This window comes from Aquimarina latercula DSM 2041, from assembly GCF_000430645.1.
GTDB lineage: Bacteria > Bacteroidota > Bacteroidia > Flavobacteriales > Flavobacteriaceae > Aquimarina > Aquimarina latercula.
This window is the reverse complement of record NZ_KE387185.1, coordinates 1,494,881-1,535,763: the sequence shown is the minus strand read 5'-3', so window position 1 is coordinate 1,535,763 and position 40,883 is coordinate 1,494,881. Positions and strand designations below refer to the sequence as shown.

The 40,883-nt window shown below is 32.9% G+C and carries 26 protein-coding genes (1 of these 26 cut by a window edge); 11 read left to right on the top strand and 15 right to left on the bottom strand.

Annotation, left to right across the window (positions count from 1 at the left end; genetic code table 11):
* Positions 1 to 490: 490 nt before the first annotated feature.
* Complete coding sequence (locus H526_RS0124610; RefSeq protein WP_027395387.1) at positions 491 to 3,271, bottom strand: ligand-binding sensor domain-containing protein; 2,781 nt, start codon at positions 3,269 to 3,271, stop codon at positions 491 to 493.
* A gap of 206 nt (positions 3,272 to 3,477) precedes the next feature.
* Here H526_RS0124610 and H526_RS0124605 point away from each other — a divergent pair, with 206 nt between their 5' ends.
* Positions 3,478 to 6,810 carry a VCBS repeat-containing protein gene (locus H526_RS0124605; RefSeq protein ID WP_155839774.1) on the top strand — a complete coding sequence of 1,111 codons (3,333 nt, stop codon included), beginning with the start codon at positions 3,478 to 3,480 and terminating at the stop codon, positions 6,808 to 6,810.
* A 96-nt stretch (positions 6,811 to 6,906) separates the two neighbouring features.
* Here H526_RS0124605 and H526_RS0124600 read toward each other — a convergent pair whose 3' ends face one another.
* The 6 genes from H526_RS0124600 to H526_RS0124575 form a co-directional block, all read right to left on the bottom strand.
* Entirely contained in the window at positions 6,907 to 8,004 is a 1,098-nt protein-coding gene (locus H526_RS0124600) for a glycoside hydrolase family 16 protein (RefSeq protein WP_035086362.1), read from the bottom strand.
* A 23-nt stretch (positions 8,005 to 8,027) separates the two neighbouring features.
* The gene (locus H526_RS0124595; protein WP_027395384.1) at positions 8,028 to 9,026 is read right to left on the bottom strand and encodes a hypothetical protein; all 999 of its coding nucleotides are present in this window, start codon (positions 9,024 to 9,026) and stop codon (positions 8,028 to 8,030) included.
* 20 nt (positions 9,027 to 9,046) lie between these two features.
* Positions 9,047 to 10,642: a phage tail protein gene (locus tag H526_RS0124590; RefSeq protein WP_027395383.1), complete on the bottom strand. Its 1,596-nt coding sequence runs from the start codon at positions 10,640 to 10,642 to the stop codon at positions 9,047 to 9,049.
* Positions 10,643 to 10,665: 23 nt separating this feature from the next.
* Positions 10,666 to 12,183: a RagB/SusD family nutrient uptake outer membrane protein gene (locus tag H526_RS0124585; protein ID WP_027395382.1), complete on the bottom strand. Its 1,518-nt coding sequence runs from the start codon at positions 12,181 to 12,183 to the stop codon at positions 10,666 to 10,668.
* Positions 12,184 to 12,206: 23 nt separating this feature from the next.
* Positions 12,207 to 15,272, bottom strand: coding sequence for a SusC/RagA family TonB-linked outer membrane protein (locus H526_RS0124580; protein WP_027395381.1), 3,066 nt, complete (start codon positions 15,270 to 15,272; stop codon positions 12,207 to 12,209).
* A 641-nt stretch (positions 15,273 to 15,913) separates the two neighbouring features.
* Positions 15,914 to 17,971 (bottom strand): putative porin, encoded by a 2,058-nt coding sequence (locus H526_RS0124575; protein ID WP_027395380.1) that lies wholly within the window; start codon positions 17,969 to 17,971, stop codon positions 15,914 to 15,916.
* A gap of 139 nt (positions 17,972 to 18,110) precedes the next feature.
* Here H526_RS0124575 and H526_RS0124570 point away from each other — a divergent pair, with 139 nt between their 5' ends.
* The 4 genes from H526_RS0124570 to H526_RS0124555 all read left to right on the top strand — a co-directional run bounded on the left by H526_RS0124570 (position 18,111) and on the right by H526_RS0124555 (position 22,911).
* Positions 18,111 to 18,713 carry a ribonuclease HII gene (locus H526_RS0124570; RefSeq protein WP_027395379.1) on the top strand — a complete coding sequence of 201 codons (603 nt, stop codon included), beginning with the start codon at positions 18,111 to 18,113 and terminating at the stop codon, positions 18,711 to 18,713.
* A 108-nt stretch (positions 18,714 to 18,821) separates the two neighbouring features.
* Positions 18,822 to 21,290, top strand: coding sequence for a hypothetical protein (locus tag H526_RS0124565; RefSeq protein WP_027395378.1), 2,469 nt, complete (start codon positions 18,822 to 18,824; stop codon positions 21,288 to 21,290).
* Between the two features lie 83 nt (positions 21,291 to 21,373).
* Positions 21,374 to 21,859, top strand: coding sequence for a T9SS type A sorting domain-containing protein (locus H526_RS0124560; protein ID WP_027395377.1), 486 nt, complete (start codon positions 21,374 to 21,376; stop codon positions 21,857 to 21,859).
* Positions 21,860 to 21,882: 23 nt separating this feature from the next.
* Positions 21,883 to 22,911, top strand: coding sequence for a hypothetical protein (locus H526_RS0124555; RefSeq protein WP_027395376.1), 1,029 nt, complete (start codon positions 21,883 to 21,885; stop codon positions 22,909 to 22,911).
* Positions 22,912 to 22,962: 51 nt separating this feature from the next.
* On the opposite strand, the gene lipB is transcribed toward H526_RS0124555, so the two are convergent.
* Complete coding sequence (gene lipB, locus H526_RS0124550) at positions 22,963 to 23,679, bottom strand: lipoyl(octanoyl) transferase LipB (protein ID WP_027395375.1); 717 nt, start codon at positions 23,677 to 23,679, stop codon at positions 22,963 to 22,965.
* Positions 23,680 to 23,791: 112 nt separating this feature from the next.
* Here lipB and H526_RS0124545 point away from each other — a divergent pair, with 112 nt between their 5' ends.
* Positions 23,792 to 24,643 (top strand): hypothetical protein, encoded by an 852-nt coding sequence (locus H526_RS0124545; RefSeq protein WP_027395374.1) that lies wholly within the window; start codon positions 23,792 to 23,794, stop codon positions 24,641 to 24,643.
* Positions 24,644 to 24,723: 80 nt separating this feature from the next.
* On the opposite strand, the gene H526_RS0124540 is transcribed toward H526_RS0124545, so the two are convergent.
* Both H526_RS0124540 and H526_RS31565 read right to left on the bottom strand, forming a co-directional pair.
* A complete protein-coding gene (locus tag H526_RS0124540; protein ID WP_027395373.1) occupies positions 24,724 to 25,476 on the bottom strand; it encodes a hypothetical protein in 753 nt (250 codons plus the stop codon).
* Between the two features lie 37 nt (positions 25,477 to 25,513).
* Positions 25,514 to 25,672: a YqaE/Pmp3 family membrane protein gene (locus H526_RS31565; RefSeq protein WP_081415682.1), complete on the bottom strand. Its 159-nt coding sequence runs from the start codon at positions 25,670 to 25,672 to the stop codon at positions 25,514 to 25,516.
* A gap of 117 nt (positions 25,673 to 25,789) precedes the next feature.
* Between H526_RS31565 and H526_RS0124530 the strand changes: the two genes are divergently transcribed.
* The 3 genes from H526_RS0124530 to H526_RS0124520 all read left to right on the top strand — a co-directional run bounded on the left by H526_RS0124530 (position 25,790) and on the right by H526_RS0124520 (position 28,492).
* Positions 25,790 to 26,854, top strand: a complete 1,065-nt coding sequence (locus H526_RS0124530; RefSeq protein WP_027395372.1) for a response regulator transcription factor — start codon at positions 25,790 to 25,792, stop codon at positions 26,852 to 26,854.
* A gap of 154 nt (positions 26,855 to 27,008) precedes the next feature.
* On the top strand, positions 27,009 to 27,500 hold the full coding sequence (locus H526_RS0124525; RefSeq protein ID WP_027395371.1) for a DUF1573 domain-containing protein: 492 nt from the start codon (positions 27,009 to 27,011) through the stop codon (positions 27,498 to 27,500).
* Between the two features lie 107 nt (positions 27,501 to 27,607).
* Positions 27,608 to 28,492, top strand: a complete 885-nt coding sequence (locus H526_RS0124520; protein ID WP_027395370.1) for a thioredoxin family protein — start codon at positions 27,608 to 27,610, stop codon at positions 28,490 to 28,492.
* Between the two features lie 81 nt (positions 28,493 to 28,573).
* Here the strand turns inward: H526_RS0124520 and H526_RS31995 are convergent, their stop codons facing one another.
* Both H526_RS31995 and H526_RS30085 read right to left on the bottom strand, forming a co-directional pair.
* The gene (locus H526_RS31995; RefSeq protein ID WP_155839773.1) at positions 28,574 to 28,738 is read right to left on the bottom strand and encodes a hypothetical protein; all 165 of its coding nucleotides are present in this window, start codon (positions 28,736 to 28,738) and stop codon (positions 28,574 to 28,576) included.
* Positions 28,739 to 28,905: 167 nt separating this feature from the next.
* A complete protein-coding gene (locus H526_RS30085) occupies positions 28,906 to 30,090 on the bottom strand; it encodes a TolB family protein (protein WP_051336321.1) in 1,185 nt (394 codons plus the stop codon).
* 453 nt (positions 30,091 to 30,543) lie between these two features.
* Here H526_RS30085 and lysS point away from each other — a divergent pair, with 453 nt between their 5' ends.
* On the top strand, positions 30,544 to 32,253 hold the full coding sequence (gene lysS, locus H526_RS0124510; RefSeq protein WP_027395369.1) for a lysine--tRNA ligase: 1,710 nt from the start codon (positions 30,544 to 30,546) through the stop codon (positions 32,251 to 32,253).
* Positions 32,254 to 32,398: 145 nt separating this feature from the next.
* Positions 32,399 to 33,973 (top strand): hypothetical protein, encoded by a 1,575-nt coding sequence (locus H526_RS0124505; protein WP_027395368.1) that lies wholly within the window; start codon positions 32,399 to 32,401, stop codon positions 33,971 to 33,973.
* Between the two features lie 83 nt (positions 33,974 to 34,056).
* On the opposite strand, the gene H526_RS0124500 is transcribed toward H526_RS0124505, so the two are convergent.
* The 3 genes from H526_RS0124500 to H526_RS0124490 all read right to left on the bottom strand — a co-directional run.
* Positions 34,057 to 35,787 carry an alkaline phosphatase D family protein gene (locus H526_RS0124500; RefSeq protein ID WP_027395367.1) on the bottom strand — a complete coding sequence of 577 codons (1,731 nt, stop codon included), beginning with the start codon at positions 35,785 to 35,787 and terminating at the stop codon, positions 34,057 to 34,059.
* 176 nt (positions 35,788 to 35,963) lie between these two features.
* Positions 35,964 to 36,962, bottom strand: a complete 999-nt coding sequence (locus H526_RS0124495) for a PorP/SprF family type IX secretion system membrane protein (protein ID WP_027395366.1) — start codon at positions 36,960 to 36,962, stop codon at positions 35,964 to 35,966.
* Positions 36,963 to 36,997: 35 nt separating this feature from the next.
* Positions 36,998 to 40,883 carry the 3' portion of a T9SS type B sorting domain-containing protein gene (locus H526_RS0124490; protein WP_162144513.1) on the bottom strand. 512 nt of this gene lie beyond the right edge of the window, so the window shows 3,886 of its 4,398 coding nt (coding positions 513–4,398); the start codon falls outside the window, past its right edge; it ends in the stop codon at positions 36,998 to 37,000.

The following is a 40,883-nucleotide window of genomic DNA, read 5'->3' as shown; positions in this document are numbered from 1 at the left end:
CACAAAACTTTTTTTGAAAAAAAATTAAAGTTTTTTTTGAACCCCGAACCAAATCTACAAAAGCATCTAAACCCCAGTAAAACCTAACTCAAACAAACAAAATCAATCTCAATGAACACAACAAAACAATATCCCGTTTTGCGGGTGCAAACATACAACCCTTTTTCTAATCAACAACAACTTTTTTGAAGAAAATTTTAATCTTTTTATAACAACCTAGAAACATACGATTTACACAAACAAAAAAAATAGAAAACAATCCACAATAAATCAAAACAATAATATCAAATTAAATAACAACCTGTCCTTATTATTATACCACATTAATAAAACAACTTAAAACATCCCATGAAATAACATATAATATATAAAGTAAAATATAAGCTATGCATAAAGGCTATTATATAACAACTGTGCTTCTAGCTATTACAACTAAAGTTATTGAAATAAAAATTGTCACTATTTAGGAAAGAACCAACAATTCTAACGTTTAGAATATCATTAAAAAATTAGTTAGATTACTTTCTGGATCTAATTCTAGCTTTTTTCGAAGTTTATGTCTATTAACATCGACACTCTGTGGACTTATTCCTAATAAAGGTGCTATTTCCTTGGAAGATAAGTTCATTTTAAGATAAGCACACAGTCTAAGATCTTTTGATGTCAAACTCGGATACTGTTTTGACAAACGTTCATAAAACTCTTGATGAGACTTATCAAAATTTATTTTAAATATTTTACTCTCTTTGTCGGTTATATAATATTCTACCAATCTTTTTAAGTCCATGTAATTACTATCATGAGATCTTGAATTAGGAGATTCTTGAATTTTCACAATTTTATCCCTAATCTTTTTTAAAATTTTATTTTTATTCAGATTAACATAAGCTATTTGAGTAAGTTCTCTACTTTTTGCTTTTACCTCACTTTCTAATTTAGAATTCTTTAGTTCGATTATCCTACGTTCTTGTTCTAACTTTTGCGCCTTATGTTCTTCTTCTTGTTTCTTTAGTTTTTCTTCTTTTAATTCAAGTAATTTCTTTTTTTGTTTTTTCATTTTATAACGATTGACAAAGCGCGCTATAAGAAGCATTCCTCCAATCAACAAAATATAAAAACAATATGCCCAAGATGTTCTATATAACGGAGGTTTTATAGTAAACGCAAAAGAAGACTCTTTTACAACTTCATCATACTTTGCTTTTACATAAAACGTATAATTACCTTCCTTCAAATTATACAATGTATGTTCTGTAGAAGTGGTCCAATCACTCCATTCTTGATCATTTAACTTTGATTGAAACGTAACTTTTTTACCATATATAGGCAAAGCATACCTTATCTTAAGGTCATTATCCTTAAAAGGTATATTAGATTCTTCTTCATAAGAAACTTTACTACCCACTGAAACAAAATCCCGAATTAAAACCTTTTCTCTTATATTTTCTAAAGGCGTCAAATTATCTCTAATATAAACTGAAAAGCCACTGTATATAGGAATAAGCTCATGCTTTTCATCTAATGTAAAAGCATTTAAAACATCTGGAACCAATTGATCTTGCAATTCTCTAAGATTGACAGCTTCCTTTTCATTCTCTATAACGACGCTCTCATTATCAACATACCAAGTTTCTCCATTTTTTTTTATAATTCTCGGAGAATATCCTTTTTTATCACCCAGTTCTCTCTTTTCAAAAGAATCACTATTTGATTTATACCGATATGAATAAAAACCTGAAGTAATCATTATCTCATTATCCACTTTAGACAATGACAATACTCCTCCTTCGAAATCACTTAAAGGAAAAAAACTTTCTTGCAAAAGTGTTTTACTCCTATAATCTAACCTAAACTTAAAAACACCTTCTGATCGCAGAGCTAACCATATATAATTATCTTCATCTACCTCCAGATATCTTACTGATTTACTAAATCCTTTAAGCTGATATTCTTGCCAACTCTCTTCTATTTTTTCATATAAGGACACTCCATTGTAATTTGGAGAAATAATGACATCCTCTTTATCCACCCTAAACGATCTAAAATCCCAGGCACCTTTACTAAACCCCATCTTTTTAAGAATCTTTCCACTCAATGTATAGGCTCCAGTATCATGACCAACAAAAACATTGTCATTAATTGAAACTAAGTTCCAGACCTGACCATTAAGTAACTGTTCAAAATCATCTTTATCTGTAATTGATTTCACATCTAAAGAATAAAGTCCTTGATTTGTTCCTATATAATAAAAACCCTCATCCTTTACAGCCGCATATGTAGTTCCTAATTTACCATAGTAATCATAAAAATATTTAAGAGAAGAATTTAGTTTTAAATAATCAACACCATAATCCAATGCCAACCAAAGGTTATGTTCATCATCTTGAAATATTGACAAAACAGTATTGTTTTGCAACCCCTTTAACTTATTAATATTTTCAACTTTTCTTGTCTCTAGGTCAAGTATATACAATCCATTAGAAACTGTCCCTAAAGCGATTCTTCCATCCTTCAATTTTAAAAAAGAAAAAATTTGTGCCTTTCTTACCTCATCCGACATAGCGAAATCCAAGGTTGTAATTTCACCATCACTCAACTTAAACAATCCCTTAGTATCACTAATTAGAATTAAATCATCACGGTCATCCGTTACACCAATAATATTTGCATTTAACTCATCATTATCATAAACCGGTAATAGACTTGTTCCTAACAACTTAAAAACTCCATGTTTATCGTCATTAACATACAAATCATCATCAATTTTATAGCTCCATTTAAAACAACAGGGAGCTGGAATTTTGGTAATGATATTGCCTTGATTTATATATAGATTCCCAAACGTTTGAAAAACAACTTCATCATTAATTTCATGTATCCTCCAATACTCCTCTGCGCTATCAGAAACACCTTTATCAACATTATTTAACAGGGAAACATCGTATGTGTTTTTTAATTGGTTTTTTAACAATCCAAAATGTCCATCAGCTCCAAAATAAATTGAATCTTTGTTCTTAACAAATAGACTTCTATTAACCATGGCATTATTGGTTGCTACAGAATTCCATTCACTTCCATCAAAGATTAAAACTTTATTTTCATTTGCTATATATATAATTCCATTTTCATCTTGTTCAATATCCCAAGATTGTGCACCAAACCCCATATTTTTAGTATCATAATGGGTAATCTTAGGTAAAATCTTATTTTCAATAGATTGTGAAAAAGAAAGAAATTGAAGTAGAAAAAGTAAAAAACAAATACGATTCATTAAATGCTATCTTTTGGGCTAAGGTAGTCTATCAAATATACTAAAAATTATCTTAACATATTTATTAAAAGACGATTAAAAATAATTTCAATAAAATATCTTAATTTTTGTGATTTAAAATAAAAACAAAAATATCTACATAAATAATGGCAAATCGTTTTGTAAAGTCCTATTTTTAAAGCTACAACACTTAAATGAAAAACAAAATGAAAATATTCCATACAAAATTCATTTTTTATACATTTTTAGCACTACTCTTTTTAAATTGTAATAAGAAAAAACAAACTAAATTATTTACACTAAAAAGTTCTAAAGAGACATCAATTAATTTCTCCAACACTTTAACAAATACATCAGATTGGAATGCCCTTAACTACTTATATTTTTATATTGGAGCTGGCGTAACAAGTGCTGACTTTAATAATGATGGCTTAACCGACTTATATTTTGTTGCTAATATGGAGAGTGACAAAATATATTTGAATAAAGGGAATCTGAAATTTGAAGACATTACTAAACCATCTGGAATAAACAATACAGATGGTTGGTCATCTGGTGTTACCCATGTAGACATCAATAATGATGGATGGTTAGACATCTATATCTCAAAACTTGGAAAACACAGAAATAAAAAAGGTAAAAATCTATTATACGTAAACCAAGGGCTCAATCAAAATGGAATTCCCGTTTTTAAGGAAGAAGCAAAAAAATATGGATTAGATATTATTGGTTTCTCTAATCAAGCTGCTTTTTTGGACTATGATCTTGATGGAGATCTGGACTTATATGTTTTAAACTATTCTGTATATCCGAAAAGAACATATGGAGATTCTAAAAAACGACTTGTTAAAGATTCTCTAGCTGGTGATAAATTTTTCATAAATGACAATGGAGTTTATAAAAATGCTACCAATGAATCAAGAATCTTTAGCAGTATTATTGGTTATGGACTTGGTGTATCCGTAAGTGATATAAACAATGATGGTTATCCAGATATTTATGTTGGTAATGACTTTTTTGAAAATGATTACTTATACATAAACCAAAAAGATGGAACTTTTAAAGATATTTTATCTCAAGATTTTAAAAAATTTGGTCATACTACTAACTTCTCTATGGGCAATGATATTGCTGATTTTAATAACGATGGTCGCATGGATATTCTATCATTGGATATGCTTTCTGATGATTTGCAAAGTTTAAAAACTACAGAAAGTGACATGAATTATCAAAACTTTAATCAATATCTAAAGAAAGGCTATCATCCTCAATTTATTAGAAACACCTTACAACTCAATAATGGAAACTTAAACTTTAGTGATATTTCATATCAGGTTGGTGTTTCTGGTACAGAGTGGTCTTGGGCTGGATTATTTGCCGACCTTGACAATGATGGATTTAAAGACATCTACATTACTAATGGAATATATGGAGCTACTAATGATAAAGATTTTGTTAGTTTCATTTCTAACGGAATTATATCAAATCAAATCAGTACAAATATGTCTGAGAATGATTTAAAATTAGTAGATCGATTACCAAAAAAACACACTCCAAATTATTTATTTAAAAACAAAAACGGTTTTGATTTTGAAGATGTCACCGACACTTGGTTTGAAAAAAAACCATCCTTTAGCAATGGAGCTGTTTACGTAGATTTAGATAATGACGGAGATTTAGATCTGGTCACAAATAATGTGAACGAAACTGCTATGATCATGGAAAACAACAGCAATACACTATCTAAAGAAAACAACTATCTAGCAATTGAATTTAATGGATCTACAAATAATAGGTTTGGTATTGGATCTAAAGTTATTGCTTACACAAAAAATCAAACTATTACTCAAGAAAATTACCCTTCCAGAGGATATATTTCTGCCGTTTCACCCAAAATACATATAGGCCTAGGACCTCATAACACCTTAGATTCTTTAATCATAGTTTGGCCCGGAGGATCTTTTCAAACATTAAAAAACATTAGTAGCAACCAATCATTAAAGGTGAATAAACAAGAGGCAAAGCATGATTTTTATGCAATAACAACTAAAAAAAATACGGAATCATTACTGACTAATGTTTCTCAAAAAATACCATACCGCCATAATGATAATAATTATAATGAATTTAATAGAGAAATTCTTATCCCATATATGAATACTAATCAGGGACCAGAAATTACTGTTGGTGATATAAACAGTGATGGTAATGATGATTTTTTCATAGGAGCTGCCAAAGGAAAACCTGCTCAACTATTTATACAAGGAACTGATGGAATATTTACGGCATTAAAAACCCCAGAAATAGACGAAACTTTTCAATCAGAAAATACAGACAACATATTTATTGATACTGATAATGATAATGATCTTGATCTTATTGTCATTAATGGAGGAAACGAAACTGGAGCAACAACTGATAATCTTTCCGTTTACTATTTCAGAAATCAAAATGGATCATTTATTAGAGATTATCAAAGCTTTAAAAACTTATCAATTAATGGATCAGTTGTCAAAGCATTTGATTTTGATAGTGATGGTGATCAAGATATACTTATAGGTTCTAATAGTATTCCTTCTGCATTTGGCATGAATCCTCAGAATTATATTTTTGAAAACGACGGAACTGGAAACTTTCTTGATGTAACAAAAACTATTGCTCCAGAACTCAATTCTATAGGATTAGTTCAGGATGTAACATTTGCGGATATAAATAATGATAACCAAGCGGATATTATAATAGCTGGATATTGGATGCCAATCCAAATATTTATTAATAAAAACAATATTTTCAAATTAGATAAAAAAAGTAACCTAAAAAACACATTTGGTTTCTGGAATTCTGTAAAAGCTAGCGATATTGATAATGATGGAGACATTGATATTATTGGCGGGAATTGGGGATTAAACACTAGATTAACTGCGAGTCAAGAAGAACCTATAACTCTAATGCTTAGTGATTTTGATGATAATGGAAAAATGGATCCTGTAATAACACATTTTTATCAAGGGACAGAAACGGTTTTTAACAATAAAGATGAATTGAGCAAGCAAATGCCTGTTATCAACAAAAGGCATTTATCTTATGCTAAATTTGCTAAGGCAAATTTCTCAGAATATCTTCCGGAACAAAAAATCAAAACTGCCATTAAAAAAAGAGTAACAGAACTACAAAGTTGTTATTTCTTAAACAATGGTAATGGTATTTTCTCGAAAAAAGCCTTGCCCAAAGAAGCTCAAATTTCCTGCATTAACACAATGTATATCGATGACTTTAATAATGACAATTACGATGACATCTTATTATCTGGTAATAATTATGAATTAAACACTCAACTATCCAGACTTGATGCTTTTCATGGAATGTTATTAATAAATGATCAGAAAGGTGGTTTTTTTAAGGATAATAAGAGCTTGTTTGAAATTCAAGGTCCTGCTAGGGATATTGAAAAAATTAAAATTAAAAATCAACAATATTATTTAGCCAGTATAAACAATGATAGTATTTGTGTGCTCAAAAAAAAATACCCCTCTAAATAATATCGTTTCTATAACAAATAAAAAATGCTGAAGATATTTACATCTTCAGCATTTTAAAAAAACAACTAATTTAATTTAGTGAAACTCCATTATTATTTATTGGTATACTCTTACATAATCAACTTCCATAGTAGCTTCTGTAAAATCGGGACTAACAGCACCACCAAAATCTCCACCCATTGCCACGTTAAGGATGAAAAAGAAATCATCTCTAAATGGTAATCCATCGGTGATTGTAAATGTGTTATATTCTACCCCATCTACTTTGAACACTATTTTATTAGTATCCCACTCTGCTCTAAAAACATGAAAGCCTTCATCTAGTCCATCTACATCTAAAGATCTTGATGTAGTATTATCAGCTCCTGTATTCCCAGGAAAGAATACATTCGAATATGTGCGTATTGGGTTTCTCCCTACATACTCCATAATATCTATTTCTCCACAAACTGGCCATCCAACTTCATCTATATTAGCTCCTAACATCCAAAAAGCTGGCCAAGTACCTTGCCCTAAAGCTAATTTTATTCTAGCTTCCATCGTTCCGAATCTAAATTCGCGTTTACCTTGTGTTTTTATTCTTGCAGAAGTATATTCATTACCATCTAATTGTTCTGCTTTTGCTGTAATTTTAAGAAGTCCATCCTCAACCACTAAATTATCACTTCTGTCGGTGTAGCGTTGTAACTCATTATTCACTCCTAAATCCCCAGTCTCAAAAACCCAATTAGAAGTATCTAAACTACCACCATCAAACTCATCTGACCATACAAGTGCTTGTCCCGGAAGTGGTCCAGAAATTATCAATTCTCCATCCGTAGTATCCTCTTCTCTAAGAATACTGATACTTCTGGTTTGTTGAGAAACCCCTCCAGAAAGACCGACAGCTTCTACTCTTATGTCATTTTGATTGATACCAAGTGCCTCAAAAGTGTGCGTGTATTTTCCATCCAGAGTAGATGCTCTTTTTGTATCATTAATATAGAAATCATACTTCACAACACCAGTTGCTGTTGCTTCAATAATTACCATTCCTGACCCATCTCCATTGGGCATTTCAGGAGTTTCACCAACTACATCAACTGTAAAAGTTAAGTTACTCGGTCTATCAACCTGAAACACCTCATTATCCTCATTGCATGACATGAATGATAATGACACAAAAACGAATATATAATTTATAACATTTTTCATATTTATTTTTTTTAGCAATTACATTAGTTTGGCAATGTGATTCCGCAATCCGTAGCATCTTCTACAGCCCTGAATCTTAAATACCAAGCATTAAATCTATCCTCTTCATCATCAAAGAAAAATATTCTTAACGACACCAGATTACAATCGATAGATAGTATTTCATAGGTACGAGTTGCATTCCCTATATAAAGTCCCATAAAACCATCTCCTCCTAATTCGATTGCTCTATCTGTTGTGAATTCTGGTAATAATTCTGAACCTGCATTTGTAATAGATACAGAAACTGAAGGTGGAGTAGCCTCCAAACACTCTGCTGTATTACTTCCTCCTGGAATTCCTGGTGTATAATCATCATGATACCAAGTGTCTCCCATATTATCAGTAGACATAGATAATGTGAAGTTTTCAAGATCAAAATTAAATGTCAATTCATCATTAAATAAACAATCCTCGTTAAAATCAGCTGAAGTTGGCGCCCACCAGTACACAAGATCTCCATCATTTTGTGGAACATTTACTCCTCCAGGTCCTACTCCATAAAAACCTGGTTCATCACCAGCATCTAGTTTCCAGGTTTTAGAAGAATCAGCGGTTGTACTTCCTGCTAACAATCCAAAAATTGATTTAGTTGTGTCATCTAAATCTGTGAATACAGTTACTTCTCCTGTGGTAGACGAAGTTATACCTCCTATACCTACTGCAATAATTGTGTACGTATATGTATTAATACCAGGTGCAGCATAATTAATCATTGCCTTAGCATTTCCATCAAACTTAAACGATTCTGATCTACCATCACCCGTATAAATAATGTAGGTTATAATATCTTCTCCCTGCAAATCGAAAAACACATTCCCGGTTCCATATTCTGGATCTCCAAGGCTAGGTGCTTCTGCCAATACAGAGCTAATCGTTGGAGCACTTATATCACCAAATTCGAACTCTTCTTCCTGACAGCCGCATACTATCAAAAGCAGAGAAAAAATACTGATGTTATATACATATTTAAAATTTTTCATATTATGAATTTCATTAAAAATTATTGTCTGATATTATCAAAATAAAATACTTCACCCATTCCTGCAGTTCCAAAATCAAAGAATAAGTCTACTTGAGTATAATCAATGGAACTATTAAAACCAGGTGCATTATTAAGATCATAGGTTAATGTTTCCCAGGAATTAGATTGTGTTGTCATCACTTCTATTTCTGCTGCATCCCCTGCAGAATTTTCAATTTTAAGTAAAACTGGTATCCCTGATCTAGGCGACCAAACATCTACACTAATTAAGGTAGAACCAGAAAAATCAATTGCATAACCGTCTCTTAAAGGAATAGCAACTCCAGCAAATACTTCTGCATCTACTGGTTTATTAAGTGTTCCAACTTTAGAAGAAATATTAATACCTGACGCATCTGGATTATCAATAACCTGACCTACTACATCTTCTGTAGCCGAGCCGCCAAACCCAAATAGATTAAATGTTCCCGCGCTACTTTCGAAATCAATTGGAAGAATCGGTAAAACTGTATCAAGAGATTGTTCTCCTTGTATAATATTATCTATATAATATGTAACATTACCTCCATCTACTCCAAAGTTTGGGAATATAACTAGATTATTAGCAGGATTAGTAGCAAACTGTGTAACATAGTCTGTAGTGGAAAAATCATATGTTAGAACTTCCCAAGCATTTGTAGTAGTTGTAAGTATATCTACTTCAACCGCAGAATTTGCATCGGCAAGACTCTCTATTTTAAGCTTAAAAAGAGTTCCTGCACTTGGTGACCAAACTTTCATACTAATTGTAGTCCCTTCTCCAAAATTGATACTATTAGTAAGACTCATTGCTGCTCCAGCCCAAACTTCGCTAGGACTACCATCTACCCATTGTACTGCTTTTGGACTTAGATTTCCAAAAACATCTGGATTATCAACTACTGTAACTGTTTGATTGCCTCCAAACGTATTAAAAGAATACATTGCATCTGGATCATCAAATGTAATTTCTAATTCTTGGGGAATAGATACATCTATAATTCCCATATCTTGAGTTACAGCAGCACCGCCACTATACGCTATAATAGTAATTGAATATTCGCCTTCTGTCTGATAGGTATATGTAGCAGTATCTCCAGGAGCGATTTGTATAAATTCGTTTGCAAACTCTCCAAAATAAACTTCTATGTATGTTGCAAAATCCGCATCCGCTTGTATCGAATATGTAAGGAAGTCATTATTATCAGGAATTACTTGAAAAGTAAGATTCTCCGGTGCTTTAAACGACACTTCTAGATCTTCTTTGTATTCACTAATTTCTCCAATTGCATTATAAGCAAGCACTGTTATTTCATAGATTCCTTCGCTAGCATAGGTATGCTCTACACTTTCTCCATTGATCACAGTTACCGGATTTATGGTGTCATCTCCAAAAAACACATCAAAGGATAATACATTATTTCCTAAAGGAGTAATCGTAACATCTCCTGAATTATCGTCGGAAATTCCAAACATTACATCTGTCACAATAGCTTCCTCTGCATTTGCAATAAAAGCGGTACTACTATCATCTTGTTGACATCCTATAAATAAGATTGACAATACTAATACTATAATTAAATTAAAATTTTTCATTTTTCTTGCTCTTGATTAATATATTACCAACCTGGGTTTTGCGTCCAATTTCCTTGAGAAAATTGAATCTCATCTAACGGTATAGGAAATAATTCATGCTTCCCAATTTCAAAATTTGGAAGTCTACTTGCTGCCTGATTTGTTCTTATCAAATCATAAAATCTATCTCCTTCTCCGGCAAACTCTAACCTTCTTTCGTCCCAGATTCTTTGTGTAAGTTGCATTCCTGATTCTGGAATACTTATTACGCCAGTACCATGTGCTCTATCTACAACCTGACGTAAAAAACTCTTGGCTAAGTTCTCATTCGGTGCGGTTTTTCTATTATGTGCTTCTGCCAACATTAACAACACATCAGCGTATCTTATATATCTATGGTTATAAGGAGACCTAGCGAATTGATTAGCTCCGTCTATCTCTCCAGTTCTCGGAATAATTTTATTGAAATAAAATCCTCTGTCCGTTTCACATCCTGGTGTATATTCTATAGCACTATCAATAAGTTCTTGTTCGGTTGTTACACCAAAATATTCAAGTAAGTTTAGTATTGTAGGGGATTTTCTACTATCAGTAGCGGCATATAAATCTACCAGATCAGATTGTGGTATATTAAAACTAAACCCAGCATCATATACAGGATCTCCGCTTAAACGGGGACCTGAAAAGAACGCCCCGATATTACCCTCACTCTCAGCATTTTCTTGCCAATTGTTCCAATTACCACCTTCTGCATTAGAATACTGTATCTCAAAAACAGACTCAATACCATTTTCACCCACTGTAGTAAATACATCTCCAAAATTAGGCATTAAAGAAAACCCTAATGTGGTAACAGATGTAAGTGCTTCGACCGCACCATCCCAATCTTCTTGGTAAAATTTTACTTTCCCCAATAATGCCATAGCTCCTCCTCTGGTAACTCTACCGACCTGAGATTGGGCAATAGGAAGATCAGGAATTGCTGCATTCAGGTCGTTTTCGATAAATTCATAAGTCTCTTCAATAGAACTTCTAGGAATTGCTGTTTCATCGCCTGGCAAAAAACGGGATTCTTTTAGAGGTACACCTCCAAAATTACGGACTAACTCAAAATAAAAAAGTGCTCTTAAAAAACGTGCTTCTGCTATAAATACATCTTTATCTTCAAACTCCCTAGTTTGTGCATTATCTAAAAAAAACGAAGCTCTAAATACTCCTCCAAAAAGAGAATCCCATAAGCGAGCCACAGCGATATTAGTAGTTGTGTGTGTTAATGTACCTAATCTTTGAAACTCGGGAATATCCTGACATCCATCTTCTCCAGCCACTATAGCATTATCAGACATAAATTCTCCAAAAAGCTGTGTCTGCCAACTAAAAGCTAAAGGATCATATGCGCTTATTAACAATTCGAAAAAAGCCTCATCCTCAAGAAAAAATTCATCTACCCCAACTTCAAATTCTTGTTCTACATTTGTAAAATCTTCACTACAGGATAGCGGTATCATAACAAAAGCCATGGACACAACTATCGTTAAATAAGTGTTTTTAATATTTTTCATAGTTATAATTTGCTTCTTTCTTTTTAAAAATTAACATTCACACCCATCGAGTAAGTACTAACAGCTGGATAAAAACCATTATCTATCCCTCTTGTTATAATATTACCCGTTTGTGCTGCTGGATCATACCCTCGATATTCGGTAAAAGTAAACGGGTTAGTAGCTAACATATATATTCTAAGCTTCTCTAAACCAATTGATTTGAAAGGATCTACAGGAATACTATACCCTAACTGGATATTATTTATTCTAAAATAAGATGCATCTTCTACGAAGAAGGTAGATAACAATCCATTATTTGTAGTTTCTGTAGTTAACCTTGGTATTTCATTACTCGTCCCTGGACCCGTCCATCTACCTAGCACATAATCCAATTGGTTTACAAAAGGGTTGTCCCTTTCATATGAACGAAGTAATTCATTTCCTTGGGATCCGAATCCTCTTATTGAGAAATCAATACCCTTATATTGTAATGACAGGTTAATTCCATAAGTAAAATCTCCCAGAGGATCACCTAAATAAGTTCTATCATCATTATCTACAACTCCATCATTGTTAGTATCCACAAATATTAAATCACCAGGAGCAGGAGTTGCACCTAAATTATAAGTAGCGTGGTTGTCTATTTCTTCTTGCGTTTGAAATATTCCTGCAGTCTGCAATCCATAAAAAGAACCTACTGGTAAACCTTCTTGAAATCTTGCAGCGGCTTGCCCTAACCTAAAACCACTTTGTTCTATAAACTCTCCTCCAATAACCTTGGTTACTTCATTATCTATAACGGTAAGATTTGCACCTAACCCAATTTCTAACTTTCCAATATTAAAAGAATAATCCGCAGAAAACTCCATACCTTTATTACGGATATCTCCAACATTTTGTGGAGCTACAACTGCTCCAGCAGTACCTCCTCCTAATATCCCCGAAACGTCGACATCTACTATTTGATTTTCTGTATCTTTTATAAAGTAATCAAAGACAAAATTAAACCTCCCATCCAAAAGTTGTAGATCAAAACCAACATCAAGTTGTTTGGCTACCTCCCATTTTAGGAAAGGATTTCCTAAAGATCCTGGCGCGGCTCCTCTAATAATGGTATTACCTCCATTGATTGGAAACTCTCCTTCTCCTTGTAGATCAAAATTAAATACGCCTTGTCTTGTTTCTAACGCTTTATCATTTCCTAGTTCTCCGTAACTTCCTCTAATTTTTAATAAAGTAATACCTGTATTTTCCATAAATGACTCATCAGAAACTACCCAACCAGCGGTTATACCAAAAAAGTCTGCTGACTCAAAACCTGGAGCAAACAAAGATGATCTATCATTTCTAAAAACTGCTGACAAAAGATATTTCCCTTTAAAACCATATTGAAATCTACCGAATAAAGAAGAACGTGTATTTGCATATTCGAACCTCCCAAATAAGTTATCAGGATTAGGTCTTTCATCATCATCTATAGATGGAGAAAATGGACGACCATTACTTAATATTGCAAAATCAAATGAATTAAATGGAATATCAAACGCTACTCCATTGAAACCAAATCCCCAAAAACGCTGAGCACTTCCTCCCGCCGTTAACGTAACATCATGATTTTCTGCAAATGTATTACTGTATGTAGCAAAATAATCAAACACATAATTGTTGTTATTATCTATTTGTTCAAAGACTGTATTTTCTCCTGGATCTACATTGGCTGTTTTACCCGGCCCATACACAAATGAAGGAGTAAATGACCGTTGTTTTCCAGATTGATGAGTGATATTAAGTCTTCCATTAAGCTCTAAATTTTGAACAATATCATATTCTAAATTAAGAAACCCAGAAAATCGATTTTGGCTAAATTCATTAAAAGTATTCTCAATTTGAGTTACTGGGTTAAATACTTCATTAGAACTCTCTGCAGATCCTAAACTAAGTACTCCATTATCATCTCTTAGTGGAATTGTTGGTTCAGAATTCAATGCATTAAAGGTTACTGAACCTAAACCATTCGCAAAGATTCCTCCATTTTCTGTATATAAATAATTAATATCCGTACGTACCTTAAAAGTCTCTGATAAAAATATATCCGATTTTAAACGCACATTATCCCTTTGATACCTGGCTTTACTCCCACCTATTGCTCCTTCTTGTTCTAAATGAGCTCCACTTAATAAGTAAGTATATTTTTCTCCTCCTCCTCTTACACTAAGTGCATGATTAAAAACAGCCGCAGTATTGAAAATTTCCTCCTGCCAATCTGTTCCCCTTCCTAAAGAAGCTATATTAGTGAAACGTATAGGATCACCTCCATTAACAAATTTTTCATTTTGCACTAAAGCGTATTCTGTCGCATTTAGCACATTAATCTTCTTCGTTACTTGCTGAAAACCATAGTAATTACTATAGGATAATTTTGGCTTTTGACCTCTTCTTCCCGCTTTGGTCGTAATTAAAATAACACCATTAGCAGCTGTACTACCATATATTGCAGCTTGAGCATCCTTTAATACAGTAAATGTCTCTATATCATCAGGATTTATATTATTAAAATCTGTAAGTGCGCCATCAACATAGATATCTGGTCTATTATTGCTATTAGACGATATCCCTCTAATATTAATATTAAATGCAGCTCCAGGATTTCCTCCTTGTTGCGAAACCTCTACTCCAGCTACCGTTCCTCTAAGCGCCTCTGTTGCGATTTGAGGTTGTAATTCACTAACCACATCATCTCCTACGATACTTACCGATCCGGTAATCTCCTTTTTACGTTGAGTACCATAACCAATTACAACTACTGATTCTAATTCTGCAACATCTTCATCCATTTGAACATCCAAAACAGCAGTATCTTTAATTACCATTGTTATTGTTTTAAAACCAACTGAACTAAACTCTAACGTTTCTCCATTTTCGACTACGATTGAAAATACCCCATCAAAATCAGAAGTAGTTCCTGTATTTTTAGTTTTATTAATAATATTTACAAAAGGTAATGGTTCTCCATTTTTTGAATTTACAGTTTTCCCCGTCACTGTGTTTTCCTGAGCAACACAAAAATGAGTTGCGATAACAAATAGATATAATAATATATTCCTCATTAGGCTTAAAATATTAGCTGAAAAGACAAATAATTATTTAGTTGTTTTTTCACATTTATTTTGTCAAAGCTACAATAAACTTAACCTAAATTTAGCAATATGTCAATCTTAACAAAGTATATACAAGTGAGATCTCGTTCTTAAATTTTTAAAATTAAAAAAAACCATAAAAAAATGATTTACAAACATTTAAATACATTTTACTGTTTTAAAATACCTTAAAAAAAGATCAAAACGAATAATGTTAGTATTATAGATTTTTTCAATACACAAACACCTTCAAATGTTAATTTTTTTTTAATAATCTGATCAAAAAATGTTTTCTTAATAGTTATTTAACAAAATATCATCGTTAAATATAATTTTGCAAAAGAAGAATATTCCCGAAAATGAATTATCCTTATAATACTGACTTACTTCATGAGCATTTATCAAACACTTAAAATATTTTATAACTATTCACTTTACTTCTTCAAAAAAGAAGATATATCAAAGTATGTATAAAATGAAAATATGAAGAATAAAAAGCTTCAGAGAGTCCAAGAAAAATAATTGATGAATACAATAATCCCCTCCTATTGTGAATCATTTCAAAAAAAACAGCCAACTAATAAATAAGTTATACTATGAAGTTATATATTTTATAAAAAGAAGTTCCAAACCAACCCAAAGCGGATAACAGCATCACGTGGTGCATATCCGGGAGCAGAAAATTCGTTATTCTGACTAAAAGCTTCTCCAAAATTTTCTACCTTAAAGTAGATTCGAGTTTGTCTAATTTTAGCATTAAAAAAGATATCAAATTGAGGAAAACCACCAAAGGTTTGTCTAGTATCTACAATATTATCAGGATCACTGTTATTAAATTGATCAAAATAATCTATCTCATTCTGACTTTGCACATAAAACTCAGATAACACTGGATCATATCCGTCTGCATCATATTCTGAATAATACTTAAAAGTAACTCCAGTCTGTAAAAATAATGCTCGTTTAAACCAATGATCTTGATAATAAACACTATTACGTGTCACTACATTTGGAACTCTATAAACTTCTCCTCCTGAAACGTTTTGATATAGAATGGAATTATCAATCCCCAACCATCCAAAATTTAGGTTTTGAGAAAGCTTCAATTTCAAGAGTTCTACCTTACCATCATACTGTTCTGGAACTGTTAAAGAATCGGTTCCTTTGGTGAAATAAGTATAATTATCAATTGTAGTGAAGCTTGCTTCAAGATTTGCAAACTTCTTTACCTGAATATTCGCCTGAATTTTTTGAGTCTCTATATTTTTAAAATTATCATCCTCATTGGCATTGTTGAAGTTCTGCCAATTATACCCCACATAATCACTTTGATACAATAAGAAATTATAATTAGGAGCCGTGGAATTCGAACTAATTCCTAATTGTAATCCATAATCGTGTAGTTGATATCCTGCAGATGCATTTAGATAATTCCCGTCAAAATCTCCTGAGATGATTGACATTCCGTTAGCAGCTAATTCAAATCCTTTGTAATTCTTTTGATAAGAACCACCTATTGTAAGTACATTACCTTTAATCCTATTTGTAATATCAGTTCCTCCTTCTAGAGTAACAATCGTATTATAACCATAATTATAATCAGAATATCCGGCATTAACTCTTAAATTACCTAGCCAGACGTTATTAACATTTAAAAATACCTGATTCGTAAAATCTTCTAACGCTACTTTATCTGATAGAGCTCCGGTGGTTTCATAAGACGTTCCAAAAAGATCACTAGCTGCATCTTGGTCAAACTGAAAAGACTTATCTGTTATATCTAATATGTGACCGACTGCTACATCCGTACTAGAGCTATCTGTTTTCTTTATGATCGAATACCTGTGATTTAGATAAAATCTTTTGCCTAACAAAATACTTTCAGCATTCTCAAAATTAACTTCTATAGCAGCTCTATCAGAAAATTCATCTGCATCCTGAAATTCTTCCGTATTAGAAAGATATTGGTTAAGTCCATTTTCTGATAACCCACCATTTTCCTCATTCAACAAATCTTGAGATACAAAATGAGTTTTGATTCTATATCTATCATTTTTAGTACTATAATTAGCCGTTGCTCTAAAATTACCAGTACTGGTCAATGCGTGTTGATATTTACCTAGCGACCTATTACCCTTATACGCAATAGAAAGATTTAATCTAGGAGAAGTATTAATCGTAAGAAAAGCATCTAACTGCTGGCCTTGTTCAAAAGTAGTTTTAAAATATAACTCTGTTAGTGGTGTAGGAACATTGTAATACTTAATATCCTCAGCCTCCATAAAATTAAAATGCCTCGCTCTAGCACCAAAAAGTGGTAATACGTGATCTCGTTCCTCAATCTTAACCAAGCTATTATATGTCTGCCCTACATTATTAATAGGTTGTAAACCAAAATCATCCCTACGTAAGTAATTAAAATTATAATCTCTTTGTATAGTTAAGGTCGTATCTACAAAGGTCGTATCATTTTTTAGATCTATAATTTTATAATCTGTAATAGGAGGCTTACTCTTACCTTTTTTGGTCAAAGGCCTTTTGCTCTTAGCGAAGTCCGGTTTCTGCTGAATATTCGTACCTCCTCCATCTATCTCCTCTTCATTTCCTTCTTGGGCAAAGGTTATGGATCCTAATAAAAGTATAATTATAAATACTAAGTTCTTTTTCATCTATATAGTAAACTGATGGCAAAAATATACTTTTTTAACGAAAGTCAATAGGTATGAATTGCCCGTTTTAATACTAAGTTTTTTTATCGATTATTAAAAATAGTTTTCTGATGTTCAGTTCTTACGTTATCTTCGTATTATGCTCGAATTAAAATTAAAGCCTGATCTCATCGAATGCGGCACTGATGAGGCTGGTCGTGGTTGTTTGGCAGGACCAGTAACCGCAGCAGCCATTATATTACCCGATGATTTTAGCAATGAAATCTTAAATGACTCCAAACAACTTAGCGAAGCTAAACGCAAAATACTACGACCGCTATTAGAAGACTGCTCTATTACCTATGGTGTGACACATATTTATATGGAAGAGATAGATAAAATTAATATTTTAAATGCCTCTATATTAGGCATGCAAAAATCTATCGAACAATTAACACCGCAGCCAGAGCATATTTCTGTAGATGGAAATAGGTTTAAACCATATCATAATATACCCTATACTTGCGTTATTAAGGGTGACGGAAAATATATGAATATTGCTGCGGCATCTGTATTAGCAAAAACATATCGTGATGCATATATGGAAAAGATTCACGAGGAATTCCCAATGTACAATTGGAAAAAAAATAAAGGATACCCGACAGCAGAACATAGAGAGGCAATACGAAAGTATGGAATTACTAAATATCATAGAAAAAGTTTTAGATTATTACCAGAACAGCTTGCGCTAGAATTCAAATAATTATCTTTGACCACTAATAGGCTTTTGAAAACAGTTATTGTAAAAAGAAAGTTATTAAATCGTAATGACAACTTGAATAGAATCAAGAATATAAAGGAAAATAAACACATGAAAAAAATAGTTGTAATTCTACTATCCACAATTGTTTTAGCTTGTAACACGACTACCGAAAAACCGAACACTCTTATTGATTACATACCAAAAGATGCTCAAGTAATCTTAAAAATAAATGATTTAGAACAGGCAAAAAACATGCTACGTGATAATGATTTATTAAAGAAAAATAAAGACGTAGCGTTGTTTACTTATTTTAAAAATCTTCCAGTTTTAGATCAAATAAAACAATCTAAAGGATTACTCTGTTTTTCTCCAATAGGTAAAAATGATTTTGAATACACTTATATTTCAAAATTTGATCCTGCTATAATTGGTAAAGATTCTTTAAACAAAAGAACAATCGAAACTATAAATTATGCTAACAAAGTGATCCATAAAGTCATTTCTGGTGAACAGACTTTCTATGCTACCAAACAAGACAGTTTATTAATTGCTTCCTCTTCTCAGATATTGATTGAAAATGCAATACGTCAACAAGAAAATACAATCCCAGTACAAGAAGATCTTATAAAAGCGTATGAAGTTTCAGACTCCAAAAATCCATTAGCAGTTTTGGCAAATGGAAAAGAACTAAAAGAAATTCAAAGCGCATTACTTCCCAATAGTGACTTATCGCAGTTATCAAACTTTAGCGGTTGGATTTCTGTAGATGCTAAAGTGGAGCAAAATGCCATTTACCTTGATGGAATTGCAATAGAAAAAGATTCATTATCCACCACAATTGGAATTTTTGATAATACCATCGCTCAAGAGAATCAAATCGCCAAAATTACTCCGATTACCGCCAAAGGTTTTATTTCATATACGTATGATGATTTTTATGCGCTTAAAAAGAACTTAGCATTAGCTCAAGATAGAGAGATAGAAAATATCCCAGATGATCTCGATGACTTATTCTCTGGAGTTTCGGAAATCGGTATTATTTTTACAGAAAATGAAAGTATTGTAACATTTACTTCTTTAGCATCAGAAAACACATTAGAACAACTAGCTGGATCTCCATCTGGAGCATATAGAAACGTTGATATTTTTAGTTATGATGAAACCACAACATTTTCTGGATTATTAAAACCATTGATTCCAGAATTTGAAGCTAAATTTTATTTCAATTACGAAAATCATATTGTATTTGCTTCTTCTAAAAATGGTTTACAGACTATTATAGCAAACATCCTTAATAAAACAGTATTACAAGAACAAACTTATTACTCGAATACGCTAGAAAAGCTTTCTGATGAATCATCAATTTTAATGGTAAGCACTGTTAAACATCTCAAAGAGTACATTGCTGAAACTATAGAAGAAGATGAGCAAAAACCTTGGAAAGAAGCTAAAACTATTGGATATCAAATTGGTGCTTTTCAGATTATAAAAGAAAATAACTTTGCTCATATTCATGGAGTCTTACAAAAAAACATCGCAAAAGGATCTGCGACTTCGGTTACACAAACAGCGTCTACTACATTAGAAAATAAAATACTTAATAATCCCATATTGGTACAAAACCATAGAACCAAAGGGATGGATATCGCAGTACAAGATGTAGACAACAATCTCTATCTAATCTCGGATAAAGGAACTATTTTTTGGAAAAAACAGATTAATGGAGCCATTATGGGCGATATCCAACAAATAGATATTTATAAAAATGGTAGATATCAATTGTTATTTAACACCGAAAACACACTTTATCTTGTAGATAGGGATGGAAAAGATGTTACTTCGTATCCTAAAAAATTCGAAAAAGCTATTACCCAGCCGTTATCCTTATTTGATTACGATAAAAATAAGCGATATCGTATTATTATTACGCAAGGTAATGAAGTTACCATGCTAGATGCGGAAGGAAAAGTAGTTACTGGTTTTGGATTTAAAGCTACTGAAACCAATCTTGTGATACCTCCTACACATATCCGAATCGGCAGTAAAGACTACATTCTTATATCCGAAGAAAATGGAAAATTAAATATTTTAGATCGTTTAGGAAGAACTAGAGTAGATGTAAAACAAAACATAGATTTTTCTAAAAATCAATGGCAACAATATCAAAATAAGTTTACCTCTACTACTAAAGACGGAAAACTAATACAAGTTCAATCTGATGGTTCGGTAACCATGGTAGATAAGGAATTAGATCAAAATAGTTCCTTGGTTTCTACCAACAAAACATTAGTTACTTTTTCTGAAAACAAATTATCTATCAAAGAGAAAACCTTAGAGTTAGATTTTGGAGTGTATACAAAACCTCAGATTTTTTATATCAATAATAAAATCTACGTAGCTATCACAGATATACAAACCAAGAAAGTATATGTATATGACAGTAATGCAGAACTACTTCCTAATTTCCCAGTTTATGGGAACTCTGTAATCAGTTTAGGTAATATGGATAAGGATAAAAACCTAGAATTTGCTGTTCAGGGAGAAGAAAATAGTGTTCTCATTTATCAGATAAACTAACATCGATTTAAATTTTATAAAGATTTCATGTTGACATTTTAATACTGCGTCTCACTAATGTGAAACAACGTAATTAAGATGTCATGAAAACTTTAAAAATTTTATCCTTATTATGTATTGCCTCGACCATCCAGGCACAATCGATTGACACGAGTGTGATTTCTAATTCTGGAGGTGTAAGTAGTAATACATCTTATACCCTAAACTTTACTATTGGGGAACCCTTTATAGAAACAATTTCTAATTCGCAGTCTATAGACCAAGGGTTTTGGTCGGGTATTGGTTCCTTAAATCAACTCTCTACAGAAGAGTTCCAACCAGAAAACGGAGCTATTAAAATATTTCCGAATCCAGTTTCAGACTTCTTTACGATTAGGACTCCGAATATCGATCATTACACAGCTTCTATATACAATCTTAATGGTCAAGAAGTACTTACTCAAGAAATCAATACGTCAATGATAAATCATCAGATCGACATAAGCTCATTAGCCCAAGGAACCTACGTACTAAGAATTTCGATTCCTGAAATCAATGAAAACAAAATATTTAAAATCATCAAAAAATAACCTCATTTATAAATTTTAAAATCATGAAAAAAGTAATAAATAATGTAATCCTTTTTAGCCTTCTACTAATTTGCGCATTGGTCTCTGCCCAATCTGTACAAAAAAACTTTATCAACTACCAAGGAGTGGCCAAAAATGCTAGCGGTGATATTCTCGCAGAAGAATCAATCAATATACAAATAGCCCTAAAATTTGGAGCACCAGATATTGCTGCAAGTTATGTAGAAAACCATACAATTACTACGAATACAAATGGTGTATTTGCATTATTAATTGGTAACGGAACGCCAGTAACAGGTGACTTTGATACATTACAATGGGGAGGAATTGCATCATATGTAACCATATCCCTAAATGGAGCAGAAATTGGAACCAATGAATTAATGGCAGTTCCGTACGCTATTACATCCGGTGACACTAGATGGATTTCTAACGGAAATGATATTGAGAACATAAATAGTGGTAATGTAGGTATTGATCGCTCTCCAACCGCAAAACTGGACATCAATGGAGATCTAAAATTAGAAAATGGAACTTCTGTTAATGAAATTTCTACCGATGCAACTTTAGGAAGTAATAGTAATAATGCAATCCCAACAGAGAGAGCCGTAAAAACCTATGTAGATAATGCCACTGCAACCACTACACCTGTAGTTTTTAAAGTTAGAGGTAATGGTTTTGCTGTAAAAGATCTAGATGCTAATACAACTATAGAAACAGATATCTGGGATATTAGAACCTACGATACGCGCAACGCTTTTAATACAACTACTAAAAGATTTGTTGTTCCAGAAAGTGGATACTATTATCTACATGCTGTGGTAAGACAATCTAATGCTGTTACAACTTCTTTTTTTAGAATTAGCTTTAATGTAGATACAGGTGTCGATTTTACTCAAATTGTGGATGGAGATGACGTGAAAACCGATGTAAGTGGTATTTACTTCCTAAATGTTGGACAAGAAGTTTTTGTAAACTTAAGAAATTTTGGAGGTGCAGATGTAAGAGTTGACGGAACCGGTAGCTGGTTCGAAGGATATAAAATAAACTAACCCCAACCTATTTGATTTGTTTAGTTTTTAGTCAAAGAAAGCCGAGGTATTTTATACTTCGGTTTTTTGTTTTATAAATTCTGCTTCAAACAATTTTGTAAAATGTTTCAATAATTTTTCTTTCACTTCTTCTACATTCACTTTTTCAACCCCCAATTCTACATTTAGAGATGTAACTGCTTTGTCATTAATCCCACAAGGAATAATATTATCGAAATACCCAAGATCTGCATTTACATTAAATGCAAAACCGTGCATCGTAACCCATCTACTAGCTCTAACTCCTAGCGCACAAATTTTACGAGCAAAAGGAGTACCCACATCTAACCAAACTCCAGTCTCTCCATCACTTCGTACTCCAGTAATTCCATACTCGGCTAGAGTTAGAATAACCATTTCTTCTAGAAAGCGTAAATATTTATGAATATCGGTAAAAAAATTATCCAAATCCAGAATAGGGTATCCTACAATCTGCCCAGGTCCGTGATATGTGATATCGCCTCCTCGATTTATCTTATAAAAAGTAGCTCCCTTTTCTTGTAATTGTTCTTCGTTCAATAACAAATTACTTATATCACCACTTTTACCCAACGTATATACATGTGGATGCTCTACAAAAAGAAAATAATTACTGGTATCTAAATTAGCATCTTCTCTTCTATTCTTAATTTTTGTATCTAGAATTCCTTTAAAAAGTATTTCTTGATATTCCCAAGTTTCCTTAAAATCTTTTACCCCTAATTCTTGTAGTTCTATCTTCTTATTCATCAATGCAAAGATACGAGATTAAAAAAGTTCTTCTCTACATTCTAAAACACTAAAAACCATCTATTTATTTATAACTATATTTGCCACCTTTTTAATATATAAACCCCAAAATATGAAGCATTCATTACTTTTAGTATTTCTTTTCATTTCCGTATTTTCTTTTGGCCAAAAAATAAAAGTCAAAAAAGGAGAAGTCTTTATTGACAAAGTAAAAGTTGCACACATTGAAAAAATAAAAGCAAAAGGGCTAAGACATTTTCAGATAAGTGACTTAGACAAAAACCCTATATTTAGAGCCGGAGATTTAAAAGTAGCATCTTTACTTTTTCATTCTGATAAGTCATATCCATACAATGCATTTTTTAGAGATGAAGCGAAGGATACCCTATTAATAAATTCTAAACACCACTATTTTCTATCTAAGAAGAAAATCTTTAAACTTGCGATGGAGATGGGTATTTTTACTCCAGAAGGTTTTCAGACAACTAAGTTTGAAGAACTCGTTGAACAAACACCTAAAAGACCAGAAAGAATACTAAAAAAACTAGACAAAGAACGTAAACTACTAAGTGGAAAAGGACATAGAGTAGAACGTGATTTTAATGATCTAGATATCCACTTAATAGCTTTTCCTTCTGAGAAAGCGTATAGTCAACTAAATAAAAGCATGGTTGATCAGGTAAAGTATAACATTTATATTGGTGATCCTCATGTAGAAGAAGGCGATCATACATTAATTGGTTCTGCTATTCGCGAGGTAGGTACTGTAAGTGGTGAGTACTTTTTTATCTTCAACACTAAAAAGTTCCCATTGGCCTCTTATCATTCTATGACTTTTAAGATATATGGAAACAAAAAAGAATTAGGGATTATGGATCATGATATCAAACTATCTATGGGAAGTAAAAGAAGTGAAGCCATAAAAGAAATGGTTCGCGAACTTATAAAAAGAGGAAAAATATAATCGTTTCCTATCTTAAGAATACAAAAGGTGCTGTTCCGAGAACAGCACCTTTTGTATTATATTTTAGTATTCTACACTAATTATTTCTCTAACTCTACCTCTACATCCAATACGGTAGGATCTTCCATGTATTCTAAGAAACCAACTTCTAGCGTAAAACTTTTACCGTCTTGACTAAACATTGCTTTTTCTGATGATATCTTCTTTATTTTTTTCGGAAAATGGTAATTAATTTTATACTTAGAACTTGCCAAAAACATTTTCATCTGCTCTAAACTATCCATACTCATTTTCAGCTTATCTTTATCTAAGATTTTGGTAATCCTTTTAAACTTATTTTCTCCATAAGAATAAATCACTTCAGTAGGATCTTCTCCTTTAGAACCTGCCAACGGATCTCCTGCAGGACCTGTCTTTTTCTGATTACCTATGGTAGAAGCAGTTTTAAAACTATTAAATACATCTCCAAGCTCTTCTACTTTTTTAAATTCTGAGTACAAATCGAATTTCATCTCCTTGGACTGTGGATTCATTAGCATATGCATCTTAAAACTCTCTAGTTTCTTTAACTTTTCCTGTTCTTCTTTAGGCAACTTAGAAATACTATCTTTTTTCTCTTCTAAAAATTCTTTAAAAACTAAAGTAGAATCGATGACCTCTTCTTTTCCTTCAGTGATTTTATCACCTCCCATTTGCATAATTTCGGAACCATCAAAATTGAAAGAAATCTTTCCTGTTCCGTCTTCATTAATATGTAAATCTTCAGAAAATTGGCATCCCACCAATAGAATTGCCACCAAAAATGCCTGTATTAACAGGGAAACTTTTTTCATATGTTTAGTTTTTCAATTTCGAGAAATTAATTAAAAATTATTTATTTGGATTATTTATAATTACCAATGCTGCTATCACACCAGGAACCCATCCACATAAAGTTAACAAAAGTACGATTATAATTGATCCGCATCCTTTATCTAAAACAGCTAAAGGTGGAAAAAAAATCGATAATAAAACTCTCCAAATACTCATAAACAAAAATAGATTAAATAATATAATTATAGGTAGTCTTATATCCCATTATGTTACACCTCTATCTTAAAATTATTTTTATATTGGGTTCATTTCTAAAAAGCTTGACATTATTCTATGAAATGGATCAAAATTATTCTTTGGATCTCCTTTTTAATCTTCTCTCCTGCAATATGGAGTCAATATCAATTTTCTGGTTATGTTGACAACAGTAATAAAGACAGTAATGTCTTTTTATCTCTTATAGAAGATTACAGAAAAATGTCTGGTATCTATCCAGAACAAATCATCCAAAAAGTAGCTCCCGATTCTACAGGTTACTTTGTGTTTACAGAAAATAATCTTCCTACTCAAAACAGGATATATCGAATCCATACGGAAAATTGCTCTGAAGAAGACAAAGAGTCCATTCATTTTAATGGGATTTGTCTAAACAGTAAAGAAATTCTTTTTATTGCTAAAAATGAAGATACGATCTCACTCCCATTTACTATAGAAGAAGAAGTATTTTGTGAAGTTGTTTCTACTAATGAACGGAGTAATACATTTCTTAAAGTAGATTCTATTATAGAAGATATGCGGTATGCCTTTAGCTCATACCGAAGTGAAGCTAATAGAAAAGTAAATTCAAGAAAATGGTTTAATACCTTACAGGAATTCGGAAAAAGCCAGCGAGAACCATTGACAGAATTATACATCTATTCATTCTTATCCAATAAATCTAATAATTTATATACCTATTATCTGCAGGATCTAAAGCAGAATACTTATTATGATGAATTATTAGAACGATTAGAAAAAAAGTATCCTGATAGTCCTTATGTAAAACAATATAAAACAGAGTTAGCTGCCGATAAATTTTCTGTAGAGATCACTCCAGAAAAAACAACACGGTATTGGGTCTGGATCATCATATCGTTATTAATAGGGTCCATATCATTAAACCTTTATCTATTTCAGAAATTGAAAAAAAACAAGAACACTAATAAGCTAACAGAAAGTAAACTTACACAACAAGAAAAAAAGATTTTAGATCTAATTCTACAAGATAAAACGAATAAAGAGATCGCTTCTTTACTATTTTTAAGCGTAAGCACTATTAAAACACATATCAACAACCTTTATAAAAAAATAGAGGTCGAAAGCCGAGAAGAGGCGAAAACACTGTATAAGAACAGGTAATTCTCATTTCTTTATTTTTTAGATTTCAAAATTCCATCGGGGGTCTAGTCCCTATTTCCACCTTGTTTTCATTGGATTTTTGCCCACATGTCTAGAGTTTTGGTTCAGAATCAAAATTCAAAAAAAATAGTAATAACTAAAACATTCTAAAGACATGAAAACCAAGATTACTTATGTATTAGCCTCCATTATTTTCTCTTTTGCACTATCATCTTGTGGTAATTCAAACCAAGATAATACAGCAGAAACACTTGCTATGCATACTGAGCCAAACGAGCAAAAAAGCAATACTGCTGTTGCGGTGATGACCTTCTCAGAAACCGAATTCGATTTTGGTACTGTAGCAGAAGGTGATATTCTGAAGCATACATTTTCATTTACCAATACAGGTAATGCTCCTTTAGTTATTGTGAATGCAAAAGGAAGTTGTGGCTGTACTGTTTCTAATTGGCCAAAAGAACCAATTGCTCCTGGAGCAACCGAAGAAATGCTTGTGACATTTAATACCAATGGTAAGCCCAACCTGCAGAATAAGCAAGTGACAATCACCACTAATGCAGCTACAGGAAAACAAATTCTAAAGATAAAGGCGATGGTCACTCCTAAGATTAAGAATACTGTAAGCGGTATCCCCTTAAGCAAATAAAAAATACTATATCTCCAACCCAAGTATCATAGATAATAATCAAATTCTATAAAAACTTGGGTTGGTCATATATTATCACAAAGAATACACCATATAATCCTACTCTAATGAAAATAATCATACAATTATTGATTTTATTATCAATTACTACGCATACCTATTCACAATCATTTAATCAAGAAATAACGAACGCTAAAGGAACCTCTAATCTCACGGGGAAAATTAATTTCGAAAAATTAAACACAGTTCCATATGGCACTTGGTTCTCTAAAAATTATGAGTCCTACACTCCTAATGAACAAGTAATAAACTCTATAAAAACAGACTTACCGAACTATACTATCAAAATATTTATGGGAACCTGGTGCGGAGATAGTAAGAGAGAAGTGCCTAAATTTTATAAAGTTCTACAAGCAGCTAACTTTCCGCTAAACAGATTAACTACAATCGCGGTAGATGCAGATCGCGAACATTACAAACAAAGTGCTGGAGGCGAACACGAAGGGTTAAACATTCATAGAGTGCCTACGTTTATTTTTTATATAGACGGCAAAGAAATGCAGCGGATCGTAGAATCTCCCAAGACAACCATTGAGGAAGATATTAGGGATATCCTTTCTGGAAATTATACTCCTAACTACTACTCCGTAACTAAAATGAATACTATTATTACCACAAAGGGATCTGATTTTTTATCAAAGAACTCAGAAAGTATTGTAAAGGAACTAAGAGATATTACAGAAAATATGTATGAATTAAACACCTATGCTAATGTGCTGTTTTTTGCCGGCAAACAAATAGACGCAATAGAAATACTAAAATTTAATACTGTTTTATTCCCAAAAGAAGCTGATGCATATGTAAGTCTGGCCAATAAACTAGCAATTACCAATAACCTATCGGATGCGATCCGCAACTATGAACGTTCTTTAGATTTTAATAAGGACCAAAGAATTGTGGATAAAGTCAAAGAGTTGAAAAAATTACTATAGTAGAATACACTCTTAAAAAAAAGAAAGTACCTATTAAGACAAAAGTAAAGCGAACTAAGTTCGCTTTACTTTTTGATTGTTTTAAAAAAGACCACAAGCTGGATGCTCTGGTAATACGCATAGACCGTTACAGCAAATGTGATCAGGAACTCCACAAAAAAAGGAATTTGGAGTCGGACATTCTCCATACTCTCCATCAAAATAGAATCCTCCGTTAATCCCTTTTTGCACAGATTTTTTTAACACCTGAATGCCGTCGATCTTAGAAATTTTTTGAACATAATATATTTGTTAAGGTTAATAACAACAATATATTATGTTTACAATTTCAATCTATGTTAATTGTTATTCTTTAACAGAAAAATCCCCTGTTTAACAATTCTTAAAGAACAGTTGGTTTTGATTATTTTCTATTAGAAAGATGTAATCTCCTCAGAAATAGGTTTGATATCCATATGTCTTTTGATCTTATGTTTAACCTTAGGCATATAATCTCTATACTTTTCTAATGAGATCATCTGTCTAAAACCATAGATATCATCTCCTCCTCTACCACCTCCACGATTACTAGCAAAATATCCCATTTTGTTTTCTTCATCAATAATAAAGGTAAAATCATCTGCTGCACTATTAATTGGTGCTCCCATATTATACACTTGCCAACCAGAACGTTGTTGATTAGGCAACACCATAAAAATATCAAGTCCACCAAAACCTACATGTCCATCACTAGCAAAAAACAATTTACCTGTGTCACTCACGTGTGGAAACGTTTCTCTCCCGGCAGAATTAATAAGACCTCCTAAGTTTTCTGGAGTACCGTAACTTCCATCTTCATTAACGGCTACTACATAAATATCTGATTTACCATAACTTCCTGGCATATCACTGGCAAAATAAAGGTATTTACCATCTGGAGATAATGCTGGATGTGCAGTAGAGTATTCATCGCTGTTAAATGGAAGTTCTTTTACATGTTTCCATTTACCGTTTTCGTACGTTGCTTTGTATATTTTTAATAATACGCAGCCTTTGGTATTTCTTTTAAATTTTCTTTTAGAGTAATTGTTTCTAGTAAAATACACCGTTTTTCCATCTGGACTAAAAACAGCCGAAGATTCATGAAATTTGGTATTAATAGCTCCTTTTAGTTTCTCTATTCCTTTGTCTGGAATGTTTTTACTGGTTCTGTATAAATCCAGAAAAGGTTCATTTGTTTTTTCCTGCAGAATAACTGACATAGACTTGGCATTGCGAGAAGAAGCAAATACCAATTCACCTTTATAAAAACTAGGTGCATAATCCGAGTTTTTAGAATTAATCGGTAATGATTCTATAATAAAATTTGCCGAAGTACTCGATTCTGTAGACAAATCCTCTGACATAAAATTATGTCCCTTAGTCTCTAATGAGCTTTCCGAACGGATTGATGATACAGCTACTATAGGAGTAGCATTATTATTTTTTAAGTTGGCTGTTTCTACAGAAGCATACTCATATTGAGTTTCATTAGCTATTGCTAATTGCTTTTGTTGAGAAAATGTTGAATTCAAAAGAAAGAAAAAAACCAGCCCCAAAAGGTTTTTTTGCAATGTCATTGATTACTTTTTTGTTGGTTAAATACAACTATATTGTCAACTTTTATAAAACTATTGTGTACCAGTAGACGTCCTTCTCTACTGTATTACGATAAACAAATATTTGATTTTTATAAAAATTACAATGCTGCTATCCCCATAGCATTCGTTGTACACTTTTTGTGTTACATAATGCAATGTACTGATCCTTAATTAAATAAAATGTTAAAAAAGAAGAAAATAGTTTACAATCTTAATATTGTTATTAACAACTACAAGAAATAGTCTTTTAGAATCTTAGTTATTCTATGACTAGGTTTTAAACAATAAGGTTTTAAGCGAAAAATTAATTCTTTGTTTTTCTATTTAATAAAGTTCTCTTATAACATAAAAACTAAAGCAAGACTATACTTAAAAATCAATTGAAAGATTATCTCATACTTCGTATCTTTGCACGCTTAAAACGGCAGCATTATGCAATTATCAGAACAAGAACTTGTAAGAAGAGAGAAACTACAAACCCTACGCGATCTAGGAATTAATCCATATCCGGCAGCTTTATTTCCGGTAGACCATACTTCTGAAGATGTCAAACAGAAATATGAAGAAGGAAAAAAGGTAGTTATTGCTGGTAGATTGATGTCTAGACGTATACAAGGGAAAGCTTCTTTTGCAGAAGTACAAGATTCTAATGGCCGTATACAGGTATATTTTAATAGAGATGAAATTTGTACCGATGATGATAAGGCTAAGTATAATGAGATTTATAAAAAGTTATTAGATATAGGAGATTTTATTGGTATCGAAGGGGAACTTTTTACTACACAAGTAGGAGAAAAAACTGTAATGGTTAAAGACTTTACATTATTAAGTAAAACACTAAAACCATTACCTCAACCGAGAACCGATGCTGATGGAAAAGTGTATGACGCTTTTACAGATCCAGAATTGAGATACCGTCAGCGTTATGTAGATTTAGTAGTAAACCCTCACGTTAAAGATGTATTTGTAAAAAGAACAAAGCTTTTTAACGCGATGCGTGAGTTTTTTAATACCAAAGGATATTTTGAAGTAGAAACACCTATCCTACAACCGATACCTGGTGGTGCCTCTGCACGTCCATTTATAACACATCATAACTCACTAGATATTCCTTTATATATGCGTATTGCTAATGAGTTATATCTAAAACGATTAATCGTTGGTGGTTTTGAAGGTGTCTATGAGTTTTCTAAGAACTTTAGAAACGAAGGAATGGATCGTACCCATAATCCAGAATTTACCGCCATGGAAATTTATGTAGCTTATAAGGACTACAACTGGATGATGGAGTTTACAGAAAATCTAGTAGAACATTGTGCTATCTCAGTAAACGGAACTACGGATGCTACTTTTGGAGAACATAAAATAAACTTTAAAACTCCTTATGCTCGTGTAACGATGACCGATTCGATAAAGCATTTTACTGGATTTGATATTACAGGAAAATCTGAAGAAGAAATTCGTGAAGCAGCCAAAGGAATGGGTATCGAAGTAGATGAAACCATGGGTAAAGGAAAATTAATAGATGAAATTTTTGGTGAAAAGTGTGAAGGAAATTACATCCAACCCACATTTATTACTGATTACCCAAAAGAGATGAGTCCTTTATGTAAAGAACATAGAGACAATCCAGATCTTACAGAACGTTTTGAACTAATGGTTTGTGGTAAAGAGATAGCTAATGCATACTCTGAGCTTAATGATCCTATTGATCAGCGAGAACGTTTTGAAGCACAATTAAAACTAAGTGAAAAAGGTGATGACGAAGCAATGTTTATCGATAACGACTTTATCAGAGCCCTAGAATATGGTATGCCTCCTACATCCGGAATGGGAATCGGTATGGATCGATTGATTATGTATCTAACTAATAATCAATCTATACAAGAGGTGCTATTCTTCCCACAGATGCGACCAGAGGTGCGAACCGCACAGGCAAATATTATAGAATCTCTTAATGATAATGAAAAAGCTATTTTTGAAATTATCAAGAAAGAACAAAGCATGCCTTTAGCTGATCTAAAAACAGCTTCTGGTTTAAGTAATAAAGCTTGGGATAAGGGTATGAAAGGACTTTCTAAACTAGGTCTTACTAAAGTTACTAAAACAGATGATAGCCTAATCGTAGAATTGGCAGAATAGATCATTTAATTATATATGAAAGCGTGTTTATTTTTAAAATAAACACGCTTTTTCTTTTTACAAAAACTCTAAAAATTATAACCAAACACATCTGTTAACATTTTTTTAACTATTTTCGCACCTTTATTTTAAAACCCCATATTTCATGAAACAAACACTACTTTCTTGTATTGCATCACTCTTATGTACTATATCCTTTGCTCAAAGTGCCAATATAGATCGAGAAAATTTCAAGACTTCTTATGTAAACCTACCTTCTAAGCCTATCCTTGATGATAGTAAAAGAACATATTCTATAAATACAGGTTCTATAACCATCCCTGGATTTTCTAAAGTAAAAACAGGAGGAACTTTAGATCTCAACTACAAATTTCACGGCACCAAAATTGGAACCGTTGATATTAAAAAAGAAAAACACGAAAAAAAGGACAAAGACGGTAAAGTATTATCTGTAAGCTACACATACACTGCCAATGTAAACTACGCATCATCTGCTACATTATCGGTTAATAACGCAACAAATGCTAACGCTTATGAAAAAAGCTATTCTGAAAGTGAAACTCATACCAGTGGAGAATTTAGCACCTATAAAAAAGCACAAGATTACTACAACAACAACCGATATAATCTAAGAGATAAATACAAAAGCAGCCACAAATCACAATTCTTAAGCTCTGCCAGAGGTCACCTTACTAGTACATATGGTTATGACATTGAATCTCATGAAAGAGAATTTTTCTGGATTCTAAGGTCTAAAAAACATCCTGAATTTGCGAAGCATCAAGAAGCATATCAAACACTACAATCTGCTTTTGAGAAAATGAAATACAATGCATCTATTGATTCTCTCAAAACCGAAGTACAACCTGTAATCGACTATTTTAATAGCGTAATCCCGAATTACCAAGGCAAGAAAAGGAAAATACGTAAAGTGCGATATGCGAGTTATTACAACATCGCTAAAATCTATTATTATTTAGATGAACCTGAAAAAGTTAAAGAATATGCTCAAAAAATAATCGATAATGATTATGACAAAAGTGATGGTAAATATTTTAACAGAATTGCAGATCAACTTATAGAAGATTTTAAAGCAAATGAAACAAAGTCCAGACATTTTGAAGTTGTAACTGAAGACCTAAGCGATCAAGAAGAAGATCAGAATGATATAAGTACAGATATAGAAGTTAATCAAGCGTATTTAATAACAAAAGAAAATGACACTACCCTTGTAGACATCAAAACCTCAGATATCAATAAAATTGCCTACAGTCTTAAAACAGTAGAATATGATCAAAATGGCAAACCTTTTGGCACTAGAGTTAGAAAAGCTAAAAAATGCAAAGAACTTGTATTTGTAGACGGAGATCATTTTAGAAATATAAAATTTAAAGAATCTTCAATTAAGAATGGTGAAGTGGATGCTGGTCAAATGATACTTGGTGGAGCAACAGATAAACTATGCAAAGTTTTATTTGAATCTGAAAAAATAAACTTATATCTATTTAACAATAAAGAACTAGTAATTCTTCCTACAGGAAGTGAAAAAGGTAAATCTACTATGTCAACTGGTTATGTTTTTGGGTTTAAAAAGAATCTTACCAAATTAGCAGAAGGATGTACCATCGTTCAAGAAAAAGTAGCAAATAAAGAGTATAAAAACAATCAAGAAGATTTACTTCGTTTCTGTAAAGAGTTAACGAATTGTAGTGTAGAATAATTTTTTTTTCTGATATTCTCATAAAGAAAACGCAACCTTATTTAGGTTGCGTTTTGACTAAATACTTATAAACAAAAACATTCTTAGCTATACGAAACTGTTTCCCCAACAGTTACTGTATAATTTTCAGCAGCTATGGTATTTATAAAATTCCATTGCGCCTGACTACTACTCGGTGTAAAGGTTACCTGTAAGAATCCTCTTTGGGTAGCATCCATATATTGTAAATCATCTATTAATATCTCTAAGGCTTGCTGAAAACCTGCAGCTTGATTGGCATCAACTCCTAAAAAGCCTTCGAATCCTGGAGAAGAAACCGATGATGTAGCAAACTCCACTCCTATTTCTTTCCCCGTTGCATCTTTTAATTCACTATACCAAGCATTATGTGTATCACCGGCAAGACAAACTGTTTTCTTTCCTCCTAACATAGCAAAAAGTTGCTCTCTTTCTACAAAATATCCATCCCATGCATCTAGGTTATAAGGAACAACTGTTTGCACCCTAGTAATCTCTTCTGGTGTTAGCGTCGGATCACCTGCTAAAAGCCTAGATTTTATAGCTGTCAAATCCGTTAACGCGGTTTGAAAAGCCAAAGCCGTCTCTGGAGTTGCACTTCCTAGAGCGCCTATTTCTGCCACAAGAGTTCCTATTAAAATTAAAAGCTCTGCTGGCATAAACATCTTACCCATTAATACCTGCTGACCTAAAACTTGCCAATTTGCATTACTTGCAGAAACTGCTCCAGACAACCAACTTAACTGTTCTGATCCCAGTAAAGTTCTACTAGGGTCCTGAAGTGCTGTTTGAAAAGCAACAGCATCCAATCCTGAAGTTGGACTAAAGAAATCATCGTAAGAAAGTTGTTTATCTCTTCCTATAATTCTCGTATCTAGCATATGTAAACTTAACACACTTCCAAAATCAAATGATCTATAAATCTTAGATGGATCAGTAGATCGTAATGGTAAGAATTCGCTATATACCTGTATTGCCGTTTGTTTTCTGACTTCATAAGAACCTTCAGAATCTTGATGGTTCTCTGCTCCATCCTTGTACGCATCATTGGTAACTTCATGATCATCCCACACACAAATAAATGGCTTTTTTTGATGTGCTAATTGTAGTTGAGTATCACTTCTATATTGCTTATACCTAGCTCGGTAATCTGTAAGTGATATAATTTCATTTGCTGGTTTATGAACTCTATCTAAAGCTACAGTATTCTCATTGGTTCCATACTCTCCTTCTCCATACTCATATATGTAATCTCCTAAATGAACAATCACATCTGCCTCCGAATTAGCCATTGCACCATACACATTAAATAACCCAGCTGCGAAGTTTGCACAAGAACAAACAGCCAATTTTACATCTGTTACCGTATCACCCACAGCAGGAAGTGTAATTGTTTCGCCAATCACAGAAGTGGTCTGCGTCTCTAACTCAAAGAATCGATAATAAAATTTACTATTAGAAGGCAATTCTTGAACATCAATTGCTACGGTATAATCCCTATCCGCTCCAGTTACAAACTCACCGCTTCTTAATACATCATCAAAATTTTGGTCCAAAGCAATTTGCCAATTAATTGTAATATTAGAACTACCAGTATTCGGAGTGAATCGTGTCCATATGATAATCTTAGAATCTGTTGGGTCAAAACTTGCTACTCCTTCAAAAAAGTTATCCGTACTAAGATCTGGAATACTGATGTCCATATCATCATCGTTATTACAGCTGATGTACATGGGAGCAATCATAAAACCTCCAGCAACTAACAAAGATTTTTCAAAAAAATTTCTTCTATTCATTGTGTGTATTTATTTTCTTTCAAAAATATTTTACCACAATAAACCTGATGTTATCCCTTCTTTAAAAAAATATCAAACTATCTTCCTCTTAATAAAAGAAGTTAACTATAATATAATGTTCTATCTGTTCTCTTTACTTTTTTTTAAAATTTCAGATAGTACAATCCTAAAGAAAATTACTCTACCCAAGGACAATAACACGCATACTTTTTTGCTCTACAAGAAAAATCTATCCCCAATGTTATTTGATGAAAACCACCATTATTAAATGTCACTGGATTTGATTGATAGGAGTAGGTATAAGCAAACATATATTTTCCAAAATTAACTCCAACAAACGGAGTAACATAATTTAAAGCCTGACTCTTTATCTCCTCTCCTTCTAAAAAATCTATGGAATCAAAACTCCTTCTGTAAGATAACCCACCCCATAGTTTCCCAAAATTCATATCACTGTAAACTTTTAAATTGAAGTCAATAGTAGATTGACCAACACCATCTCTATAAGAATATAGAATTGATGGTTCATATGAAAAAGTTTTTCCTGGACGATCAAAAACATATCCTGCGGATACTAGATAATTCCGTAGGTTATTAACTATTTGTAAATCATTGTTAACTCCGGAGTTTTTTAAAAGATTCTTTACAGTAACGTGTGTATAAAAATTATATAGGTTATAAGAAAAACCTACATCCATGTTAAATTCACTTTGGCTTATAGATCCTGGTCCAACCAAAGGATCATTAGGGTCAAATCTAGTTTGATCTAATCTATATTGAAGTATTCCGGCACTTAATCCAAAAGATAATTGATTTAGATCTACTTCGCTTCTAGAGAACATCAAATGATGTGCGTACGTAACATATCCTCCTGTTTGAGAAGTGAAACCATTTTTATCATTATACACAATTGCACCAATTCCTGATTGAGAATTACCAATTCTACCATTGTAAGCTGCAGTATATAATCCTGGACTATCTTCTTGACCTACCCAATTTCTTCTACCTGTCAATCGAACCTGAGAACAATTAGCTGCACCAGCCATAGATGGATGTAGTAAATAATAATTATCTGTAAGATAATCGGAATATATAGATAATCCTTCTTGGGCATTTCCAAATCCTATAAACAACAATGTTATCATTGTCATTAGGTATATTTTTTTAAATTTCATCTTGCTTGTTTTGAAATTGAGATATAATACTCTCATTATCTTTTTAGTGTAAAGTGTCTTCTGAAGGTCGCTGATCCATCTCTAAATTCTGCGACAAACCAATAATCCGAGGCAGGAAGAGGTTTGCCCCCATAGGTTCCATCCCATTGATTATCTCTATTTAATTGTTGAAGCAGTTTTCCGTATCTATCAAAAATAAAGATGTCCATTTCTGGCGTGTCTGCATTTCCAATGACACCCCATTGATCATTAATACCATCATTATTAGGAGTAAAAAAGTTTGGAAAACCAACTACGAATATAGATGCTGTAATTGAACCACATCCATTGATATCTACTGCAGTTACCTCATGTAATCCCAGCGAAACATTTGTAAATATGTTACTTTCTTGCAGAATTCCATCATCTAATACATACTCATAAGTACTATCCCCAACAACAGTTGCTATAATATCAGTGCTATCCGAAAACGCTCCTGCAGACAATTGAAGATTTAAACTCTCTGGATCACTAACACCTATAATTATTACCTCTGAACTTTCCGTACACATTGATATCACATCTGTATAGGTTACTGTATATGTTCCAGGCTGTGTAGCTTCATAAAAAGATTGATTCGCTCCTGGAATTACAGTTCCTTCAAAACTCCATTCAAAAGAAAAATCTATATCGCTTAATTCTGTATTAATTACAACAGACGTTGTTGTAGAAGGTCCTACACATATAATCCCTGACTCTATTTCTAATTCTTCGACATTTATAATTTCTACAAAAAACTGAACTTCATTTTCGCAATTATTACCGTCAACTTCTCTTAAAAAAACCGTTTGGCTTTCTTGTATAACATCTCCAGCATTTAATTGCGTTCCACTTCCATTAGATCCTGTATAATAACTTTGACCACTTTGTAACGCAGGTAATGTATAACTTTCACAAAAACGATCTCCCGGATTTGTTGGAGCAACAGGATTAGGTAAAGGATTTATGGTAATATCAAGAACTTCTTCATCAGAGCAATTTGGTGTTGTTCCGGTTTCTGCATACACATAAATTACCTGGCTTGTGCTAATTATATCTCCAGCATTAAGCTGAGTACCTGCTCCGTTCATTTGCGTAAAATAATTTCCGACTGCTAACGATGGTAACTCATAAGATTCGCAAGCCATAATCGGATCTATAGGATCAACAACCGGAATATCTAAAATTTGATAGAAAACATCAATACGGTCACTAGCACAATTTTCTGTTGTATCAAAAGCTTCTACCCTATATATATAATCACCAGCTGCAGTATCCGTTGAAGTATAAGTGGTACTATTCATTAGTAAAGAATTTCCGTCTTGATCATACCAGTTTGCCGTTTGACCCGGTAATACATCTACCGATAACACTGGCGCCGTAGAACCAATACAAATACTTTCATTACTCGGGTTTGTAGGTTCCACAATATCTGGACAACTACAATCCGGAGCAGTAACCATTAAAGTTGCTACACAATCAGTATTACTAGGATTTGTTGCTGTTATTATTACATCAACTCCATCTGTAATTCCAGTAATCATTGAATTAGTAACATCAATAGTACCTTCATTAACTGGGTCTATTGAAATATCCCAAGTACCATTGGTAGTAAATGACACATCATAAGTCGTTCGGTTAGTAGCACATGTTGTAGATCCAAACACTAGTGTAGGCACTGTACTGATAGTTACAGATATTACTGCAGTATCGGTACACCCATTACTCGTTACTGTATATGTATAATCACCTTCAATATTAGTATCCGCGGTAATTGTACCACCGGGAATTACCGTCATTATAGCATCAGTCCATACGCCTCCCGCATCTTCTCCAGTTAATTCATCGAACAGATTAACAACAGTAGTATCTCCTTCACACAAAGCAACTGGTATCGGAGGTGTATCATTTGGTTCTCCTGCTTCTGGTGGAGCTGTAACCGTAAATATAACATCTACCAAATCACTCGTACACATTTCAACAGGGTCATAGGCTTCTACTCTAAATATATTATCTCCTAATACTAATTCGCCAATTTCTGGTGTAAATGTATCTGTATCTTGCGCTCGAGCAATAGGTGTTACTCCATCTGCCAAATACCAACGGCCTTCTAAACCAGGAGCAAGTGTAACTGTTACAGAAGGTAATGGTGTTGCATCTATACACGTTGTTATTGGTCCAGCTGGTACAATAGGTTCATCTATATCTGGACATTGACAAACATCGTCAATTGTAACATCTATTAAGTATCTAATTGGTGGACAACCAGCAGATAACACAGGTAGCGTATATATATATACTCCATCTAAAATACCGGTAACAGTAGGATCTAATGTTCCTAAATGTCCTCCTGTAAGCGCTGTACCCATTGCAGGAACACTCCAAGTTCCTGTGGTTAACGTACCTACTGGTAACTCATCAAATAAGTTTACGGGATCACATATAGTGATAGTAAGAGGATCGACATTAACATCTCCTATTTCCTCTCTCCAATCTCTTTCTTCTGTTAAGGGATTATGATTATTAGGGAAATCAGTAGGAACGGTACCTCCATTACTAGCATTTGTTTCCACAGTTAACCTATCTAACACCACAGTATCAAAGGCATTATCCAAACCATCTCCATCTATGTCAGAACCATCCGCTATCGTGTTAGGGATTCCATCCTGATCTATATCATAAGCTTCTATAGTATCCTCTAAACAATCTCCTGATATAGGATCCGAGTTTACATCAATATAATCAGGAAGTGCATTGGTATTAGAATTTACTGGAGAAATTGCAGTTCCATTGGTATCATAACTATCATCCACTCCATTAAAATCGCCATCCACTCCACTTGAAGCAATATAACCAGCTGTTGACTGTCCTTCTATATTATCAATAATCCCATCTCCATCAGAATCGATATCTAAAAAGTCTTGATTAGAATCGGTATCAGAATTAATAACATTATGAACTACAGTAGTAGATGTACCATCTGTATTAATTGCGCCATCAAAGCGCCCATCTCCATTGGCATCTGCTGCTGCATTTCCTGACTCGACTATATCATAAATCCCATCATTATCTGCATCCAAATCCTGGGAATTTGGGATTCCATCACGATCAAAATCACAAGCATTCGTGGATAAGAAAATATTGTCTATACCAATATCGTTACCATTCCCATCAGTTCCTTGTCTATTAATCACTCGTATCGTAACAATATTAACTCCAGCGGGAGCAATGAAGGTATCTTCTACTAAGATCCAAGCATCGGAACCGTTCGCTATTTCACCAGAATCCTCACTAAACAGAGGCGTACCTGCAACTTGATCTAAAACCTCTATGGTTAAGTTTGCAGGTAACTCTCCTGCATTATTATTTAAACTAGCAATAGACATGCTAAAATTATATTCAAGTCCAGGAGTAACTGGTAAATTTTCGGCCACAAAAACAGGCAAGTCTGCGAATGCGCTCGATTTCATATTTATAGCCAAATACCTACCATCCGTATTTCCATCGGCATCAACATCTCCTACAAGATCTGTAGCAAGAAATGTAGCATCAAATCCTACATTGGTACGATAGTGAGTAGAAGTAGCAACGTTATATTCTCCGTCGTTTCCATTAATATCCTGTGGCAACACAGGATTGTAAGTCAAACCTAATCCTTCTGCATATCTGCTTCGTGTTGGACCCCCGAAACCAAAATCTTCTTCTAATACAAAAATTGGTGTCGTCGTAGTTGCAGTACAAAAACCATCTTCTATAGTATCCGGAATACCATCGTTATCATCATCATTATCTGTTGTATCGGGAACTCCATCATTATCAGAGTCATTATTTCCGCACGGTTTTACAGTTATGACAGCACTAACAGGAGGGCAAGCTGCTCCATTATCAATAGTATATGTAAAA

Bases quoted from the DNA above. Each gene is read 5' to 3' on its own strand.
- H526_RS0124610 (WP_027395387.1), bottom strand. From the start codon at position 3,271: ATGAATCGTATTTGTTTTTTACTTTTTCTACTTCAATTTCTTTCTTTT.
- H526_RS0124605 (WP_155839774.1), top strand. From the start codon at position 3,478: ATGAAAATATTCCATACAAAATTCATTTTTTATACATTTTTAGCACTA.
- H526_RS0124600 (WP_035086362.1), bottom strand. From the start codon at position 8,004: ATGAAAAATGTTATAAATTATATATTCGTTTTTGTGTCATTATCATTC.
- H526_RS0124595 (WP_027395384.1), bottom strand. From the start codon at position 9,026: ATGAAAAATTTTAAATATGTATATAACATCAGTATTTTTTCTCTGCTT.
- H526_RS0124590 (WP_027395383.1), bottom strand. From the start codon at position 10,642: ATGAAAAATTTTAATTTAATTATAGTATTAGTATTGTCAATCTTATTT.
- H526_RS0124585 (WP_027395382.1), bottom strand. From the start codon at position 12,183: ATGAAAAATATTAAAAACACTTATTTAACGATAGTTGTGTCCATGGCT.
- H526_RS0124580 (WP_027395381.1), bottom strand. From the start codon at position 15,272: ATGAGGAATATATTATTATATCTATTTGTTATCGCAACTCATTTTTGT.
- H526_RS0124575 (WP_027395380.1), bottom strand. From the start codon at position 17,971: ATGAAAAAGAACTTAGTATTTATAATTATACTTTTATTAGGATCCATA.
- H526_RS0124570 (WP_027395379.1), top strand. From the start codon at position 18,111: ATGCTCGAATTAAAATTAAAGCCTGATCTCATCGAATGCGGCACTGAT.
- H526_RS0124565 (WP_027395378.1), top strand. From the start codon at position 18,822: ATGAAAAAAATAGTTGTAATTCTACTATCCACAATTGTTTTAGCTTGT.
- H526_RS0124560 (WP_027395377.1), top strand. From the start codon at position 21,374: ATGAAAACTTTAAAAATTTTATCCTTATTATGTATTGCCTCGACCATC.
- H526_RS0124555 (WP_027395376.1), top strand. From the start codon at position 21,883: ATGAAAAAAGTAATAAATAATGTAATCCTTTTTAGCCTTCTACTAATT.
- lipB (WP_027395375.1), bottom strand. From the start codon at position 23,679: ATGAATAAGAAGATAGAACTACAAGAATTAGGGGTAAAAGATTTTAAG.
- H526_RS0124545 (WP_027395374.1), top strand. From the start codon at position 23,792: ATGAAGCATTCATTACTTTTAGTATTTCTTTTCATTTCCGTATTTTCT.
- H526_RS0124540 (WP_027395373.1), bottom strand. From the start codon at position 25,476: ATGAAAAAAGTTTCCCTGTTAATACAGGCATTTTTGGTGGCAATTCTA.
- H526_RS31565 (WP_081415682.1), bottom strand. From the start codon at position 25,672: ATGAGTATTTGGAGAGTTTTATTATCGATTTTTTTTCCACCTTTAGCT.
- H526_RS0124530 (WP_027395372.1), top strand. From the start codon at position 25,790: ATGAAATGGATCAAAATTATTCTTTGGATCTCCTTTTTAATCTTCTCT.
- H526_RS0124525 (WP_027395371.1), top strand. From the start codon at position 27,009: ATGAAAACCAAGATTACTTATGTATTAGCCTCCATTATTTTCTCTTTT.
- H526_RS0124520 (WP_027395370.1), top strand. From the start codon at position 27,608: ATGAAAATAATCATACAATTATTGATTTTATTATCAATTACTACGCAT.
- H526_RS30085 (WP_051336321.1), bottom strand. From the start codon at position 30,090: ATGACATTGCAAAAAAACCTTTTGGGGCTGGTTTTTTTCTTTCTTTTG.
- lysS (WP_027395369.1), top strand. From the start codon at position 30,544: ATGCAATTATCAGAACAAGAACTTGTAAGAAGAGAGAAACTACAAACC.
- H526_RS0124505 (WP_027395368.1), top strand. From the start codon at position 32,399: ATGAAACAAACACTACTTTCTTGTATTGCATCACTCTTATGTACTATA.
- H526_RS0124500 (WP_027395367.1), bottom strand. From the start codon at position 35,787: ATGAATAGAAGAAATTTTTTTGAAAAATCTTTGTTAGTTGCTGGAGGT.
- H526_RS0124495 (WP_027395366.1), bottom strand. From the start codon at position 36,962: ATGAAATTTAAAAAAATATACCTAATGACAATGATAACATTGTTGTTT.